At 54.5% G+C, this 57671-nt stretch carries 53 protein-coding genes and 1 tRNA gene (1 of these 54 running past the window's edge); 31 read left to right on the forward strand and 23 right to left on the reverse strand.

What is annotated here, in order from left to right; all coding sequences use genetic code 11:
- Positions 1-11 precede the first annotated feature (11 nt).
- Positions 12-88, forward strand: a tRNA-Asp gene (locus C9J03_RS19875).
- A 299-nt stretch (positions 89-387) separates the two neighbouring features.
- Here C9J03_RS19875 and C9J03_RS19880 read toward each other — a convergent pair.
- The 4 genes from C9J03_RS19880 to dapD form a co-directional block, all read right to left on the reverse strand.
- Complete coding sequence (locus C9J03_RS19880; protein ID WP_044622559.1) at positions 388-732, reverse strand: DUF2799 domain-containing protein; 345 nt, start codon at positions 730-732, stop codon at positions 388-390.
- A 91-nt stretch (positions 733-823) separates the two neighbouring features.
- On the reverse strand, positions 824-2023 hold the full coding sequence (locus tag C9J03_RS19885) for a multidrug effflux MFS transporter (RefSeq protein WP_044622560.1): 1200 nt from the start codon (positions 2021-2023) through the stop codon (positions 824-826).
- A 104-nt stretch (positions 2024-2127) separates the two neighbouring features.
- Positions 2128-2427, reverse strand: a complete 300-nt coding sequence (locus tag C9J03_RS19890) for a hypothetical protein (protein WP_044622561.1) — start codon at positions 2425-2427, stop codon at positions 2128-2130.
- Between the two features lie 143 nt (positions 2428-2570).
- Positions 2571-3602: a 2,3,4,5-tetrahydropyridine-2,6-dicarboxylate N-succinyltransferase gene (gene dapD, locus C9J03_RS19895; protein ID WP_044622562.1), complete on the reverse strand. Its 1032-nt coding sequence runs from the start codon at positions 3600-3602 to the stop codon at positions 2571-2573.
- A gap of 108 nt (positions 3603-3710) precedes the next feature.
- On the opposite strand from dapD, the gene C9J03_RS26765 reads away from it, so the two are divergent.
- Positions 3711-3872, forward strand: a complete 162-nt coding sequence (locus C9J03_RS26765) for a hypothetical protein (protein WP_156149934.1) — start codon at positions 3711-3713, stop codon at positions 3870-3872.
- Here C9J03_RS26765 and C9J03_RS19900 read toward each other — a convergent pair.
- Positions 3869-4168 carry a YebG family protein gene (locus tag C9J03_RS19900; protein ID WP_044622563.1) on the reverse strand — a complete coding sequence of 100 codons (300 nt, stop codon included), beginning with the start codon at positions 4166-4168 and terminating at the stop codon, positions 3869-3871. The two genes, C9J03_RS26765 and C9J03_RS19900, sit on opposite strands and share 4 nt — an antisense overlap.
- An 83-nt stretch (positions 4169-4251) precedes the next feature.
- Here C9J03_RS19900 and C9J03_RS19905 point away from each other — a divergent pair, with 83 nt between their 5' ends.
- Entirely contained in the window at positions 4252-4938 is a 687-nt protein-coding gene (locus C9J03_RS19905) for a DNA-3-methyladenine glycosylase I (RefSeq protein WP_039463002.1), read from the forward strand.
- Here C9J03_RS19905 and C9J03_RS19910 read toward each other — a convergent pair.
- Positions 4935-5855, reverse strand: coding sequence for a LysR substrate-binding domain-containing protein (locus tag C9J03_RS19910; protein WP_044622564.1), 921 nt, complete (start codon positions 5853-5855; stop codon positions 4935-4937). The two genes, C9J03_RS19905 and C9J03_RS19910, sit on opposite strands and share 4 nt — an antisense overlap.
- 128 nt (positions 5856-5983) lie before the next feature.
- Between C9J03_RS19910 and C9J03_RS19915 the strand changes: the two genes are divergently transcribed.
- The 4 genes from C9J03_RS19915 to recD all read left to right on the forward strand — a co-directional run bounded on the left by C9J03_RS19915 (position 5984) and on the right by recD (position 16548).
- Positions 5984-6964 carry a TDT family transporter gene (locus C9J03_RS19915; protein WP_044624375.1) on the forward strand — a complete coding sequence of 327 codons (981 nt, stop codon included), beginning with the start codon at positions 5984-5986 and terminating at the stop codon, positions 6962-6964.
- Positions 6965-7107: 143 nt separating this feature from the next.
- Positions 7108-10569, forward strand: a complete 3462-nt coding sequence (gene recC / locus C9J03_RS19920) for an exodeoxyribonuclease V subunit gamma (RefSeq protein WP_044622565.1) — start codon at positions 7108-7110, stop codon at positions 10567-10569.
- Between the two features lie 293 nt (positions 10570-10862).
- Positions 10863-14477, forward strand: coding sequence for an exodeoxyribonuclease V subunit beta (recB, locus tag C9J03_RS19925; protein ID WP_044622566.1), 3615 nt, complete (start codon positions 10863-10865; stop codon positions 14475-14477).
- Positions 14470-16548 (forward strand): exodeoxyribonuclease V subunit alpha, encoded by a 2079-nt coding sequence (gene recD, locus C9J03_RS19930; protein ID WP_044622567.1) that lies wholly within the window; start codon positions 14470-14472, stop codon positions 16546-16548. The genes recB and recD overlap by 8 nt, the downstream gene beginning before the upstream one ends.
- A 69-nt stretch (positions 16549-16617) precedes the next feature.
- On the opposite strand, the gene argA is transcribed toward recD, so the two are convergent.
- Positions 16618-17943, reverse strand: coding sequence for an amino-acid N-acetyltransferase (gene argA / locus C9J03_RS19935; RefSeq protein ID WP_044622568.1), 1326 nt, complete (start codon positions 17941-17943; stop codon positions 16618-16620).
- A 250-nt stretch (positions 17944-18193) separates the two neighbouring features.
- Here argA and C9J03_RS19940 point away from each other — a divergent pair, with 250 nt between their 5' ends.
- Positions 18194-18595 carry a DUF2850 domain-containing protein gene (locus tag C9J03_RS19940; RefSeq protein WP_052829715.1) on the forward strand — a complete coding sequence of 134 codons (402 nt, stop codon included), beginning with the start codon at positions 18194-18196 and terminating at the stop codon, positions 18593-18595.
- On the opposite strand, the gene C9J03_RS19945 is transcribed toward C9J03_RS19940, so the two are convergent.
- Positions 18592-18825 carry a hypothetical protein gene (locus C9J03_RS19945; RefSeq protein WP_044622569.1) on the reverse strand — a complete coding sequence of 78 codons (234 nt, stop codon included), beginning with the start codon at positions 18823-18825 and terminating at the stop codon, positions 18592-18594. The genes C9J03_RS19940 and C9J03_RS19945 overlap by 4 nt on opposite strands.
- Before the next feature lie 250 nt (positions 18826-19075).
- On the opposite strand from C9J03_RS19945, the gene mltA reads away from it, so the two are divergent.
- Both mltA and tcdA read left to right on the forward strand, forming a co-directional pair.
- Positions 19076-20164, forward strand: a complete 1089-nt coding sequence (mltA, locus tag C9J03_RS19950) for a murein transglycosylase A (RefSeq protein ID WP_082060571.1) — start codon at positions 19076-19078, stop codon at positions 20162-20164.
- Between the two features lie 93 nt (positions 20165-20257).
- Positions 20258-21070 (forward strand): tRNA cyclic N6-threonylcarbamoyladenosine(37) synthase TcdA, encoded by an 813-nt coding sequence (tcdA, locus tag C9J03_RS19955; protein WP_044622570.1) that lies wholly within the window; start codon positions 20258-20260, stop codon positions 21068-21070.
- Positions 21071-21154: 84 nt separating this feature from the next.
- Here the strand turns inward: tcdA and csdE are convergent, their stop codons facing one another.
- Both csdE and csdA read right to left on the reverse strand, forming a co-directional pair.
- Positions 21155-21586, reverse strand: a complete 432-nt coding sequence (gene csdE, locus C9J03_RS19960) for a cysteine desulfurase sulfur acceptor subunit CsdE (RefSeq protein ID WP_044622571.1) — start codon at positions 21584-21586, stop codon at positions 21155-21157.
- Positions 21587-21594: 8 nt separating this feature from the next.
- Positions 21595-22815: a cysteine desulfurase CsdA gene (gene csdA / locus C9J03_RS19965; RefSeq protein WP_044622572.1), complete on the reverse strand. Its 1221-nt coding sequence runs from the start codon at positions 22813-22815 to the stop codon at positions 21595-21597.
- Positions 22816-23249: 434 nt separating this feature from the next.
- On the opposite strand from csdA, the gene C9J03_RS19970 reads away from it, so the two are divergent.
- From C9J03_RS19970 to rlmM, 4 genes are read left to right on the forward strand one after another with little or no spacing between them, the layout of a single operon-like run.
- The gene (locus C9J03_RS19970) at positions 23250-24170 is read left to right on the forward strand and encodes a transcriptional regulator GcvA (RefSeq protein WP_044622573.1); all 921 of its coding nucleotides are present in this window, start codon (positions 23250-23252) and stop codon (positions 24168-24170) included.
- A gap of 14 nt (positions 24171-24184) precedes the next feature.
- On the forward strand, positions 24185-24871 hold the full coding sequence (locus tag C9J03_RS19975) for an alpha/beta family hydrolase (protein WP_107291740.1): 687 nt from the start codon (positions 24185-24187) through the stop codon (positions 24869-24871).
- Positions 24872-24874: 3 nt separating this feature from the next.
- Positions 24875-25258 (forward strand): DUF423 domain-containing protein, encoded by a 384-nt coding sequence (locus C9J03_RS19980; protein ID WP_039459804.1) that lies wholly within the window; start codon positions 24875-24877, stop codon positions 25256-25258.
- A 9-nt stretch (positions 25259-25267) separates the two neighbouring features.
- Positions 25268-26350 carry a 23S rRNA (cytidine(2498)-2'-O)-methyltransferase RlmM gene (gene rlmM / locus C9J03_RS19985; RefSeq protein ID WP_044622574.1) on the forward strand — a complete coding sequence of 361 codons (1083 nt, stop codon included), beginning with the start codon at positions 25268-25270 and terminating at the stop codon, positions 26348-26350.
- 58 nt (positions 26351-26408) lie between these two features.
- Here the strand turns inward: rlmM and xni are convergent, their stop codons facing one another.
- The 5 genes from xni to queF form a co-directional block, all read right to left on the reverse strand.
- Positions 26409-27185 (reverse strand): flap endonuclease Xni, encoded by a 777-nt coding sequence (gene xni, locus C9J03_RS19990; RefSeq protein WP_044622575.1) that lies wholly within the window; start codon positions 27183-27185, stop codon positions 26409-26411.
- Between the two features lie 100 nt (positions 27186-27285).
- A complete protein-coding gene (gene ppnN, locus C9J03_RS19995; RefSeq protein ID WP_044622576.1) occupies positions 27286-28662 on the reverse strand; it encodes a nucleotide 5'-monophosphate nucleosidase PpnN in 1377 nt (458 codons plus the stop codon).
- A 229-nt stretch (positions 28663-28891) separates the two neighbouring features.
- Positions 28892-30448, reverse strand: a complete 1557-nt coding sequence (locus C9J03_RS20000; protein WP_044622577.1) for a sensor domain-containing diguanylate cyclase — start codon at positions 30446-30448, stop codon at positions 28892-28894.
- 133 nt (positions 30449-30581) lie between these two features.
- On the reverse strand, positions 30582-32861 hold the full coding sequence (locus C9J03_RS20005) for a tetratricopeptide repeat-containing diguanylate cyclase (protein ID WP_044622578.1): 2280 nt from the start codon (positions 32859-32861) through the stop codon (positions 30582-30584).
- Positions 32862-33046: 185 nt separating this feature from the next.
- The gene (gene queF / locus C9J03_RS20010) at positions 33047-33892 is read right to left on the reverse strand and encodes an NADPH-dependent 7-cyano-7-deazaguanine reductase QueF (RefSeq protein WP_044622579.1); all 846 of its coding nucleotides are present in this window, start codon (positions 33890-33892) and stop codon (positions 33047-33049) included.
- A 63-nt stretch (positions 33893-33955) separates the two neighbouring features.
- On the opposite strand from queF, the gene syd reads away from it, so the two are divergent.
- Both syd and C9J03_RS20020 read left to right on the forward strand, forming a co-directional pair.
- Positions 33956-34522, forward strand: a complete 567-nt coding sequence (gene syd / locus C9J03_RS20015) for a SecY-interacting protein (protein WP_044622580.1) — start codon at positions 33956-33958, stop codon at positions 34520-34522.
- A 3-nt stretch (positions 34523-34525) separates the two neighbouring features.
- Positions 34526-35302: a Zn-ribbon-containing protein gene (locus C9J03_RS20020; protein ID WP_044622581.1), complete on the forward strand. Its 777-nt coding sequence runs from the start codon at positions 34526-34528 to the stop codon at positions 35300-35302.
- A gap of 42 nt (positions 35303-35344) precedes the next feature.
- On the opposite strand, the gene C9J03_RS20025 is transcribed toward C9J03_RS20020, so the two are convergent.
- Complete coding sequence (locus C9J03_RS20025) at positions 35345-35623, reverse strand: hypothetical protein (RefSeq protein WP_044622582.1); 279 nt, start codon at positions 35621-35623, stop codon at positions 35345-35347.
- Between the two features lie 77 nt (positions 35624-35700).
- Positions 35701-35931, reverse strand: a complete 231-nt coding sequence (locus C9J03_RS20030; protein WP_044622583.1) for a DUF2789 domain-containing protein — start codon at positions 35929-35931, stop codon at positions 35701-35703.
- Positions 35932-36113: 182 nt separating this feature from the next.
- On the opposite strand from C9J03_RS20030, the gene C9J03_RS20035 reads away from it, so the two are divergent.
- Positions 36114-36326, forward strand: coding sequence for a hypothetical protein (locus C9J03_RS20035; protein ID WP_146149095.1), 213 nt, complete (start codon positions 36114-36116; stop codon positions 36324-36326).
- 721 nt (positions 36327-37047) lie between these two features.
- Here C9J03_RS20035 and C9J03_RS26525 read toward each other — a convergent pair.
- The 3 genes from C9J03_RS26525 to C9J03_RS20050 form a co-directional block, all read right to left on the reverse strand.
- A complete protein-coding gene (locus C9J03_RS26525) occupies positions 37048-37305 on the reverse strand; it encodes a hypothetical protein (protein WP_146149096.1) in 258 nt (85 codons plus the stop codon).
- A gap of 938 nt (positions 37306-38243) precedes the next feature.
- The gene (locus C9J03_RS20045; protein ID WP_039458295.1) at positions 38244-38549 is read right to left on the reverse strand and encodes a DUF3301 domain-containing protein; all 306 of its coding nucleotides are present in this window, start codon (positions 38547-38549) and stop codon (positions 38244-38246) included.
- Between the two features lie 57 nt (positions 38550-38606).
- The gene (locus C9J03_RS20050; RefSeq protein WP_044622585.1) at positions 38607-39650 is read right to left on the reverse strand and encodes a DUF3549 family protein; all 1044 of its coding nucleotides are present in this window, start codon (positions 39648-39650) and stop codon (positions 38607-38609) included.
- A gap of 182 nt (positions 39651-39832) precedes the next feature.
- Here C9J03_RS20050 and C9J03_RS20055 point away from each other — a divergent pair, with 182 nt between their 5' ends.
- The 3 genes from C9J03_RS20055 to C9J03_RS20065 all read left to right on the forward strand — a co-directional run bounded on the left by C9J03_RS20055 (position 39833) and on the right by C9J03_RS20065 (position 41426).
- Complete coding sequence (locus tag C9J03_RS20055) at positions 39833-40153, forward strand: YqcC family protein (RefSeq protein ID WP_044622586.1); 321 nt, start codon at positions 39833-39835, stop codon at positions 40151-40153.
- A 2-nt stretch (positions 40154-40155) separates the two neighbouring features.
- Positions 40156-40896 (forward strand): tRNA pseudouridine(65) synthase TruC, encoded by a 741-nt coding sequence (gene truC, locus C9J03_RS20060; RefSeq protein WP_044622587.1) that lies wholly within the window; start codon positions 40156-40158, stop codon positions 40894-40896.
- Between the two features lie 65 nt (positions 40897-40961).
- A complete protein-coding gene (locus C9J03_RS20065) occupies positions 40962-41426 on the forward strand; it encodes a flavodoxin (protein WP_231580705.1) in 465 nt (154 codons plus the stop codon).
- 98 nt (positions 41427-41524) lie between these two features.
- Here C9J03_RS20065 and C9J03_RS20070 read toward each other — a convergent pair whose 3' ends face one another.
- The 3 genes from C9J03_RS20070 to map form a co-directional block, all read right to left on the reverse strand.
- Complete coding sequence (locus C9J03_RS20070) at positions 41525-41905, reverse strand: DUF3461 family protein (RefSeq protein WP_044622588.1); 381 nt, start codon at positions 41903-41905, stop codon at positions 41525-41527.
- Between the two features lie 109 nt (positions 41906-42014).
- Positions 42015-44633, reverse strand: a complete 2619-nt coding sequence (gene glnD, locus C9J03_RS20075) for a bifunctional uridylyltransferase/uridylyl-removing protein GlnD (RefSeq protein WP_044622589.1) — start codon at positions 44631-44633, stop codon at positions 42015-42017.
- 118 nt (positions 44634-44751) lie between these two features.
- Positions 44752-45627 carry a type I methionyl aminopeptidase gene (map, locus tag C9J03_RS20080; RefSeq protein WP_044622590.1) on the reverse strand — a complete coding sequence of 292 codons (876 nt, stop codon included), beginning with the start codon at positions 45625-45627 and terminating at the stop codon, positions 44752-44754.
- A gap of 326 nt (positions 45628-45953) precedes the next feature.
- Here map and rpsB point away from each other — a divergent pair, with 326 nt between their 5' ends.
- The 11 genes from rpsB to lpxD all read left to right on the forward strand — a co-directional run.
- A complete protein-coding gene (gene rpsB / locus C9J03_RS20085; RefSeq protein ID WP_039458274.1) occupies positions 45954-46682 on the forward strand; it encodes a 30S ribosomal protein S2 in 729 nt (242 codons plus the stop codon).
- Between the two features lie 114 nt (positions 46683-46796).
- Positions 46797-47642, forward strand: coding sequence for a translation elongation factor Ts (gene tsf / locus C9J03_RS20090; protein WP_039458271.1), 846 nt, complete (start codon positions 46797-46799; stop codon positions 47640-47642).
- Positions 47643-47733: 91 nt separating this feature from the next.
- The gene (gene pyrH / locus C9J03_RS20095) at positions 47734-48462 is read left to right on the forward strand and encodes a UMP kinase (protein ID WP_039458268.1); all 729 of its coding nucleotides are present in this window, start codon (positions 47734-47736) and stop codon (positions 48460-48462) included.
- An 82-nt stretch (positions 48463-48544) separates the two neighbouring features.
- Complete coding sequence (frr, locus tag C9J03_RS20100) at positions 48545-49102, forward strand: ribosome recycling factor (protein ID WP_039458266.1); 558 nt, start codon at positions 48545-48547, stop codon at positions 49100-49102.
- A gap of 144 nt (positions 49103-49246) precedes the next feature.
- Positions 49247-49945 carry a polyprenyl diphosphate synthase gene (gene uppS, locus C9J03_RS20105; protein WP_420813017.1) on the forward strand — a complete coding sequence of 233 codons (699 nt, stop codon included), beginning with the start codon at positions 49247-49249 and terminating at the stop codon, positions 49943-49945.
- Between the two features lie 143 nt (positions 49946-50088).
- Positions 50089-50937 (forward strand): phosphatidate cytidylyltransferase, encoded by an 849-nt coding sequence (locus C9J03_RS20110; protein WP_082060573.1) that lies wholly within the window; start codon positions 50089-50091, stop codon positions 50935-50937.
- A gap of 112 nt (positions 50938-51049) precedes the next feature.
- On the forward strand, positions 51050-52246 hold the full coding sequence (gene ispC, locus C9J03_RS20115; RefSeq protein WP_044622593.1) for a 1-deoxy-D-xylulose-5-phosphate reductoisomerase: 1197 nt from the start codon (positions 51050-51052) through the stop codon (positions 52244-52246).
- On the forward strand, positions 52243-53595 hold the full coding sequence (gene rseP, locus C9J03_RS20120) for a sigma E protease regulator RseP (RefSeq protein ID WP_044622594.1): 1353 nt from the start codon (positions 52243-52245) through the stop codon (positions 53593-53595). The genes ispC and rseP overlap by 4 nt, the downstream gene beginning before the upstream one ends.
- Positions 53596-53630: 35 nt before the next feature.
- Positions 53631-56036, forward strand: a complete 2406-nt coding sequence (bamA, locus tag C9J03_RS20125; RefSeq protein ID WP_044622595.1) for an outer membrane protein assembly factor BamA — start codon at positions 53631-53633, stop codon at positions 56034-56036.
- Positions 56037-56055: 19 nt separating this feature from the next.
- The gene (locus tag C9J03_RS20130) at positions 56056-56565 is read left to right on the forward strand and encodes an OmpH family outer membrane protein (protein WP_039458245.1); all 510 of its coding nucleotides are present in this window, start codon (positions 56056-56058) and stop codon (positions 56563-56565) included.
- 278 nt (positions 56566-56843) lie between these two features.
- Positions 56844-57671: the 5' portion of a UDP-3-O-(3-hydroxymyristoyl)glucosamine N-acyltransferase gene (lpxD, locus tag C9J03_RS20135; protein WP_044622596.1), read on the forward strand. 201 nt of this gene lie beyond the right edge of the window; only the first 828 of its 1029 coding nucleotides appear in the window; the start codon lies at positions 56844-56846; its stop codon lies beyond the right edge, outside the window.

Raw genomic sequence — 57671 nt, forward strand, 5'->3', positions numbered from 1 at the left:
GTGATTTGAGTGGAGCGGTAGTTCAGTTGGTTAGAATACCGGCCTGTCACGCCGGGGGTCGCGGGTTCGAGTCCCGTCCGCTCCGCCACTTATTAAGAAGCCTCGTCGAAAGACGGGGCTTTTTTACATCTGTCGGTTATGTTCGCCTTGTTGGCGAATGAGTCCCGCTGGTGCGCCAGCCCGCCGTTCCGCCACTTCTTAAGAAACCCTGTCGGTAACGACAGGGTTTTTTGCTATATACCGCTCCCTAAGAGCGCTTCGGTCTCTAGGTCGCGGCACTGGCCGTGCGCGTTGAGTCCCATCAGCTCCGCCACTTATACTAAGCCCGAGTCGAAAGATTCTGGCTTTTTTACGTTTACAGCTAATGTTCGCCATTCGATGAGTGGATCAATAGCCGCGATCTAGCAGGCCATAGCTAGAACTTGACGGGTTATCTTGGCATTCATCGGGATAGCTCGGGTTGATGACGGTACCGACGGTGTGCTTCCCGCTGCAATAGTCAAACCGTCCCTGCAGATAGCCGGCACGGTATTTTTCATAGTCAGTTTCTGAGTAGGCGCCGTGTTTCCCTAACTCTGTCTGGTTCCACTCCCGGTAGCCTTGCTCACCGTGGTAGGCGCCGAGCTCTTCCCATTGCTTGTTGTTTGCAAGATTGGCTTCATATTGGCTGGTGCAGGCGCTGACAAGGACAAGCAAGAGACTCAATAAGAAAAAACGTATAAACCTAGCCATGGTTATTCCTCTATCAACGACGCGGAGGGACCCAAACTGCAGATTGTGTGGGGGCCGTTTGAAACAGATGGCAATTTGGTTTAATTATGGTTTATCCGTTGAGAGTTGCCACTGCACGGCGACCGCTTTCGCTCATGGTACCCAGCATCGCGAGTAATAACCCTAAACCTGCGCCGATTACCATGATACCGCCTAAGTGCCAAGCCTGGCTTATCCCCAGCTTTAGCAAACCGTTGCTGAGCAAAGAGGCAAATACCATCTGGCAGGCACCTGATAAGGCGGAGACTGTGCCTGCTTTATTGCCATAAGGGACGAGCAGCAGTGACTGGGCGCATGGAAAGGCGATACCGTTGGCCATCGCCATCAGGAAGTGGCCGCTGACCATCCAGATAGGCGACAGCGGAGCGGCGATTAACACCGAGCCAGCAACAAGGTGAAGCAGCGGTGAGAGCATTAACATTTTTTGTGTTCCCAACCGGGGACGAAGCCTCTGGCATACCAAGCCTCCGCATAACAACCCAAATGCCGGCCCCATTGCCCATAGGGCATAGCGCTCGGAGGACATCCCTATCTGCACCTGCATGATAAAGGGCATCATGGAGATAGAAAGCACAACCAGCGAGAAGTTGACCCAGCCGATCCCGGCAAAGGAAAGGAAGTGCTGCTCTTGGAGCAACGAAAGGTAGGATTTTGCCAATTGGCCGACCGACTGGGGAGCCTGGGTGGCCGATAGGGTTTCGGTGAAGCACACTAGCAATAGCAGCCAGACGATAGCGATATAACCGAGCAGTATGGCAAAAACGGCTAGCCAGCCAAAATGGTGGTTCACAATACCGCCCACGACAGGGGCCATGATAGGAGTGAAGGCGGCAACAATTGCCACCCAGGTCATGGCTTTGACCAAGTCTTGCCGTTGGTAACTATCACGAATAGTCGCGCGGGCCAAGACGGCGACACTGCCGGCACCTACCCCTTGAATAACTCGGCCAAGTAGCAGCCAATGAAATGAATCGGCACACAGAACGGCAACAGCCAGCCCTGATACGGCAATCAATAAACCAGCGAGTAGGACCGGTCTACGGCCATGTACGTCGGATAATGGGCCGTAGACAAGCTGTGAGGTGCCGAAGCTGAATAAATAGCCCGAAACTAGAAGTTGAACTTGCTCGGACGAAAGCTGGAGTGAGTCAGCAACGGCAGGGAGGGCAGGAAAAACCAAGCCAAGACTCAATTGGCCGATACTGACGATCAAGCATGCGAGTAATAGCGGTTTCCAGTTAAAATTTGCCATCTTCCCCCCCCCTCTGGTTAACCGATTAATTATGCACGGTTAGGAGGGGAAGAATAAGCAGCGCGGGCTTAATGGATTATTTCCTGGCTGGAACGAGCATTGAGTTACTTGTTGATGCTATAGGTGAACGGGTTAGAAAAAGAAAACTTGCTGCCGCTGGTCTGTACTTTGCCTTGCTTCATGGCTATCAGCACTTCTTTTTGTACTTTGACCAAAGAGAAGAAGCGGATCACCATGAAGACGATAAACACCGGCATGATGATCTGTGTGACTGGCATGATATGCAGCACCATTTCATTAATCAGCCATGTCGCAAGCATCAGCAGCATCACATACAGTGAGTGGGGTTTGAGGACAATTTTTACTTCGTTGTCAGTCTCTGCCCGTTCAAAGAAAAACGCCATTTATCTCTCCTTGTGTTTGTTTGCCGATACCTTCTCACAAACGGAGATAGGAAGGAGGTCGAAGTTGTAAGGGATAGTAACAAGGTCGCGCTAATAAGCGCAGCTAAAAAAAACGCCTCCGAGGAGGCGTTTTTTACAGGCGATTAGTTGTTGCTGTGCAATTCGCTGTTCAGCTCTACCGCTGATTTGTTCGCCAGACATTCGATCTGGCCTGTCATGGAGTTGCGGCGGAACAGCAAATCAGACACGCCAGCTAGATCGCGCGCCTTGACCACTTCGACTTCCTGACCGCTCTTGTCCAGCATGCGTACTTTCGAACCTGCGGTTACGTACAGGCCTGATTCGATCGTACAGCGATCACCCATCGGGAAGCCTAGGCCGGCATTGGCACCCAGCAGGCTGTTTTCACCGATGGAAACAACCACTTTGCCGCCACCAGATAGCGTGCCCATGATAGAAGCACCACCACCGATGTCCGAGCCGTTGCCGACCACAACGCCTGCGGAAATACGGCCTTCAACCATACTTACGCCAGTTGTGCCAGCGTTGAAGTTGATGAAACCTTCATGCATAACGGTTGTGCCTTCACCCACGTGTGCACCCAGACGAACGCGAGAAGTATCAGCAATACGAACACCTGTTGGTACCACGTAGTCGACCATTTTAGGGAACTTGTCGACACAATCGACAGTGATCGTTTCGCCGTTCAGGCGAGCTTCCATTTGGCGCTCTGCCAGCTCCGGTAGATCGATTGGACCTTGGTTGGTCCACGCGATGTTGTGCAGCAGGCCGAAAATGCCGTCCAGTACCACACCGTGAGGCTTGACCAGGCGGTGAGAGATAAGTTGTAGCTTCAGGAAGCCTTCAGCAACAGAAGCAGGCGCTTCGTCAGTAGCAAGGATCACAACAACCAGCGGTTGCTCTGATGCTGCTGCTTTGGTTGCGAAGTTTGCACTGGCTTCTTCACCGGCTGTACTGAAAGCTGCTGCAAGATCGGCGCACTGGGCAGCCGTGACTTCGATAGCTTGATTACCTTCCTTGTAATCGACGATAGCGGCAATGGCATCTACTAGCGCGTCGGCTGGGTTTAGGGTAGGGGTTGGGAAAAACGCCTCGATGATTTTGTTATCGCGGTTTTTGGTTGCAGTACCAAGGGCTAGTGAAAAGCTGGCCATTACTGTTGGTTCTCCATGTCAAAGTAATTTATGCCGTGTGTCGGCAAAGTGTGATGAACCCATCATAAAGACACTTGCGCCGTTATTGAAGGGGGCAGGAGACGATCGGTGAAAAATGATGAAATAATAACAATACAGCACGGCTATCGCTGTCGAGGATTTGGTCGCCGGAATATCAAGCTAGGGCCGGGCGATTTAGCGTGGGAAGCAATAAAAAACCTCCTTGAAAGGAGGTTTGTCATGAAGAATGTTGGCAGGCTTAGTGATTAAGCTGCTGCATCATCCTGTTGCTCGGCGACAAGCTCAGGCTTTACCGCTTTTTTCTTCGGAGCTGCTTTCTTTTTAGCTCCCAGTGCCACAAGCACTTCTTCACGTTTTTGTGCCAAGAACAGCGAAAGCTCTTCTTGCTTGGCTTCATCCTCGAAAAGTTCACTTTCGCTTAGCAAAGTAAACATCTCGTCCGCCATATCTAGCATCTTGTCGTATGCGTCGGCTTCGGACTTAGAGGTGAAAGTCATCTTTTCTTCTCCGTTGCGCTCAACTACATATTTGACGATAACAGCCATGGTCACCCTCTCCCGAAATTGATTTACTGGCTGTTTATACAGTAGCATTAAGGGCAATGTCCAGTGATAAGCGTGTTAATGTGATGGCAAGAGAAAAATTTTCGCAAATATATGCCCGAGCCGCAGAGCGTAAGGGGGGCGAGGGTGTGCTAGAGAGCATGCTGGCTACCCCTTTGTCAGCCGATCAGCTCAAGCAGATCGGTGATGATCGCTGGCTGGCGGCATTTACCCAGAAAGTGTTCCAGTCCGGGATCAGCTGGCAGGTAGTGCGTAACAAATGGCCCAATTTCGAAGACGTGTTTTTCGGTTTCGATATCGAGAAAATGCTGCTGATGCCAACGGAAATGTGGGAGCGAAAAGCGACCGATCCGGCCATCATCCGTCACTTGGCCAAGGTGATGACCATTCCCGACAATGCCCAGATGATCCACGAGGCTGCACTCGAGCACGGTTCCTTTTCGGCGATGGTTGCCGATTGGCCGCAGGATGATATCACCGGCCTGTGGCGTTACCTGAAAAAACACGGCAAGCGTTTGGGGGGCAATACCGGCCCTTATACTCTGCGCATCATGGGCAAAGATACCTTTATCCTCAGCGGCGATGTCGAAGCCTACCTGCGCCAGAGCGGGATTATTGACGGTGGGCGTGACACGCAAAAATCCTTGGCGGCAGCACAATCTGCCTTTAGGGATTGGCAGCAGGAGTCTGGCCGACCGCAGTGTCAGATCAGCCAGATCATTGCATTTAGCGGCGGGGACAACCGCGTTTAATTATCTGCTGACTTCTGACTGTATTGGCAAAGCGGTGAATTCCACTGCTGGCAGAACGCGATAAACAGTTTTAGCAGTGGGCTTTGGTACTTCTCCTTGTGGAAGAGCAGCCAGTATTGGCGCTGCATATCGAGCGGTAGTGACAGGATGGTCAGGCGGTTGTCCTTGACGGCATGCTCCACCGCGCGTCGGGAGAGCAGGGTGAGGCCGAGTCCTGCCGCCGTGCAGTTGATAATGGCTTCGGTGTTGTTGAGTTCAAACGCCTGGTGCCAGTGTTCGAGCCTCGGAGCGAGGCGACCAAGGAAATACTCCCGGGTACCTGAGCCCGGTTCTCGCAGTATCCACTCGCTGTGTTCAAGATCGCTCAGGCTGAGCTGCTCTGCTTTCGTCAGTGGGTGGCCGGGGTGGCAGGCAACCACCATTTCGTCACCCAGCCAAGGTATCACCGCGAGGTTATCGGCTTGCACCTTGCCTTCGACCAGGCCAATATCCAGTTCGAACTCGCCTAGCATGTGGCAGATCTGGGCGGTATTGGCAATAAACAAGCTTTGATCACAATGGCCCGAGTCGCGGCGGAAGTCCCGCAATAAGAATGGGGTGACCTGATTGCCAACGGTATCGCTCGAGCCGATTTTCAACTTGCCGGTTACCGGCCCTTCCTGGCTAAACAGTTGCTCGATATCCTGGCTGCGAGCCAGTAACTCATCGGCTAATGGCAGCAAGCGTTTACCTTGTTCGTTGATGAGCAGACGATTATTATTGCGGTCAAACAACTTGTGCCCGAGCTGCTTTTCCAGCTCGGAGAGCGCCATGCTGACAGCCGGTTTGGAGAGGAACAGTTTTTCTGCGGCCGCGGTAATGGTCAGCTCCTGGGCGACGGTGACAAACACTTTCAATTGGCGTAGGGCGATATTCATCGTACTGGCTCATGTTTTATTTTTCTTAACTATACATTAAATATATTCAAGTATCCTAAACAATCGGATGCCGATAAACTAGCCGGGTGTTGATGAATAGTGATGTGCTGTCTTTGGGGAGCCTCGAAATGATTACAGTAACAAAGCAAAAAGTACTGGGTGCACCAACGCCAATGGCCGGCTTGGCCTTGGGTATTGCTAGCCTTGGCTGGTGTTGGGAAAATGCTGCCGATCTCGGCGGTCGTGGACAGCTGATCGGGGCAGGGATCGCCAGTGTCTTGTTGGTGGTGTTACTGGTTAAGTTTGTTATCCATCCCCGCGCCTTGTGGCAAGATCTCAGTCATCCGGTTGTCGGTAGCGTTGTGCCGACCTTTGCCATGGGAACCATGGTGGTGTCCAAGGCATTGGGGAATTATTACCCGGTGGCCGGGCAGGCATTGTGGCTGGCGGCAGTGGTATTGCATCTGATCTTTTTGGCACTGTTTACCTATCACCGCGCCAAGGAGTTTGAGCTGCACCATATGGTACCGAGCTGGTTCGTACCACCGATTGGGATCATCGTCGCCGACGTGGCCTTTCCCGGCGGGGCATTGCGTCCTTTGGCGGAAGGCCTGCAGTTATTCGGCATGGGGATCTATGCGGTAATGTTGCCACTGATGGTATACCGCCTTATTTTCAGCCATGAAATTCCAGATGCGGCCAAGCCGACCATTGCTATTATGGCTGCGCCGGCCAGCCTGTCTCTGGCGGGCTATCTGACCGTGACTCAGCAGCCCTCTCCGGTGGTAATTGCCTTGCTGGGTGGGATTGCCGTGCTGATGACGTTTGTGATTTACCTGGCGTTCTACCGCCTGCTGCGTTTGTCGTTCAGCCCCGGCTATGCGGCATTCACCTTCCCATTGGTGATTGGGGCGACGGCGATGTTCAAGGTGGCAAGCTGGATGGCGGCCCAGGGATATGGGATTGAATATATCAGTCAGGTGTCGTCGCTGGCTCATCTCGAGCTGTATGTTGCTACTGCAGTCGTGAGCTATGTCGCCCTTCGCTACGCAGCCTTCTACCGTCCGGTTTCCCAGCTGCTGCACTGCGTTGCGCCAAGCCGTGCGTGATATAGCGACCCAAAAATTATCCACTTTAGAGGTGGAGTGATTAGGAGCCCAGCGATGCTGGGCTTTTTAATGATTTGAATTTGCAGCCAATCCACTGATGGTAGACAATCAAGGGTAATTTCCTCTATCGGTGAGTCACCAGCGTGTTTACTGTCTATCACTCCAACCAACTGGATCTACTGAAATCCCTGCTTGTCGAGCTGATCCGCTTGGACCCCCTCGATAACCCATTCGAGCAAGAGCAGATCTTGGTCCAAAGCCCCGGCATGTCACAGTGGCTGAAACTGGAGCTGGCCAAATCCCAGGGGATTGCCGCCAATATTGAGTTTCCGCTGCCTGCAACTTTCATTTGGAACATGTTCACCAAGGTGTTGAGTGATGTGCCCGAGCGCAGTGCCTTTAACAAAGAGGCCATGACCTGGAAGCTGCTTCAGGTGTTGCCGGCGCAGCTATCGCGTCCGGAGTTTGCGCCGCTGGCCAATTATTTGTGTGACGATGCCAACCAGGTCAAGAGCTATCAGCTGGCCGAGAAAATCGCCGACATCTTTGACCAGTACTTGGTGTATCGGCCGGAGTGGATCCAGTCCTGGGAGTCCGACACTATCGATCCCGAGCTGGTGGAGGAGCATCCATGGCAGCCGCTGCTGTGGCAAGCACTGTATGATCATACCCTCGCCTTGGGCCAGTCGCCGTATCACCGTGCCAACCTCTATGACCACTTCATCGAAACCCTCGAGGGTTATTTGCAAAGTGGTTCGCCACTACCGGCGGGTTTGCCGAAGCGGCTGTTTGTGTTCGGTATTTCAGCCCTGCCACCGCGCTACCTCGACGCCTTGGCGGCGCTGGGTAAGCATATCGATGTGCATTTGATGTTTACCAACCCTTGCCGCCATTACTGGGGCGATGTCCGCGACCGCAAATTCCTCGCTCGGCTGGCGGCCAAACAGCGCCAGCAGTTACAGTGGTGTGCTGATCACAGTGAGCACGGCGCGGTGATTTCGCCGCTCAAGGGGGATATCGATGCCAATGTCGTCGACGAGACCCACGAAGGCGCGGTGAGCAACACCTTGCTGGCCTCGCTCGGCAAGCTTGGCCGGGATAACCTATACCTGCTGTCGGAAATGGAGGCCTATGAAGTCGAGGCGTTTGTCGATATCGCGCCCGACTCATTGCTTCATGCGGTGCAGGCCGACATCCTCAACCTCGAGGATCGGATCAATGACGAAATCACCGAGTCCAGCCACCACAAGCTGGCCATTGCCGCAGACGACCGCTCGCTGAGCGTCCATGCCTGCCATTCGCCGATGCGCGAAGTGGAAGTGCTGCACGACAATCTGTTGGCGATGCTGGCGGACACCCCTGATCTATCCCCCCGGGATATTGTGGTGATGGTGGCCGACATCAACAGTTACAGCCCCTATATCCAGGCGGTGTTCGGCAATGCGCCGGGCGAGCGTTACATTCCGTTCTCCATTTCCGACCGCAGTGCCGATCAGGAAAACCCGGCGCTACTTGCATTCCTGCGTTTGCTGGCCCTGCCGGAAAGCCGCTGCCAGGCTTCTGAGTTGCTGGAGCTGCTTGAGGTCCCAGCCGTCATGGCCAGGTTTGGTTTTGATAGCGACAAGTTCGAGCGGGTGAAGCTGTGGATCGAGGAAGTGGGGATCCGCTGGGGGCTGGATGATGACACGGCCGAAGAGTTTGCCTTGCCGCGCCAGCAGCAAAACACTTGGTTGTTCGGCTTGCAGCGGATGCTGCTGGGGTATGCCATGCCGCAAGAGGCTGGTTTGTACCAGGGCGTGCTGGGCTATGAAGAAGTGCAGGGGCTCGATGCCGAACTGGCCGGGCAGCTCGGCCTGTTCATCGAAACGCTGATGCACTACCGCCAGCAACTGGCGCAACAACAGCCGATCGCGAGCTGGATGACGCTGCTCAATCAGATGCTGGATGACTGCTTTGCGGTCGAAATTGACGGTGAGCTGGTGCTGAGGATGATCCGCGACAAGATCCAGCAGCTGGAGCAGCAGTTGGCCGACGCGGGTTATGATGCGGAGATCACCCCGGCAGTGATGCGGGATTACCTCAACGGCAAGCTATCGGGCGAGCGGGTTAGCCAACGCTTTTTGGCCGGCCAGGTGAACTTCTGTACCCTGATGCCGATGCGTTCGATTCCGTTCAAGGTGGTGTGCCTGCTGGGAATGAACGACGGCGTTTATCCTCGCTCTATCCCCCCAGAAGGGTTTGATCTGATGGCTGGTCGCGCCCGCCATGGTGATCGCTCGCGCCGGGATGACGATCGTTATCTATTCCTCGAGGCGATCCAGTCCGCTCAACAGGCGCTGTACATCAGCTATGTGGGGCGCTCGATCCAGGATAACAGCGAGAAAGTACCGTCTGTCCTGGTCAGCGAGCTGCTGGAGTACTGCCAGCAGGGTTACTGCCTGGCGGGTGATGAAACCCTGCCGGTCGATCAATCGGCACAGAGGCTGGTTGCCAACCTGACCCAAACCCACCCGCTGGTACCGTTCAGCCCGCAGTCGTTCAGCGGCGCAAACCACAGCTATGCTGCCGAATGGCTGCCGGTGGCCAACCAGGCCTTTATCGAGCCGGAAGCCTTCCAGTCGGCTCCGCTGGAGCCTGATTTGAGCGACGACAGGGCCGAGGGAGTCCTCGAACTGGCGGAGCTGGCGCGCTTCTGGCGCCTGCCGGTGCAGTATTTCTTCAACCGTCGTTTGAAGGTGTTTTTTGATGGTCTCCAGGGCGGGCCGGAAGACGATGAGCCGTTTGCCCTCGATGGGCTGGGGCGTTATCAGCTGCGTGAGGCCTTGCTGACAACCTTCCTCGACTGCCACAGACAGCAATCACTCGGCCGGAACACCTTCAGCCGCGACCAGGCGTTCGAACAGTTTGCCCGCTACCAGCAGGCGGCAGGCGGCTTGCCGGTGGCGCAGTTTGGTGAGCTGGAGCTGATGGAAGAGCGTGGCCAGATAGAGCAGCTGGCCGATAGCGTTGTCCAGTTTATGGCCCAGCCGCTGCCGGATGTGGAAGTGGATTGCGTGGTAACGGTTGCCGGACGCGGTATCCGGCTGCAGGGCTGGCTCAAGCATGTCACCCAGCAGGGCCTTGTTCGCTACCGGCCGGGTAAAATCCGGGCGCAGGATATTCTGGCCTGCTGGCTTGATCACCTGTGCTTGGCGGTGATGAAACCGAGCCAGCCGACCTACCTCATCGGCATTGATGGCCGCTGGCTGCTTGAGCCGGTATCGGCCCAGTATGCACTGGAGCAACTGGCCGTGCTTGTCGAAGGCTATGACAGTGGCTTGACCCAGCCGCTGCCGTATTTTCCAAGGACCGCCCATGCTGGGATCCTGGCCAGTATCGATAAGAAAGGGCAGTGGTGCAATGATGACGCGACCTTGGCAAAGGCCGAGAGCAAGCGGGCGGAGGCGTTCAACGGCGGCTACATGTTCGAGGGCGAGGGCAACAACAGCTATATCTACCGGGTGTGGCCGCTGTGGGATGGCGAACTGGCCGCACAGCTGCAGCAGTGGGAAGATCATATCCTGAAACCTGCGGTGATGCAGTTGCGAGAGGTGGAGCAGGGCTAATCGAGCAGTGGATAAGGCAGGGAGGTGTAGCGTGGCCGCCAGCAAATCATTATTGATTGTAGGGTGTTCGCTGTACGGCCACCGGTCCAGAGGTTGACCAAATTTCGTGGCTCAGATACTAGCGGACCGGTTGGGCGGAAACCGTGAAACGTCTCTCATATTGATAGATGGGTTAGTGCTGGAATTCGATATATTTATTTGAATTCGCGCTAGATCACAAAAAATAATTTCGGACGGCTGGGGTTTTGTAAGGAAACCTTGGCCCAGTTCACTGATAGGAATCAGCGTATTCTATGACTCAACAATCTCTTCTCATCACCCCGGAGCCGCTGGAGCCGATGTGCTTTCCGCTGCATGGTAATCGCTTGATCGAGGCCTCGGCCGGCACCGGCAAAACCTTCACCATTGCCAGCCTGTATCTGCGCTTGCTGCTTGGCCATGGTGATGCGCAGACTCGGTTTCCCAGGGAGCTGACGGTTGATCAGATTTTGGTGGTGACCTTCACCGAGGCGGCCACCGCCGAGCTGCGTGATCGTATCCGCCGCCGGATCCATGATGCCCGCCTGGCCTTTAGTCGAGGTAGCAGCGACGATCCGGTGATCAAGCCGTTGCTGGGAGATATTGGCGATCACAAGGCGGCCGCCGCCATTTTGCTGCAGGCCGAGCGCCAGATGGATGAGGCTGCCATTTTTACCATCCACGGCTTTTGCCAGCGGATGCTAACCCAGAATGCCTTCGAGTCGGGCAGCCTGTTCAACAATGAGTTTGTTACCGAAGAGAGCCACCTGCGGGCCCAGGTGGTCGCGGATTTCTGGCGCCGTAATTTCTATCCGTTGCCACGCAGTCTGGCGGCGGAGGTACGCAAACTCTGGTCGGCGCCGGGGGCCCTGCTGCCGGAGATCAACCGCTTCCTGTCGGGAGCGGAAGTTACCGTTCGCGCCCCGCAGCTGACAGGCAGCCTCGAGCAGGTACACGAGGAAAACCTGCTGCGTATCAATCATGTCAAGCGGCTGTGGCGCGACAGTGCCGGCGACCTGCATGACATCATTGCCAGCTCCGGGGTGAACAAGCGCAGCTACACCAAAACCAGCTTGCCCAAGGCGCTGGCGGAAGTGGGAGAGTGGGCCGAGCGGGATAACACAGGCTACCAACTGCCCAAGGCACTGGATAAGTTTGACCAGCAGGTGCTGCGAGACAAGACCAGCAAGGGCCAGCCACCGGAGCATCCGGTGTTTGTGGCTATTGGTGAGTTATTGGCTAACAAGCCGAATATACGCGATCCCTTGTTGGCCCATGCCATCAAAGAGTGTCGCCAGCTGCTGCTTGAGGCCAAGCAGCGCAAGGGGTGGCTGTCATTTGATGATCTGCTGACCCAATTGTCGGCGGCGTTGAGCCAAGATGACAGCGGCTTGCTGGCCGGTCGGATCCGCCACCTTTTCCCGGTGGCGATGATCGATGAATTCCAGGATACCGACCCGCTCCAGTACAGTATTTTCAGCACGATTTATGGTGAGCAGCGTCAGGCGCCTGAACTGCCGGAAGGCGAGCTCGGCCCTTGCGGCCTGTTTATGATTGGTGATCCCAAGCAGGCCATCTACGCCTTTCGCGGCGCCGATATTTTTACCTATATCCAGGCTCGCCGCCAGGTGACCGCCCACTATACCCTAGGTACCAACTGGCGCTCGACCGCCGAAATGGTCGGCGCCGTGAACCGGATTTTCCAACATCCTGAGCGGCCATTTATCTACGACGAGGACATCACGTTCCTGCCGGTTGATCACAGTCCGAAAGCCCAGGGGCGCGGCTGGCAGCTTGATGGCATGCAGCAGCCTGCCATGTGCTTTTGGCATCAAGAGGCCGAGGAGCCGACCAAGAAAGGGGATTACCAGCAGGTGATGGCGGAGGCAACCACCGCCGAAATTCAGAAAATCCTTACCTTGTCACAGCAGGGCAAGGCGGTGCTGGTGGACGGCGAGCAAACCCGCCCGATCCATGCCAGTGATATTTCGGTACTGGTGCGTACCGGCAGTGAGGCGGCGTTGATCCGCCGTACCTTGGCCGATCAGGGCATTGCCAGTGTCTACCTCTCCAATCGTGACAGTGTGTTTGCCTGCACCGAGGCCGCGGATTTGCTGCGTTTTCTGCAGGCGGTACTGACCCCTGAAGATGATCGCAATATGCGCGCGGCCTTGGCCTCGAGCTTGTTTGGCTTGACGGCCCAGGCGCTCGATGCGATGAACACCAGCGAAAGCGTCTGGGAGCAATATGTGTCGGAGTTCCGCGCTTACCGCAAGCTGTGGCAAACCCGCGGGGTGCTGCCGATGCTGCGCCATATGCTGGCCCAGCGCAAGATCCCCGAAACCCTGCTGAGCCAAAACGGTGGCGAGCGCCGGGTCACCGATATCCTGCATATTGGCGAGTTGCTGCAGCAGGCGAGCCAAACCCTCGACAGTGATCATGGCTTGTTGCGCTGGTTGGCCGAACATATCGAAGCGCCCAATGGCAATGCCGATGAGCAGCAGCTGCGCTTGGAGTCGGATCGCAATCTGGTGCAGATCGTCACTATCCACAAGTCCAAGGGGCTTGAGTATGACATCGTCTTCCTGCCATTTGTCTGCAGTTACCGCGAGGCTAATACCGCGCTGTTCCATGACGATCAGAGCCAGCAGTCGGTGTTGGATATCGCTGCCAGCGAAGAGAGCATGGAGTTGGCCGAAAAAGAGCGCCTGGCAGAAGACTTGCGCCTGCTCTACGTTGCCCTGACCCGCGCGGTCTATGGCTGTTATATCGGTATGTCGCCGATCCGTAACGGCTTGAGCCGCAAGGAGCCGACCGGCCTGCACCGCTCGGCAATCGGCTGGCTGGTACAAAACGCCAAAGAGGGCGGGATGGCCGAGCTGGCCAGCGCTCTGGCTGCATTGGCCTCGCAATCCGAAGCTGTCACCGTGTTGCCGCCACCGCCCTTGCCCGACACGCCTTGGTTGCCTGCCGAGGAAGACAAGCCGCTACTGTCGGCATCGGTGTTTGACAAAGAGATTGACCGTAGCTGGTGGATCACCAGTTACTCGGGCCTGATCAAGCAGGGCCATAGCCATCATGATGCCTCTTTCGAGCTGCCGGGCTTTGATACCGACTCGTCGGGCGACGAAGCCCTGGGGGACGAAGACGTCGAGCCGGCCCGTACCATTTATACCTTCCCGAAGGGCGCGCGGCCGGGGACGTTCCTGCATACCCTGTTTGAGGAAATCGAGTTTACCGCACCGGTTGATAGCCCGGAAACGACCGGGAAGATCCTTGAATTGCTGCGGTTGGAAAACTACGACGAGGAATGGTTGCCGGTGTTGCAGACCATGATCCGCGATGTCCTGACGTGTCCGCTCGATGGCGAGGCGATACGGCTGGGCGAGATCGCACCGTCACAGCGCTTGACCGAAATGGAGTTTATGCTGCCGATCAACCTGCTGTCGGCCCCGCTGCTCAACAAGGCCATTGCCCGCCACGATAACCTGTCGGCCAAAGCCGGTGAGTTGGGTTTTGCCACGGTCAGCGGCATGCTGAAGGGCTTTATCGACCTGGTCTTCGAGCACCATGGCCGCTACTACGTGCTGGACTGGAAGTCGAACTTTCTGGGCGAGGAGCCTAACCTGTACCGGGGAGACATGCTGGACCAGGCGATGGTCGAGCATCGCTATGATCTGCAGTACCAGCTCTATGCGCTGGCCCTGCACCGCTTCCTCAAGAGCCGTAAGGCTGACTACAACTACGATGACCACTTCGGTGGTGTCTATTACCTGTTCTTGCGGGGAGTGAAGGCGGGCAGTGATAGCGGCATCTTCCGTGCCAAGCCGTCTCTGGCCCTGCTGACCGAACTGGAGACCTTGATTGACGGAGAATCCCCAGATGCTTAATCGCCTCGAAGCCCTTGTTCGCCAGGGCTACCTTCGCCCGCTGGACCACCAGTTTGCCAAATTTGTTGCCCAGGGAGGCAATCACTCGGCTGAGCCGCTTGTCGCCCTGGTGGCTGCGCTGGCGAGTTATGAACTGGGTCAGGGCCATGTCTGTGTGCGAGTGCCTCAGGTTGATCCTGCTCGGTTGTTTGGTTTGCCCGCCAAACTCAGTTTGCCGTTGGCCGACGGGTTGCCCGAGCCGCATTTATGGCTGGCGCAGCTGGCACAGTCCGAGGCCGTCTCGGATGGCAGCAGGCCCACCCCGCTGGTGATGGATGGCGATCGGATCTACCTCAATCGCTATTGGCAGTTCGAGCAACAGGTCGCCGAGCAGTTGCGCCTGCGGGCGCAAAGCGGCGAAGATGGTTTGCAGCCCGAGCTGATGGCGGCCAAGCTCAATGAACTGTTTGCCCGCGATTACCGCTACCTGTTTGCCGCCCTGCAGCAGCTGGCGCAAGCCGGAGGGACCGCACAGGATAGGCAGCGTGAAGTCTGTGACAAGCTGGATGTCGTCCAACCTGAAATGCTGGACTGGCCGGCGGTTGATGCCGTCCTCCTGTCGGCTGGGAGCGCTGAAGAGCTCGCGCCGCTGGACACCCTGGTGCCGGCCGGCAGCTGCCTCAACTGGCAGAAGGTGGCCGCTGCGGTCGCGCTGACCCGCCAGTTTGCGGTGATTTCCGGCGGCCCCGGTACCGGCAAAACCACCACGGTGGCCAAGTTGCTGGCGGCCCTGGTGACCCAGGCCATTCAGCGTGACGAGCGCGATGAACAGGGTGCCCTGCAGCTGCCGGATATCAAGCTGGTGGCACCGACTGGTAAGGCGGCGGCCAGGCTGACCGAATCGATTGGCTCGGCGGTGGACTCGTTAGCCGTCGACGAGGTAGTGAAAAGCAACATTCCGACCCAGTCGAGCACCATACACCGTCTGCTCGGGGCGATCCCCAACCGGGTCGCCTTCCGCCATAACCGCGACAACCCGCTGCACTTGGATGTACTGGTGGTGGACGAGGCCTCGATGGTCGACTTGCCGATGATGGCCCGCCTGCTCGATGCTTTGCCAGCCCACGCCAAACTGATCCTGCTCGGTGATCGGGATCAGCTGGCATCGGTCGAGGCGGGCGCAGTACTGGGCGATATCTGTGCTTTTGCCGAACAAGGCTACACCCCGGCTCAATCTCAGTTGCTCGGCCAGTTGACCGGGTTTGGCTTTGAGCAAGCGCATGCCGCCCCGTCGGCGATTGCCGATAGCTTGTGTATGCTGCAAAAGAGCTACCGTTTCCACGCCCAGTCGGGGATCGGCCTGCTGGCCAAGGCGATCAACAGCGGCAAGCCGTATCGGGTTGAAAAGGTGTGGCAGCAGGGCTTTCGTGATATCCAGCTCTATCCGCTAGGGGCCGAGGCCTACCAGGCAATGATCACCAATGTGGTCAGCTTCTACAGTGATTACCTCGAGGCGATCGACGCGGGTAAGACTCCGGGCGAAGTGCTCAAAGCATTTGCCCAGGTCCGTTTGCTGTGCGCGGTGCGGGAAGGTGATTTCGGTGTCGCGGGGCTGAACCAGCGCATCGAGCGGGCCCTGGCACGCAAGGGCAAGATTGCCCCGGGCGAAGAGACCTGGTATGTCGGCAGGCCAGTTATGATCAGCCAGAATGACCATGGCTTGGGGCTCTACAACGGGGATATCGGTATTGCGATGCACGACCGCGAGGCCGATCCGCTGACGGGCAACCGGGTGCTCAGGGTATACTTCGAGATGCCTGACGGCACTATCCGCGGCGTCCTGCCGAGCCGGCTGCCCGACCACGAGACGGTTTACGCCATGACCATCCATAAATCGCAGGGCTCGGAGTTTGCCGACACCCTGATGGTACTGCCGCCTGATTTTAGCCCGATCCTGACCCGCGAGCTGGTGTATACCGGGGTGACGAGGGCCAAGTCCAAGCTGTACATGTTTGCCACCAAGGATGTGCTCAGCCGCTCCGTGACCATGCGGACAGAGCGGGCGAGCGGCCTGGCGAGCTTGTTATCGTAAGCTGACATGACAGCAGAATGACAAATCAGTTTTGAGTGGCTACTGAGGTCGGTTGGAAGCGATTATCGCCTACAAGTCGAGGATCAGAATCTTGGAACGGCGCTGGAAGTTGTACAGCGCCTTTTTTGCCACCGGCAAACTGTCGACACTGGACTCGCTGAAGCCCTGCTCGCGGAACCAGTGCAGGCTGCGGGTGGTGAGGACAAACAAGTGGGCCAGCCCCATCCGCTTGGCCTGCAGTTTGAGCTGGCTCAGCAGCAAGGCACCGCGGTCGCCGTCGCGGAAGTCACGGTGGACGGCGACACAGGCCATTTCGGCCATCCGTTCGTCCGGGAACGGGTAGAGGGCGGCACAGCCGATGATAAGCCCGTCGCGTTCGATAATGGTAAACTGCTCTACTTCCTGCTCGAGCTGCTCTCGCGAGCGGCGGACCAGGATCCCGTCTTGCTCCAGCGGCCGGATCAGCTCTAGGATCCCGCCGATATCGTCAATCGTGGCCTGGCGGACCTGCTCGGCGCTCTCCATCACGATTTGGGTGCCGATACCATCGAGTGAAAACAGCTCCTGGATCAACGCGCCATCTTCTTTGTAGCTGATCAGGTGGCTGCGGGGAACCCCGGCCCGGCAGGCCGTGATGGCACCACGGAGGAAGCGGCCGGTGCCGCGCTCTTGCTGTTGCAGTTCGATAAGGCGTTGCAGGGCGTACTCGGCCTCGATCGGCAGCATTTCAGAAACAACCCCTCCCTCGGCGTCGAGCACCCCCTGCTCGGAGCAAAAGCCAATCAGCTTGTCGGCATTGAGCCTGATGGCCAGCTGGGTCGCAATTTCTTCCGAGGTCAGGTTGAAACACTCACCGGTGACCGAGCTGGCTATCGGGCCCAGCAGGACAATGGCACGCTGGTCGAGCTGGCGGTGGATGGCCTCGGTATCTATCCGCCGGATCCGCCCGCTATGGGCATAATCCACCCCGTCATCAACCCCCAGCGGCTGGGCAATGACGAAATTGCCGCTGACGATGTTAATCTGTGAGCCGGCCATCGGGGTATTATTCAGCCCCATTGAAAACCTGGCCGTAATATCCAGCTGCAGCTGCCCCGCCGCTTGCTTGGCGATTTCCAGGGCCCGCTCGTCCGTGACCCGGATCCCTTTGTGATAAGGGGTCTTGTAATTCATCTGTTTGGCCAGGCCGGAGATCTGCGGCCTGGCACCATATACCATCACGATGCGCAGCCCGAGGCTGTTGAGCAGGGCGATATCATTGACGATATGAGGAAAGTTTTCATGGGCGATGGCTTCCCCGCCGACCATGATGACAATGGTTTTGCCAATGTGGGCGTTGAGGTATGGGGCCGACTGGCGGAACCCTTTGACCAAGGCGGTGCTTCTGAACTTCACGGCTGGCTTTCCTTGTAGCTGTGTTGCCGGCTGGGCAATGAACGTACGAAATGATGAGGTAATAGTGATGTTATTGATGATTATGCGTTTTATGTCAATAAAAATTCAATGTTAAGGGAGCGGTTACTTCGTAACGCCCGGGTGATTTTTGGGGAGAAGATCCCGTTATTTAGCTTGGCCAATAGATAACTGCCGAAAATGGTTGGCATTAAGTTATATTGGCGGGGAAAAGCGCTATGTTTGAAGAGTTATGACCATTAAGCAAAAAACATCCTTGTTCACCCATCGCCGGATGAGTTCGGCCATGGCTATTGCCGCAACCGGCGCGGTGGCACTGGGGCTACTCCTGGCAGGCCTGTTTGATAATGCGGTAGCGCAAGAGAACAACTTGCCCAATATCTACGGGGTGTGGGTCGAGCAGGATGTCGCCCCTTATGCCGCCGATCGGTTTGAAATCCGACCGGAGGGTGTGTTTGTCGGTGGCCGCCAGGTCAATACCCAGTATCAATGGGATGGCAGCAAGCTGGAATACCTGAAGGGCGAGACGCGCTATTCTTATTCTTTTGTCTCCGGCCGGTTAATTCGCCAGAGCCCGGCGCACTATACTTCTTCTTTTGCTCGCCAGACCCTTTTAATCGAACAAACCCATTAGTTGATTGCCGCTTTGGGCAACTCCCGCAGCAACTGGTTGACCGGGATTTGCCTGAGCGCAACTTGCCTCATGATATCTGCGGTAGCAGGGCTTCCGCCCAAACAGCGTTGGATAGCCGCATTGATTTGCTGGGGGGGATTGCCCTCGCTGACCAGGTTCCGTATCCATTGGTATTCAATTGAATTGATGTTCAAGAGTGTGTCTTTACCGACTTTGAGAGGTGGGTGCATATGGCGCTTCCTTGCTGTTTAAAATGACGTTTTTGTTACGTTTTTATTAGTTACATGACTACTGTGACACAAATATGATAGGTGTGTCATATGGGTGCGGAATGCGAGGCAATTCAGACAAATTGCTGACACAGCTAGGAAAAAGATCGGGAAAAATAGTTGCTGGGAGTAACCACTGGTAGGCGGGAGTGCCGCAGTTGGTTACACTGATGAAAAATTGGATTCCAAACAAGACAATATAGGATTCACGGTGTTTCGAAAAGCAACGATTGCTCTGTTAATTATGGGTTTGGTGGGATGCGCCAAGCCAACTGATCGTGGTCAGCAATACCTGGACGGGGAATTTGATCAGGTACTCAACCAGGTTGAGGTTGTGGCGTCGGATAAGCCGAAAGACTTTAGCCGCTTTTCGGCGCAGATGGAGAAAGTGATTGAGCGCTCTCCGTCGATGGCGGGAACGTATCAGGCACTTTACCGCCAGGTAGAGAACTGGGTCGCAAATGGCGGCGAGCTGTCCGAGCTTGGCAACTACGGTATTGAAGTTGCCCAGATGGGCGGCGGCGACGGTCATGGCAACGTCATGTTTACCGGCTATTTCTCTCCGGTGATCGAGTTGCGCCATCAGCCGGATGAGGTCTACCGCTACCCGGTGTACGGCATGCCTGAGTGCGATGGCCAATGCCCGAGCCGGGCCGAAATCTATGCCGGGGCCCTTGAAGGCAAAGGGCTGGAGCTGGGCTACAGTGCCTCGATGCTTGATCTGTTCATGATGGAAGTGCAGGGCAGTGGCTTTGTCCACTTCGATGATAACGACGAGCTGCAATATTTCGCCTACAGGGGCAAGAACGGCCACCGCTACGTCAGTATTGGCCGTATCCTCATCGAACGTGGCGAAGTGCCGCGTGAGAAGATGTCGCTTAAGGCGATTGATGAGTGGGTAAACCAGCAGGACGAGGAGACGGTGCGCGAGCTGCTGGAGCAGAACCCGTCATATGTGTTCTTCAAGCCGCAGGACAACCTGGATGTGATGGGAACGGCGGGTATTCCGCTGCAGGCCTATGCGTCGGTTGCGGCCGACCGTGATTACCTGCCGATGGGCAGTGTGTTACTGGCAGAGGTTCCCCAGCTTGACGAGGCCGGAAAGTGGAATGGCCAGCATGTGCTTAAATTACTAATGGCACTGGATACCGGCGGTGCGGTGAAGAAAAACCATCTTGACTTGTACCATGGCATGGGTGCCCAGGCCGGCGTGGACGCCGGCCATTACAAGCACTTTGGCCGAGTGTGGAAGCTGGGCCTCCAGGGCTCGAAAACCGAGCAGCCTTGGCTGACCCAGTAAATAGATATCAACCGGTTGACTGGACAATTTCCCAAAGAGTGCGTATAAATCGCACTCTTTCTTTATGAATGTGTGAATCAGCGCGGAAAAGCCATGCGAGAACTAGATACCCCAGCATCAGACAATTACAACCAGCGTTTCGGCGGGACCCGCCGCCTGTATGGTAACAGCGAAGTGGAAATCTTCCGTGCCGCGCATGTGTGCGTAATTGGTATTGGCGGTGTGGGCTCATGGGCTGCAGAGGCACTGGCGCGTTCAGGGATTGGGGAGTTGACCCTGATTGATATGGATGATGTCTGTGTCACCAATATCAACCGTCAGATCCATGCGATGTCAGGCACGGTTGGGCAAAGCAAGATCGAGGTCATGGCCGAGCGTATCAAGCTGATCAACCCTGAGTGCAAGGTCAACCTGATCGATGACTTTATTACCCCGGAGAATGTGGCGCAGTACATCGACGGACGCTACGACTATGTGTTGGATGCGATCGATAGCATGAAGCCGAAAGCGGCATTGCTGGCCTACTGCAAAAGCAACAAGCTGAAAGTGATCACCACCGGTGGCGCGGGCGGTCAGATCGATCCGACCCAGATCCAGATCGCGGACTTGACCAAGACCATCCAGGATCCGCTGGCGAAGAAGCTGCGCGATACCCTGCGTCGTCACCACAACTTCCCGAAAAACCCGAAGCGCAAGTTCGGTATTGATTGCGTCTTTTCCACCGAGCAGTTGAAGTACCCACAGGCTGACGGTTCGGTGTGTGGCGTGAAGTCGACGGCAGAAGGGCCGAAGCGAATGGATTGTGCCAGCGGCTTCGGGGCGGCGACCATGGTAACGGCGACCTTCGGCTTTGTTGCGGTATCACGTATTCTGCAGAAGCTGGTGGACAAGCACCTGCCGAAATAAAGTTTGGTGTGGCTTGTGAATAGAAAAGCGAGGGTAATCCCTCGCTTTTTTTGTTGGTGCGCCGAGCATGGGCGCCGTTGTCAGTTAACCCTCTGCCAATGCCTTGATCTGCTCCACTATCGCCTTGAGCCCGTTGCCGCGGGAGGGACTGAGGTGGGCGAGAAGGTTGAGCTGCTCGAAATAGCCGTCGATATCGAAGGCTTCGATTTGCTGGGCATTCTTGCCTTCGAAGGCGGCCAGCACCAGAGTGATCAGGCCGCGGACGATACGCGCATCCGAGTCGGCCACGAAATGGAAAGTCCCGTCTTCCCGCTGCTGGTGGACGAGCCAGACCTGGCTTTCACAGCCACTGACCTTGAGCTGGTCTTGCTTTAACTCTTCCGGCATCGCTGGCAGCTTCTTGCCCAGCTGGATCACGTTGCGGTAGCGGTCCTCCCAGCCGTTGGCTTGGCCCATCAACTCTATGATCGCCTCACAGGTAATCTCGGTCCCAAAAGGGTGGCTTGGCAGCGTCATAATCTCTCCTAAAGCAGGCTGCAGGCTTTGTGCAGCGCGGCAACAAATTGGTCTATATCTTGTTGGGTATTGTACAGCGCAATAGATACCCGCAGGGTGCCGCTGACACCGAGCGCATCCATCATCGGGTGGGCGCAGTGATGCCCGGCACGAAGGGCGACACCCTGTTGGTCGAGCAAGGTGGCAATGTCCTGGTGATGGACGCCATCCACCACGAAGGAAAACAGGCTCGCTTCAGGCTGCAGGCCGATAATGCGCAAATCCTCGATGTCCTTGATCCCTTCGATAGCGCGCTGGCGGAGGGCCTGGATGTGATGCTCGGCACCTTCCCGGTCTATCCCCTGCAGCCAGTTGATGGCCGCGGCCATGGCCAGGCTGCCGGCGACATTCGGGGTGCCGGCTTCGAATTTGCCCGGCAGGGCGGAAAAGGTGGTGCCCTCAAAGCTCACTTTCTCCACCATCTTACCGCCGCCGTGCCATGGCGGCATGGCCTCAAGCAGTGCCCGCTTGCCATACAACACGCCGATCCCCGCCGGGGCAAAGATCTTGTGGCCAGAGAAGACATAGAAATCCGCATCGAGCGCTTGTACGTCGATGTGCTCATGGGCGACAGCCTGGGCCCCATCAACCACGACGATCGCGCCGGCGCGGTGGGCAGCCTGGATAATGGTCTCGACCGGATTGCGGGTCCCGGTCACATTGGTGACATGGGCGACAGCCACAATCTTGGTTTTCCCCGTCAAGCGCTGGGCGAATGTCTCCATATCCAGCGTGCAGTCGCTGCGCATTGGAATTTTGACCACTTTGGCCCCGGTCTGCTCGGCAACGATTTGCCAGGGAACAATATTGGCGTGGTGCTCGAGCTCGCTGACCAATATCTCATCCCCTGGCTGCAGGTTATTGCGGGCGTAGGTCTGGGCGATTAGATTGAGGGCTTCGGTCGCGCCCCGGGTCCAGATTATTTCCTTGCTGTCGGCGGCGTTGATGAAGTGCTGAACGGTCTCTCTTGCCTGCTCGAACTGTGCCGTAGCGGACGCGGTTAGGGTATGGCTGCCGCGGTGGACATTGGCATTGTGGCCACTGTAGTACTGCCGGATTGTTTCAATGACCTCTAGCGGTTTTTGGGTTGTGGCGGCACTGTCGAGATAGACCAGTGGCTGGCCGTTGCATTCTTGGGCCAGAGCAGGAAATTGCTGGCGAAGACGCTGGATATCAAATTGGGCAGTCATGGTGTGTCACATAGCAAAAAAGACAAGGGGGAGATCATGCGGTGAAAAACACATAAGGGCAAGTATTTCTCCGGTTGGTTCAATTATATCAAACTCATCACTTTTATGGCCTGTCGGCGGAGGACAAAAGGCGCGGGGGTAAGAGAGCCTGGCTGGAGGCAAAAAAAAAGCACTGCGTTGGGGCGCAGTGCCAAGAATTAATTTTGACAGACAGGTCAAAAATACAGGAAGTAAAATTGGTAGATTGACTACCTATCCGGCATAACCCGGACAATATGCAAACACAACATCGCAACTGTGCGGTCGGCCAAATGCCTGAGGGCGAAAAACTTGGCCTTGCTCACCGTTGCGGGGCAAATCATATGGTTTATGTAGCACTTGAACAATGGACAATTTATAATGTTTCCCATAAAAAAAACTAATGCAGGTTAAGTATGTCTAGACGTCTCCCTCCACTCAATTCATTGAAAGTCTTTGAAGCGGCGGCCAGAAACCTCAGTTTTACCCGTGCAGCGGAAGAGCTATTTGTCACACAAGCTGCTGTAAGCCACCAGATTAAAGCGCTCGAGGAATTTTTGGGGCTCAAATTATTTCGTCGTCGTAATCGCTCTTTATTGCTAACTGAAGAGGGCCAGAGCTACTTTCTCGATATAAAAGACATCTTTTCTGCAATCTCAGATGCCACAGATAAGGTCTTGGAACGCGGCGCGAAAGGGGCATTAACCATTAGTTTACCTCCTAGTTTTGCTATCCAGTGGTTGGTTCCCCGCTTGGCAGATTTCAATGAGCAGCATCCGGATATTGACGTCCGGATCAAGGCGGTGGATCTGGACGAGGGCTCGTTGACCGAAGATGTCGATGTTGCTATCTATTACGGCCGGGGGAACTGGCCTGGGCTGCGGGCCGATAAGCTGTACCAGGAGTTCTTGCTGCCGGTCTGTTCACCGATGCTCCTCAACGGCACCAAGCCGCTGCGGACGTTGGCGGATCTGAAAAACCATACCCTGCTGCATGATACCTCGCGCAAGGAATGGAAAAACTATGTTCGCCACCACGGCATCGAAGGCACCAACGTCAACCAGGGGCCTATTTTCAGCCACTCGACCATGGTGCTGCAGGCGGCGGCACATGGCCAGGGCATCGCGCTGGGCAACAACGTACTGGCACAGCCTGAGCTGGAGGCCGGTCGCCTGGTCTGCCCATTCGATGAAGTGCTGATGAGCAAGAATGCCTTCTTCCTGGTTTGCCAGGAGCGTCAGGCTGAAACCGGCCGGATCCAGGTCTTCCGCGACTGGGTGCTGGCCAAGGCTGCCCGCGAGCAGGAAGATATGCCGGACGTGGAAGACGAGCTGTAGGAGCCACAGGGACAATGTCGGAGACAAGTGTGACTGACTACATCATAGATATGCCGCCAAGCGGCACGTACAGCGCGACCTTCCTGTTTGCCCATGGCGCCGGCGCTGGCATGGATCACGAGTTCATGGCTGAGATTGCCAACGGCCTTGCCCTGAAAGGGATCCGGGTGGTGCGGTTTGATTTCCCCTATATGGTCAAGCGCCGTGAAGACGGTAAGAAACGGCCGCCAGACAGGCAGCCCAAGCTACTGCTGGACTTCCAGCGCCACATCGACGCATTTGCCCATGAGGGCAACCTGGTGATCGGCGGCAAATCCATGGGCGGTCGCATGGCCAGTCTGATCGTTACGGGTGTTGCTGATGAATCACCGGATGTGGCTAACTGCCAGGACAAAGTGAAAGGCGTGGCCTGCCTGGGCTTCCCTTTCCACCCGCCGGGCAAGCCAGAGAATTTCCGCGGCGAGCATCTGCAGGCGATGGCTCTGCCGACGCTGATCCTGCAGGGCGAGCGCGATACGTTCGGTACCCGCAGCGAAGTCGAAGGCTGGCACTATGCGCCGAGTGTGGAGGTGGCGTTCCTGCCAGACGGCGATCATAGCTTCAAGCCCCGCAAGGCATCGGGCCATACCGAGCCAGGCAACCGCCAGCTGGCGGTGAAAGCGCTGGCGGCATTTATCAACGCGTGTACGGCCAAGGAGTAAGGCATGGAAAATAAAGCAAGCCGCTGGCTATTGGTCTTTGCGGCACTGAGCGGGGCGGTGACCGTCGCGCTGGGCGCGTTCGCTGCCCACGGCCTGAAGGCTCAATTGCCGCCGTATCTGCTCGGGGTCTTCGAAACGGGTGTCCAGTATCAGGCCTGGCACACCTTGGCGATTATCGGTTGTGCAATATTGGCACGCATTCTTCCGTCAAAAGGGGTATCATACGCAGCCCTGTTTTTTGTGGCAGGGATCATACTCTTTAGTGGCAGCCTGTATGCGCTGGCGTTGACGGGTATCAAGTGGTTTGGCCCCATCACCCCGATGGGAGGCGTCTGTTTTATCATAGGCTGGGTAGCGCTTGCAGTGGCTGCCTGGCGTTCAGCTTGAGGGTTGAGAGTGAATCAAGTTCTGTTGTACTGCCGTCCCGGCTTTGAGAAAGAATGTGCCGGTGAAGTTCAAGACAAAGCAAATGCACTGGAGTTGTATGGCTTTCCCCGGGCGAAAAACAATACCGGCTATGTGTTGTTTGAATTTTACCAGCCGGGTGATGCGGACAAGTTTATCCAGCAGCAGCCGTTTTCCGAGCTGATCTTTGCTCGCCAGATGGTTGCGGTGATGCCGATGCTTGAAGATCTGCCGCAGGAAGATCGCATCTCGCCGATTATGGAAATGGTGGCGGACTTCCCTCGCTGTGGGGATCTGCGGGTTGAAACGCCAGATACCAACGAAGCCAAAGAACTGCTGAAATTCTGCCGCAAGTTTACCGTGCCGCTACGTCAGGCGCTGCGTAAGTCTGGTGCGATGTATGCCAAGGACAACCCGAAAAAGCCAGTGCTTCACCTGTGTTTCATCGCGCCGGGCTGCTGCTTTGTCGGTTATTCCTACACGACCAATAACTCGCCGTTCTTCATGGGGATCCCTCGTCTTAAGTTCCCGTCGGATGCGCCGAGCCGCTCAACTCTGAAGCTGGAAGAAGCGTTTCATGTCTTTATTCCGCGTGATGAGTGGGATGAGCGTCTGGCTGCCGGTATGTGGGGAGTCGATTTGGGTGCTTGTCCAGGCGGTTGGACCTACCAGCTGGTCAAGCGCTCGATGTTTGTCCATGCCATTGACAACGGCCAGATGGCACAGAGCCTGATGGACACCGGGCAGGTCAAGCACCACATGGTCGATGGCTTCAAGTTCGAGCCACCGCGCAAAAACGTCACCTGGATTGTGTGCGATATGGTCGAAAAGCCGGCCCGTGTGGCGCACCTGATGGGTGACTGGCTGATCAAGGGCTGGGCAAAAGAAGCGATCTTCAACCTCAAGCTACCGATGAAAGGCCGCTATGACGAGGTACTGCAGGATATCGAAAACCTCAAGGTCTACCTGATCCAGAACGGGGTGAAATTCAAGCTGCAGGCCAAGCACCTGTACCATGACCGTGAGGAAATCACGGTACATATCCAGCGTCTGGATAACCGCTCGCCGCATTGATTATCGGCAAAGTCATGAAACGCCACCTTCGGGTGGTGTTTTTGTATTACGCTCTTTGCTAACTCCCCGCCGTATAACGTATATCCTGCAAATTGAACCCTAGTACCAAGTCGGTTTTCAGAGATGCAACCTGCTTGGAGGCAATGGCCTCGCTGCGGCAGGCGTCGATTTTCTTCTGCCATTTGGCTGGTAGGTCGTCTGCCGCCAGAATAGCTTCGAGATTCGGGTAGAGGCTAAGCAGTTCGACTGCGGCCTTAGGGCCGATCCCGGTAACGCCGGGGATCTTGCTCGAGCTGATCCCGGCCAGTCCCCAGTAGTCTGGCAGTTGCTCGGGCTTGACGCCGAACTCCTTCTCGACAAACGGGCTATCAAGCCAGCGCTGTTGGAAGTAATCGCGGATCCGCAAGGTCGGCTGGAGCAGTTGGCAATAGCCCTTGTCGGTGGAGATGATCGTCACTTGCTGGCCGCGGGAGGCAACTTTCAGTGCCAGGGTCGCCACCAGATCATCGGCCTCGTCGCCGTCGGATAGCAGCGAGTCGATCCCCATGTCCATGAAGGCGTCTTGGATGATTTCCATCCCCGTCATGAGCTCTTCTGGCATTGGCTTGCGGCCCTCCTTGTAGTGCGGCAGCAAATCAGCCCGCCAGCCACGGTCTTCGCCGTGGTGATCAAACACCGCGACAATGTGGGTCGGTTGGCTGCTGCTGATGATTTTACCCAGGGCCTGACAGCACACCTTGGCCGTGTTGTGGACATCGGGCTCACCGTGCTGGGCAGCATGGACGCGACGGATCAGATTGAGGGCATCAATAATGACAAGGTGGATAGACGACATAGCGTAAACCGTGTAGCAGTAAAGAAAAAAGGGTCAACAGACCCTTTATTGTACGCATTGTTGCTGCGAATGTGCACCGCCATCTAGCAGGTGGCGGGGATTATTTCGCTATCGGTGGCAAAGCCGTGATGATTTCGTAGCAGGGCTCGTAACGGGTGCCCGGCAGCTTCATCCGCTGCTGCTCGACAAACTGGGTGAGCAGCTTGTCCATCCGTTTCATCAGGGCGATATCGCCGTTAATTTTAAAGCGCCCCTTGCGCTCGATTTCACGGATCCCTTCCTCCTTGACGTTGCCGGCCACGATGCCCGAGAAAGCTCGGCGCAGGTTGGCGGCCAGGTGCTCTGGGCGCTGGGACATGTGCAAGTCGAGGCTGGCCATCGACTCATGGGTTGGCTCGAACGGCAGCTGGAATTCCGGCGGGATCTCCAGTGACCAGTTATAGCTGTAGGCATCGCCGGTTGCCAGGCGGTGCTCTTTGATCAGCGGCATGGCCGATTTCATCACCCGTGCGACTTGCTCGGGATCATCGATGATGATCTGGTAATGCTGGGTTGCCGCTTCTCCCAGGGTGTCGCGGATGAAGCTGTCCAGCGTGCGGAAATAGGGTTCGGATTCTTTGGGCCCGGTGAGGACGACCGGCATCGGCTGGTCGGCATTTTTTGGCTCCATCAATATACCGAGGATATAGAGCAGTTCCTCGGCCGTTCCGGCACCGCCGGGGAAGATGATAATGCCATGGCCGACCCGGACGAAGGCTTCCAGGCGTTTCTCGATATCCGGCAAGATGACCAGCTCGTTGACGATCGGGTTGGGGGGCTCGGCAGCGATAATGGATGGTTCGGTCAGGCCAATGAAGCGGCTGTTGGGGAAGCGCTGCTTGGCATGGCCGATGGCTGCCCCTTTCATTGGTCCCTCCATGGCCCCGGGGCCACATCCGGTACAGATGTTGAGTTCGCGCAGCCCCAGCTCGTTGCCGACCTCGCGGGTATACTGGTACTCGACCGGGTTGATGGAGTGGCCGCCCCAGCATACGACAATGTTAGGATCTTCCCCGGAACGCACGGTTTGGGCGTTGCGCAGGACGCTGAAGACAAAGTTGGTGATGTGCGGCGAACTGGTGAGGTTGATGTCCTTGCGCTGCTGGACATGCATGTTGACGTATACGATATCTCGCAGCACGGCGAACATATGCTCCTGGATCCCGCGGATGATCCGGCCATCGACAAAGGCATGCTCCGGCGGGTTCATCAGTTCGAGCTTGATCCCGCGCTCGCGCCGCATCACATTGACATCGAAGCTTTTATGCCTTTCCAGTAGTTCCTTTGAGTTGTCGGAGTGGCTACCGGAGTTGAGTACCGCCAGCGAGCAGTTACGGTACAGGCGGTAGATATCACTGGAGGCCGTTGCTTTGAGCAAGTCGACTTCATGCTGGGATAGTAGGTCCATCGCACCTACCGGACTGATATGAGTGATCATGATTACCTCCCTGGTCATGACAAGGCGGCGGTATCCACTGGGTGTATTCATTTTAGGAAGAATCGGTGAATACTGCCGGGTGAAGCAGAAAGTAAACCGGTTGGGAGTACACTCTGTTTCCTGAAGATCAGTCTTATGTGTGAGTGAATTTTAAGTGACTGATATAGTTACCATACACAGAGTAGCCCGTTTTTACCAGCCATTGGTCGGTTGATGATTGTCGCGGCGATCAGAAAATCCAGAAAATCCGGTTGCTGCCGGCGTTGCGGGCACCGGAGAGGGCCTTGTCAGTCCGCTCGATGATATTGGCTGGGGTATCGTTACTCTCAAACAGGGTTGCCCCCATCGAGACGGTGATAGTGAGGTTACTGTCACGGAAGCGAAACGGCAGCTGGGCGATGGCCTGGCGGATTGCTGCCAGGCGCTGGTTGCGTTGCTCCTCACCCACATCGGGCAAAATCAGCATGAACGCATCATCGCCGAAGCGGCCGATAAAGTCGGTCGGCTCGAGCTGCTTACGAATGGTACGGGCGATAATTTTGAGGATTTTATCACCGGCCTGATGGCCATAGTGCTTATTGAACGAGCGGAAGTTGTCGATGTCGACCAGTGTTACGCATAGCGGGTGCTGGTAGCGCAGCCAGCGGCGGTACTCGTGCTCGAGACGTTCATTGAGTGCCGTGCGGTTGTAGACCTTGGTCAGGTTATCGAGGAAAATACGCTGCTCTTGATCACTCAGTTGCTGGCGGTAGTCCTGGGTCTGCTCGTAGAGGTGCTCGATTTTTGACTTGTTGTAGCTGAGTTGCTCCAGCAAGGCTTTTTCCCTTTTCTCTAGCGCTTTGTTGCGCTCGGCGAGCACTAGGAGCTCCTTGGTCAAATGGGTCAGCTCTGGACGCCAGCTATCGAGTTGTTTGTGGGTTTGCAAACCTGTTCTTATTGACTGGGCGATCTCGGCCAGCTCGTTGGTCATTTCGCCGCGGTGCTCATAGATGGTATGGCTTTGCTCGGCACTTTGCTGGGTGGTCTTGCTCAGGGTGCCGAGCTCACCGTTGACCGTATCGAGAAACTGCTGTGAGGTATGGCGCTCCTGGTGAGTTCCATCCATTACCAGCCGCAGAACCTCAAGGGCGATTTCCAGCAATGCGGAGGGTGCAACGCCTTTTAGCAATTGGTTACGGATCGTCAGCAGCTTGTCTCCGGCTTCGCCGTCGAAGTCGAGCTCGGTGATCAAATTTTGCAACTCGGTGGTCAGCTTCATCTGCAGATCTTGCTGGATGGCGGCAGGGCTGTTTTGCAGCCCTTTGGTCGCCACCAGTTTCAAGGCGCGCTCGTACAGTGATATCAGACCGAGGACCTGGCTGAATGACCCCGAAAGCGAGGTTGTTGGCTGGGCAAGAAGTTGATGAAGATCGCGCTTGAGCTGGGCTGGCAGGCCAGGGAAGCGGCGCAGGATCTCACTGCTGCGCTGGAACTGTTTGTCCAGCATCTCACGCTCTTTGGGCTGGTTTTCTCCCATCCGGTTGGCGAGCCGTTCAACCACCGCGATACGAGGGATCAGCTGGCTGATGTCTTTTTGCTGTTCCAGATCTTGGCGCAGCATGGCGAGTTTATCATCGAGCTCGGTGTCTAGCCCCCGGCAGGCAACAGATAGACGGCTGATCAGGCGTTTTAGGATCGTAAGCTCACGCCTTGACTTCAAAGAGGCGTCACGGTGTGAGAGTTGAGCTTGATCCAAACGTAGCTTCAATTGACTCAATTGCGAAGCTACGGCATTTATGTCTGTCACAGGGCTACAGCACGATCCATGGTGGTAAACTTGTTTCTTATCAGGTGGTTAAATAAATTTTCTATTTTCGATGCTAACAAAAACCATCGGCTAATTCATTGTTATCGGCCATGTCCCGAATATTTCCATCTGATTAACTGATATTTTTGTCAGAAACGTGATCATTGTTCCAGCTAATATCGCAACTTCCTGAAGTTTGTACTTTTACTAGCCCATTATGTATGCCTTGGATACATGAACGGCGGATATTGTCACTGGCAAAGCTTGCCGCAGGCGCTGCATCAATGGCACTGAGGTGGACCCATTGGCTCCCCGACTCCTGCTTGCTGATCTCCCTGGCGGCATTGGTGGCCATCAGGAGGATATCAAGCAGCTCGTGGTCGTTAATGGCGGTGTATGCCCTAGGCAAGAAAGGATATTCTGCCATACCAACTCTGACGCGGTTGTCGATATGCTTGTTCTCGAGGAAGCGGTCGACCAGCTGTTGCAGTGAGCCTGCCAGTTGATCTGGTGCCGAGTCGAGCCGCGAATTTGGCTCAATGTACAGGAACATGGCATCGGAGAAGTGGTACAGCCTGGCCGGTTCACAAATCTGCTGGTTGAGGTATTCGCCAAACTGGCGTTCGAGATCCAGCCCCTGCTGGTAGCCGTGTTTGAGGTAGATGTGCTTGAGGAAAGGCACCTCGAACAGAGCGAAGCGCAGGCGATCGCTCAGTGGCTCGTTGATGATCTCGCCAAGGTGCCATTGCTCGAAGTTAGCGCTGCTTTGCTGCAGGGAATTCGGCAGTTTGGCAGTCAGCATCCGCAAGTTTCTCAGCCCGCTGCGCGGGTGGGTATAGAAATCGGTCCGCAGGCGCAGTAGGCGCGCTTGCAGTTGCTTGGCGGTTTTGTGGCGTCTTACCAGTAGGATAAAGATCACGCCGCTGAGGCAGAACAGGAAGATGGTGACATTCTTCTGCTTGTACAGGGCCTTGCTGCTCTCAAACTGCTGGCGCTCCAGTTCCTCGAGGTGCAGCGAACGCTCAAGCATGCGCTGCTGCTGCTTGAAAACCTCGACATTGCTTCTCACCTGGGCTTGCTGCTTGGTGATGAAAAGTTGCTCGTAACGGCGCTGGCTCAGCAGGGCGTTGTAGTAATCGTTCTGCTGCTCGAAGGCACGTGACAGAAGGTTTTCCCCTTCCAGCTGAAGATCGCGGTTGCCAATTCGGCTGGCAGCCATCAGCCCCGTCTGCAGGTTGGTAATCGCCTCTTCGGGCTTGCCCTCGGCCAGCTCGAGCTCGCCTTGCAGAATCTGGGCCTCGGCCATGATTGCCTCGTTACCGGTCTGGGTGGCTATCAGGCGAGTGTGGTGGAGGTACTGCTCGGATTTCGGGTAGTTGTAGAGCTGCAGGTAAACCCGCGCGATGCTCAGGCGCAGCCTTGCCGAGCGGATATCGCTGTTGAGCTGGTTTTCCTGATCCAAGGCGTTGAAGTAGTGAACCAGAGCGAGGTTGAAGCGACCCTGCTGCTCATAGATAGAGGCGATCAGCTCCAGGGTCTTGGCCAGTGGCCGGCTACGGTCGTAATGCTCGAAGAACTCGCCGGCCTGGGTGGCATGCTCTAGGGCTTTGTCGAACACCTTGCGCTGCTCGAACAGCACCGCCAGATCGTAGTTGGCAACGGCGGTTTGGGCCTGGTCATCATTTTCGACGGCAAGCCAGTAGCCACTGAGCAAGCGATCCAGTGCAGTATCGTAATGGCCATGCTTGAAGTAATGCCTGCCGACCACCAGTTGGTAGTGGATCAGCTCGGCGGGATCATCAAGGTTGATCAGGAAGCGCTTGGCTTTGAGAAATCCCTTTTCCGCCTCGCTCTCGTGATCGGTTGCCGACTCGATGATCGAGCGCTGCATCAATGCCTGGTATTGCAGGCGCTTGATCTGGCTGTCGAGCATCAGGTGGCTGCTGGCGACGATGTCAGTTTCTACTTTGCTGAGCATTTTCAGTGAGCGGGCGTTATTTTTCAGGTTGCTCCAGTAGATATCGGCATGGATCAGCTGGCTCTCAAGCCGGCTGAATGTCAGGTTTTCCTCGGTGGATATATCTTCGGCCTGCTTGATAGCCGCAATGGCTTTGTCAGGGTGGTTCAACAGTGAGTGGGCCTTAGCGAGGATCTGCAAGGCATTGACTGTGCTCAGCGGGGTTCTTACCGAGTGGTCAGTTTCATCATTGATATGGACGCGGGAGGTTTCTTTGGGGGCACTTAAGCGACGCTGGTCGAGGTAGCGGGTCGTCATGGCCAGCGATTGCTCGGGATTGGTTTGGAGCAGCTCATTGGCTTCTGCCAGGATTGGCGTGGTAAAAATTTTTGCTTGTGTGCTGAACGAGATGATGCCTATGAACAGCAAACGGATCAGCCAACGGCTAGCAGACATACTTTCATGAACCCCAAAAAACAGTACCACCAATATTAATGGGTTAGCCTATCAAGTCCAGCAAAGTCTTCGATTTTGCGTAACTTATCCCCAAGTATCTTGAAGTTACTTGGGGATATTGCAAAGTGATTACTTTTTTGCACACTGGCTGAAAAGATATTTGCTTAGGTGATCACGCTGCCTGCTTATTGGCGCGCCAGACGGAAGTTATCGCTTGGGGTTTTGCCCATGTTGGTTCGGTACGGGTTGATGTCCAAACCGCCGCGACGGGTATAGCGGGCGTAAACCGTCAATAATTCCGGCTTACAGTACTTCATGATGTCAGTGAAAATACGCTCGACACACTGCTCGTGGAACTCGTTGTGGTCGCGGAACGAGATCAGGTAACGCAGCAGCTTTTCGCGATCGATCTTCTTGCCGGTATAGGAAATACGCACGCTGCCCCAATCTGGCTGGCTGGTGATCAGGCAGTTAGACTTTAGGAGGTGGCTGTGCAGGATTTCGGTGACCGTCTCTTCCGATGCGGCACCTTCTAGGTGCGATGGATCGAATTCGTAATCCGTAATTTCGATATCCTGATCGTCGATGCATTCGCCGAAGAAGTTGGCGATTGGCTGATTGTCGAAGTCAGACAGGGGCTGCACCGTGACATCAACATCGGCACCTGCGCACTGGGTCAGATCTTTTTGCAGGGTATCTGCAATCTGCTGCCAGTTGTCAAACTTAGTCTGGTTGAAGCTGTTGAGGTAAAGCTTGAATGACTTGGACTCGATCAGGTTAGGGCTGTTGGCCGGCAGGCGAACCTCACCGATTGCCACCTGTGGAAGGCCTTTCTTGTTTAGCCAAGACAGCTCGTAGAGTGTCCAGATGTCATAACCGGTGAAAGGTAGGTCATCGCCAAGGGACAGATCATCTCGGTTCAGGCTGCGAGGGACAGGCTGGAGGAGAGAGGGGTCATACTGGTCTTTGTATTCCGTCGTTTTACCTAGGGTCAAACCGGCTAATTCTTTCGCGTCTTGATATTTGCTCATACTGTCCTGGACACACTTGGATTAGAATAGCCAAAGTTTACTTAATCTTTTGAGAGGTTGCGAATGAATCATCCCGTTGCAGCGGCGTTATCTGAATTTTCTTCCCGTTTTTTGCAGGCATGGTGTGATGCAGGTCAAGGTTTTCCCCGAAGTGATGACCTGGTGGGGTTATCATCACCTTGCGTGAAGGCCGATGATGGCTACGAAGTGACTTGGCAACCGGTTGCTCGCTCGCCGATGGGGGATCTTGCCGGTGTCGAGAAAGGGATCGAGCTTCGCCTACACGAAGATATTGTTGCTTTCTACGGTGCCCAGTTCAGTGGTGACATGGCCGCAAAATTCCAAACCGTTACGGGTATGATTGAATTTGACTTGCTCCAGGCCTTCAGCGAAGACGATGTATTGCGCCTGCAGGAGAACATTCTGGGGCACCTGGTGACCCAGCGCCGCTTGAAGCTCAAGCCGACGGTCTTTATCGGGGCGATGGATTCCGAGAGCGAGGTGGTGTCGGTGTGCAACCTCTCCGGCGAGGTGATCCTGGAGACGCTGGGCAAGGACAACCGCGAGGTACTCTCGCCGAGCTTGGAGCAGTTCCTGGCAGCCCTGCAACCTGTGGTAAGAGCCGAGTAAGTTATGTACGTCGTCGAATTGCAATTTGAATGTTTTGATAACACCACCGTCGCCGCGGTGGATAGCGCCATCAACGGATTGATGGATGCCCTGCGCTATAACGGCCAGGTGCTGGGGCGTGAGTTTCCCATCGTCATGGACGAGGGCACTTTCAAAGTCAGGGCGGTGTGCCCTGAGCAGGACAGCCTGCACTCCCGTTTCCATAGCCCGCAGGTCAAAGCCGGCATGAACCGCCTGAGCCAGGCCAGCTTGCTGAGCCCCAAGGTCAAGCTGCTGGGCAGAGATCTGAATTCGGAAGCCGCGGCCGAGAATTTCTCGCCGAGCTGGCAGGTGATTTATACCACGTATGTTCACACTTGCTCTCCGTTACGCTGCGGGGATACCCTGATGCCGATCCCGCTCTACCGCCTGCCGGAGCCGACATTGAATGGCGATCACAAAGCGGTGATCAAGTGGCAGACGGAATGGCAGGCCTGTGACGAGCTGCAAATGGCGGGGGCGTGTCAGGCCGAGCATGCGGCCCTGCATGAAATTCGAGATGCCGACAGTGATATCTTCCGCCGGGGGTGGGACTTGCGTGGGCGTATTGAGTACATCACTAAGATCCCGACCTATTACTATCAATACCGGGTCGGTGGCGAGAGCCTCGAGAGTGAATTGAGCCGACCGTGTCCGAAATGCGGTGGCCAGTGGTGGTTGGATAAGCCGCTGCATGGCATTTTCCATTACAAGTGCGACAAGTGCCGTATTGTTTCCAATCTGTCCTGGGATTTCCAATAACAAAAAAGCGCAGTACCGACTGCGCTTTATTGTTTGTCTGGCCTAGCCCTGCCGGTTTTCCAGCTGTTCAAGTCGGGCGGTTAATGAGGCGACCTGCTGCTCCAAGGCGGCAATCCGTGCTTCGGCGGAAGGCTGCGGGTCGACTTTTTCAATTTTTGGGACTCGGGCGCTTGATTTCCAACTCTGCAGTGCCTTGATGATGAGCGGCATCGGCAGGGGATCGGCCAACCTCGATTTGATTAATGCCACCGAAGGCTCTTTGCCTTCGGCCACCAAACTTTCAATAGCCTCGGAAAGGGCTTGGGTAATTTCTGATGACATGCGGTTTCCTTGTTGCTGCCGGGTGTGGCGCTATTCTCCCTCATTCCAGCCAAGGGACACAATAGACCCATAGCCTGTTATTTTCTCAGCAAGGCATCGAGCTGATCGATAACTTCACACCAGTCGGCATCTTGCTCCTGCGACTCTTTGAGAAACCTTTTTTGCGCCGGCTGCCAGAAACTGGCTTCAGACAATTGCTCATGCTGGGCGAGCCGGTGCTCGGCCAAGAAGGTCTCGATAAACTCTTTGGAATTGTTCAATCCCAACTGGCTGAAGAGGGAGGCAAGGTTGTGGTTAAAGGTTTCCATGTTCACTCCTTGGCTAGCGCAATGTTTTTCCTAATTATAGAGAAATATTTCACGGCACCTGTCTTCGTTCATCTATCGAATATTCCTATTCATCTCGGACTCTTGTGAGAGATCTCTTACAAGGGTGTGGGATATTAAGGTGAAATAGTTGGTGAATAGGCTTATTGTTTAAGATTAAGGCATTGAATTGGTTGTTTTTTTTTGGCTGGGGGGGGCTGGGCAGATTGCTTGGCGCAACGGTTTTCACTGCGGTAACTATTTTGCCGGGGGAGAAAACCGTAATATTAACCCTGTCGGAAGGAACTGACGGAACGGAACAGGAAATAAGCCAAGGATATGGTTTGTCTCAGGATGAGACCGGTGTACTAGGATGGTATGTCGAACAAGGACTGTGAAGGGATCGCCGAGGAACGGCAAATGGTAGGTAGGAAGCTTGCCAGTCAGGATGACACAAGGACCACTTCAGGACGAAGTTAGGGACACCTCCAGGATGGATGTTGAGAGTCAGGACAGGATGGACTGACGGGTCAGGATGGCCACAGGATCACTTCAGGACGAAGTAAAAAAGGACAAGGCTGAAGGAATACAGCTGTCAACGGAATGATGCAGGGAGCACCACAGTAGCGGGATTGCTGCAAGTAAGACCTAAGGGCGCAACGCAAGTTGCGCCCGTTCTTTTTTGTGCTCCGCAATAAACGGCCCTATGGTGAAGAGCGGTTCTATGGCCCTATGGGTCAAGACCTCTTCAAGTTGAAGCGATTATTTTTGATTAATGCTGAAATCAATAGCTTGAAATCTTTTGCGGCTTGGGACACTTTCACAGCACCACTCTCAAAATAACAAAACAATGACTTATCCTGTACACCAGAGGATCAAGCCGGTTATATGTTTAACTAATCTCTGTAATCGAACTGAAACACAGAATAATCACCTTGTGAAACAAGGTGCAGTTATAGCCTTGTCCCCTTGTGAGAGATCTCTTACAGAGCTGTGAGAGTAATACAGGTTGGAACCGGATAAATCAGATGGGTTTGATTTCTTTTTCTTTTTAAATCAAAGTGTTGTCTTTTTTATTTTTACGGTGAATGTTATTCGTCAAGACATACCGGCCGATAGTCAATTGTATGAATCCGCAAAGCGCGTAGTATGACCCTTGTCGACAGGGAGTTGGCGCAGGAAATGGAAAGCAGAAGGAATCTGCAAGCCTAGGAAAGGCAGTGCTAGCAAGGCTGCTGGCAGACATGAAGTCATGGACACGGAATGGATACCGTCGGGGATCAGGATGATTGCCGTCAGGATTGAGTAGGACAGCTTTAGGATAAGCCGGAACACCTCAAGGATTGGGGTTAGGGATAGCGCTCTGGGATAGGGCAAGAGGACGGCTTAGGGACGAGTATCAGGAACCCTTCAGGATGAAGGTAGTGGACACCGCCAGGAAGGACGAGAGAGTCGCACATGGACAATGCGATGGGTCAAGGAACTACCAAGGACAACCCAGGATAGGGTTTAGGGATTACCGCTAAGGATTTAGAATAACAAGGATAGTCGCAGGGAGCACTGTCGTAGCGGGAAAGCTGCATGTAAGACCTAAGGGCGCAACGCAAGTTGCGCCCGTTCTTTTTTTGCAGCCGGTAAAACGTTGCCCGGAAGCGCGAAAACTTTAGAGGCTCGGGCTGGGTAGAGTCTGCTGTAAATTTCCATCGTGCTTTTCTCATCAGTGATACTCTGTCAATCTTGTGAGAGATCTCTTACAAACTCGTGGGAAATTAAGGTAACTGAAGCAGGCTTAAATCGCCAAGTTATCGTCTAAAGTTATGTATTTAAAGGTTGTTTATTGCTTTATGGTATATATAAAGCTAGTTGCAACAGTGTTTATCATCTGGAGGCGCTTCTTTATCCAGGCTGAAGGTGTAACCTTATAGGTGTCGGAAGGAGCTGACGGAACGGAACAGGAAACACCCAAGGATACGGGGAGTCTCAGGATGAGGCCGGTGTACCAGGACGGTATATCGAACAAGGACTGTGAAGGGATAGCCGAGGAGCGGCGAAATGGTAAGTAGGATGCTTGCCAGTCAGGATGACATAAGGACCACTTCAGGATGAAGTCAGGGACCCCGCCAGGAAGGATGTTGAGAGTCAGAACAGGATAGGCTGACGGGTCAGGATGGCCACAGGACAACTTCAGGACGAAGAATAAAAGGAATCTGCTGACGGATTACAGCAATTCAACGGATTGATGCAGGGAGCACCATAGTAGCGGGACTGCTGCAAGTAAGACCTAAGGGCGCAACGCAAGTTGCGCCCGTTCTTTTTTATTCCCCCGGCATCCGGTGCGGCGGCACGTGGATCGTCAGCGGGTGGAAGCCTTTCATCACAATATGCCCCTGGTAGGCGTCTTGGCCATCGGCGGAAAACTCAAACAAATAGATAGTATGCCAGCCCCAGCGGCCGTTGCGGTCACGCAGGCGGTGCTCCCCCCTTGCGGTATTAAGCAGTTGCAGCCCCAAGTGCTCGCAGCGTTGGTTGATGAAGTAATTGGCCAGCTCGGTTTGTCTTCGTTGCTGCCAGAACAAATAACCAATAATGGCCAGCAGCAAGATCCCCAGCAGATTTTCCATATCAACATATCCTTTTACTTTCCCCGGCTGGATCAGTCGGGGAAAGGCTTTATCAAGTTACTGAGCGCTTCGGGCGTGTTGCTGAAGCTTGGTGATAGCATCAATCAGTGCCGGATCGGCCTGGCCGTGCAGTACCTGCAGCATGATCCCGCGTAGCATCGGCAGCATGACCAGGTCGGCAAATAGTTGGTTGAACAGCGCCTGCTCGCCAGTTTCGGCAAGACGCAACAAGAAGCTGGTTGCCATCTGGGTATCGGTCAAACCCTGCCAGCAACGCCCCGCTACCGCGACCAACACTTCCGGATGGCATAGCGCAGAATGGGCCAGCAATTTTTCTAGTTGCCGACGAAGCAGCGAGGTTTCGGCGCCGGAGAGGGCGCGGATTAATGCCGAGACCAAAAATAGATCAGGGGTGTTGACCGAGGTCTCTTCGTCAAGGCGCTCGGCTAAACGCGTTGCCAGTGGTTCCGGTAGCTGGCAATGCTCTAGGCAGCCGAGTAAGGCATACAGCGGCGTCAGCGGTAGGTTGTTGACCGCTTTTCGCAGCAAAGTCGCATTGTTTTCCTGCTTGATGCGGGCACAGACATCGGCTAGGCCCTGCAGGCCGACACCTTGCCATTTGTCCCAGCCCAGCTCGCCGGTGAGATAATGCTGGGCGTGTTCGTAGTATTGGCTGGCTGGCAAGGCCAGCTGGCTGCGGAGCTGGGCATGGAAGATCGCCATCTTGTCATCGCTCGGCTTGAAGGTATACGGGTTGGCAGCCAGCTTTTCCTGCTCTTCTTCGGTCGGGGTGCTATTGAGGGTAGCGCCCATGGCTTCGATGACGTACTTGATGAAATCCCCCACGGCGGCTTGTTTGAGCAGACCGCGTTCGTCAAGCGGCAGGCGCAAAAACCAGATCCACGGTGGGTTGCCGGCTTGCCAGAAGGAAATAGACAGGTGGGCATGCTGCTGCAGGGGCCATGGATAGGGCTGGCGGTTGTCTTCCACTGCCTTGAATTGCTCGACGTCGATCTCGTTGACCCGGCGACCAAGGTCGAAAATTTTGTACTGGCAACCGGCATTGTCTAAGAGTTGGGTAAGGGTATGAAAATTATCCATGGGCAGTCTCAGTGCTCCTCAATCAAGGACAACGAGTATATACCAAACCTCCTTGTCGATGACACTTTCTCGCTTGGCTGCCGCTATGGTTGCCTTGGGCTCGCGTTGCGGAGGTGGTATCCTTCGCCCCCTTAATCCGGACAATCCCTTATTTCGTAGATATTCATTGTAGAGGTCACGTGATGGATAGAGCCCGTCATTGCCATCAATTATTGGAAAAACTTGCCACAGTGTTGCAGGAGAATGGTTATTGGGAGACCAAGTCGCCCTCGGTTGAGGCGCTGAGCAGCAGCCAGCCGTTTGCCATTGATACCCTGCGCTGTGAGCAATGGCTCCAGTGGGTTTTTATCCCTAAGCTTAGCCACCTGATCGCGATGAATATGGCATTGCCTGCCGCCTTTGAAATTTCCCCCTATGTTGAGGAAGCGATGAAAGAAGCCAAGGGCCTGGTGGCTATCTTGGCGGTAACCCGTGAACTTGACCAATTATTTAAGAGTAAATAGTGATGGAACTCGAGATCCTTTACCGCGATGAATACCTGGTCGCTGTCAACAAGCCTGCGGGTATGCTGGTGCACCGTTCTTGGCTTGATCGCCATGAAACCGTGTTTGTGATGCAGACCTTGCGCGATCAGATTGGCCAGCACGTGTTCCCACTGCATCGTCTGGATCGTCCGACATCCGGGGTGCTGCTGTTTGCTCTGTCGAGTGAAACCGCGGCGCTGATGATGCCGATGTTTGCCGGACGTGACGTGAAGAAGACTTACCATGCCGTGGTTCGCGGTTGGGTCAAGGAGGCGGCGGTATTGGATTATCCGCTCAAAGAAGAGCTGGATAAAATTGCCGACAAAGATGCCGACCAGGACAAAGAAGCCAAAGATGCAATCACCGCCTATGCACCGTTAGCCAAGGTGGAGACCAATATTCCGGTCGGCCGCTATGCGACCAGCCGTTATACCCTGGTGGAGATGAAGCCGGAGACGGGGCGCAAGCACCAGCTTCGCCGCCACATGCACCACCTAAGCCACCACATTATTGGCGATGTGAACCATGGCGATGGCCGCCACAACCGGATGTTCCGCGACAATTACGACTGTCGCCGCCTGATGCTCCATGCCTCGCGCCTGCAATTGCAGCATCCGCTGACCGGGGAGGCGTTGGATATTCGTGCCGGTGTCGATGAGCCGTGGATGCGGGTGATGGATGCCTTTGGTTGGGCGGCGGCCTTGATGAAGCCTGACGAATAAACTTGCATCTAACCTCTTCAAAGACCACAGTTAAGTAACGTAGTTAACACAAAGGATGGTGTTGGATGATGGCAAAAATAGGTGTATTTGTCGGCTCGGTCTTTGGCGGGGCAGAAGAGGTTGCCCAAGAGGTGGTGTGCTATCTCGTTGGCGCGGGTCACCAGGTCGAGCTGTTCCTTGAGCCGACCTTGGAGGATTTTCTGGGCTACCAGCAAGATCTGGCGCTGGTGGTATCGTCGACTACCGGCCAAGGGGAAATCCCGGATAATTTACTGCCGCTATACCAGGCGCTCAATGACAGCTTCCCGTTGATGCCTCGGTTGCGCTACGGGGTGATTGCGCTGGGTGACTCAAGCTATGGCGAAGATCGTTTCTGTGGCGGCGGGCGCCAGTTTGACGAACTGCTGGCCCAACTGCAGGCCAAGCCGCTGACGGAACGCCTGGATGTCGATGCGTGCGTCAATTTCGATGCCTTGGAAGTGGCGATGCCCTGGGTCGAAGGCTGGGCCAAGCAGGCCGATGCGGCATAACTGTCTGTGAACTCTTCTAAAATGCCCCTAGACACGGGGCATTCTGCCGTACAGGAGCCTCGCGACCGCGGCTGGCAAGTAAGGTTCTAATCCATCGATCACTTCAGTTTTTCAAGATCCGCCTCGATCTCGGCGATCTTGTGGCTCACCACCTGCTCCAGATGGCGCAGGTCGCCGAGGATCTTCTTCTTGATATCCACTTCGCTGTGCTTTTTGTTGGTGATGCGGTCGAGCTCATCGATGATAAAGGTCAGGGTGCGGTTGATCTCGGTGACTTCCTTGTATTCCCGGCTGCCGCTGTTGACCATGACGGATTTACGCTGGCGGGGGAATTTGAACTTCACACTCTTAGCGAACAGTTCACCTTTCTGCTTGGCAAAGTAGATTTTAAGGATGTCGTTGGCTGCTTCTTGTCGCAGGCTGTAGCGTTCAATGGTGTCCGGCTTTTCGATGCCGATAGCGGAGAGGTTTGGGTACATACTGGCCTCTTGTCTCTGTTGTTATAGGTATTGGAATGGTTAACGTTGTCGCTATGGTTGGTTTTTATCAGGAGAGCCAGGCGTACCTGCTCTCCCTGCGTTGATGCGATTATTTCTTCTCTAGGCGCTCTATCAATGCGTCCCTCAGCTGCGCTTGCTGCTCGTCGCTCAGCTGCTCGCCGTCCTGGTTGGTGACGATGAAAAAGTCCTCGGCACGCTCGCCGATAGTGGTGATTTTGGCGGCTTGCAAGCTGATATGCTGGCGGGCAAACACCGAGCCGACCCTTGCCAGTAAGCCTGGCATATCCAGTGCAACTAGCTCCATCATGGTCTTCTTTCCAGACTTGGTTGGCAGGAAGTCGACGGTGGTTTTGACGTTGAAATGCTGAAGTTTGTAGGGTGGGCGCTTCCTTTTGCGATCCGACTTCATGTGGGTCAGGGCTTTAACCAGTGCCCGGCGGACGGTCTGGTGGCGGCTCTCCCCCAGAGCTTTGCCGGTTGGGTCGAGTACCATGAAAGTGTCGAGGGCAAAGCCGTCTTTGCTGGTCATAACCTGGGCATCATGGACACTGAGGTTCTTCTTGTCCAACTCGGAAACTACAATCGCAAACAGCTTAGATTTGTCCTGGCAGTAGACGAAGACTTCGGTGCCGCCCCGGGTGGGTTTTTGGCTGATCAGGATCAGTGGTTTGCTGTGATCATCGTGGTTGAGGATAGCCTCGGCATGCCAGGCGATTTGCTTGTGAGTATGGCGCAGGAAGTAGTCTGCTTTGAAACGTTGCCACAATACCTCGATATCACGCGGGGCAAAGCCTTTACTGCGTAACAGGGCCGAGGCCATCTGCTGGTTGTGGCGGATCCGCTCGCGCATATCCGGCGGATTCTCCAGGCCACGGCGCAGGGCTTTTTGGGTCGAATAGTAAAGTTCTGCCAGCAGGGTACGCTTCCAGCTGTTCCACAGATCTTGGTTGGTGGCGCAGATGTCGGCCACGGTCAGGCAGATCAGGTGATCCAGCCGCTCTTCGTCACGCACTTCCTTGGCAAATTCGGTGATCACTTCCGGATCGTAGATATCACGGCGTTGGGCAGTGACCGACATCAGCAAATGTTGGTTGACCAGCCATTTGACCAGGTTGGCCTCTGGCTTGGACAGCCCATGCTGGAGACAGAACTCGTAGGCATCGACGCCACCAAGTTCGGAGTGATCGCCGCCCCGGCCCTTGGCAATGTCATGGAAGATAGCAGCCAGTAACAGGAGCTCTTTCTTGGTAACCCGAGGGTAGACTTCACAGCATATCGGGTGACGGTCTCGGTTGGCCGGATCACTGAATTTATTGATGTTCTTGAGCAACCGGACGGTGTGCTCATCCACGGTATAGACATGGAACAGGTCGAACTGCATCTGGCCGACAATTTGGCTCCACTGCGGCAGATACGCTGACAATACGCCATGGCGGTGCATCAGCTTGAATGCCCGCTGCAGGCAGTTTGGCTGGCGGACCAGCTCCATAAACTTATCCCGAGCCGCTGGGATCTCGATCAGGAAGCGGTTGAGCCGGCGGCGGGCCGTTCGAAGCTGGCGCAGGGTAGGGGCGGCAATCCCTTCGATTTGTGAGTTGCGGGCAATATGGAGGAACATATCGAGGATGGTTTCTGGCCGGGCCTGGAACAGCGCCGGTTTGGTCGCCTCGATCAAGTGGCCGCGAAGCTGGAAATCCTCATCGAGGACGAGAGGCTCGGGAGCGGTACCTTTGTTGAGAATGGCCTGGTCGAACAGTTGCAGCAGCATCTTGTTGAGCTCGGCCACCCGACGCAAGGTGCGGTAGAAATCCTTCATCATTGTTTCTACTGGCCGGTTTCCTTCGCCTTGGTAGCCCAGTAGCTCAGCGACAGAGGCTTGGTGGCCGAAGGTCAGGCGGTTGTCATAGCGGCGCAGCTCGCAATGGAGGGCAAAGCGGATCCGCCACAGCGAGTCCTGGCACTCGACCAGCTCTCGGTATTCAGCGTCGGTCAAAAAACCGAAACGGCTCATCTCGAGCAGGCTGGTGGCCCCGAAATGGCGCCGGGCCACCCAGCTTAGGGTATGGATGTCACGCAGGCCGCCCGGGCTGGACTTGATATCCGGCTCGAGGTTGTAGGTGGTATCGTGGTAACGCGCATGGCGGGCCTTTTGCTCGTCCAGCTTGGCTTGGTAGAATTGCTCGCTGGGCCAGAAGCTTCCGTCATTAAGGCGCTCTTCCAGCTGCCGGTAGGTATCCTGATTACCGCATAGCCAGCGTGATTCCTGCAGGTTGGTCGCCACGGTCAGATCATCCAGACCGAACTTGATACACTCGTCAATGGTTCGGACGCTGTGGCCGACATCGAGCTTGAGATCCCACAGCTGGGTGAGGAAGGCACTGACCGTGCTGCCGGTTTTGTCGTCAATCGGTGCTTGGCTCAAGATCAGGATGTCGACATCCGACAGGGGGTGCAGCTCGCCGCGGCCATAGCCACCGACCGCGATCAAGGCCAGGCAAGGGTGCGCAGCCAGTCCCAAATGCTGCCACAGCCGCTCAAGCAACTGGTCAATGAAGCGCGAGCGGGTCTCGACCAGGTTTGTGACCGGGGTATGAGCCAGGAACTGGGCCTTTTGGTTGGCGGTAAACTGGTCAAGCTCAAGGCGAAGCTGTGCCGGCGCCATGGGATCAACTGGTTCGGTTGCTGGGTGAGAAATAGGATCTGTCATTGCCGTCCGTGCATAGTCAATACTCTTGCTATAACCCTATCACGGACAGGCATGATAGCAATAAAAAAGCCGACCCAAGGGCCGGCTCGTACTCTCTTAAGTCATGCCGTGGCGCGACTTAGTTGTTCATCAGGCGCGGAATTGTGTCATCACTGCGCAGAGTCAGTACTTCACAACCTGTTTCGGTGACCAAAATGGTGTGCTCGTACTGGGCAGATTTCTTGCCGTCGCCGGTATAGACCGTCCAGTCATCCGCGGCATCAACGGTACAACCGAATTTACCGGCATTGATCATCGGCTCGATGGTGAAGCACATGCCAGCCTTCAGCACGGTACGGTCGCCATTGCGGTAATGGACAACTTGTGGTTCCTCGTGGAACTCGTTGCCGATACCGTGGCCGCAGAAGTCTTTGACAATCGAATACTTGTTTAAAGGATTCTTCTTGTTGTTGTCCTTGATGAATTTCTCAATCGCGGTACCGATGTCGCCGACGCGGGCGCCGGGCTTCACTTTACGCATGCCCACGTAAAGGGCGTCTTGGGTCACGCGGCATAGGCGCTTGTCGGCCGGAGAGACATCACCGACCAGGAACATTTTTGAGGTGTCGCCATGGTAGCCGGCAGGGCGCACGCTCAAATCGGCATTTTCGTCGTCTGGAACGATGACTGTAATGTCGACGTTGATGATATCACCGTTTTTCAGCACGGCTGGCTTCATCTGACCGTTGCTACCCATCTCATCTTGGCTGGCTGGAATACCGTGGCACACGATGTGGTTGATCGACGTACAGATAGATTTTGGAAAACCGTGGTAATCAAGCGGGGCCGAGTAGGCGCCTTTTTCTAACGCATAATCATGACAGATTTGGTTCAGTTCGTCTGTCGTCACACCTTCTTTGATGTGAGGTTCGATCATTTCTAGCACTTCAGCCGCCAAACGGCCGGCAGCGCGCATTTTTTCGATCTCTTCAGCCGTTTTGATCTTGATGCTCATTCAGTCTTCTCTGTTTGGTTGTTACCTCTTCATTACATGGTAACAGTGAGGGGGCTGGATGGAAACCAAGTTTCAGTACAATCGCCGAATTGAAAACATTGGTGCTGGATTTTGGTTGCGAAAATATGGTATAAAGCGCGCCGTAATCGGGTAATTGGATTTCGATTCATTTACGTCGGTTGCACTAAACTTTTATTAATCACTCACACATATCGGCACATCTTCCGGGGTGCCCAGCAGTTTTTCGCGAAACTGTAACGCCTATGGCGTTGTCTGGGTCGGTAAGATGGGATATGTGGACGCCTAACCCCATAGAGGAATATTCAATGGCAACTGTATCAATGCGCGACATGCTTAAGGCTGGTGTTCACTTCGGTCACCAAACTCGTTACTGGAACCCTAAGATGAAGCCATTCATCTTCGGTGCTCGTAACAAGGTGCACATCATCAACCTTGAGAAGACTGTACCAATGTTCAACGACGCTCTAGCAGAAATCAACAAGATTGCTGCTCGCAAGGGTAAGATCCTTTTCGTTGGTACTAAGCGTGCAGCCAGCGAATCTATCAAAGAAGCTGCAGTTAACTGTGACCAGTACTACGTAAACAACCGTTGGTTGGGTGGTATGCTGACTAACTGGAAAACTGTTCGTCAGTCAATCAAGCGTCTAAAAGACCTTGAAGTTCAGTCTACAGACGGTACTTTCGACAAGCTAACCAAGAAAGAAGCGCTAATGCGTACTCGTGAAATGGAGAAGCTTGAGAAGTCTCTAGGCGGTATCAAGAACATGGGCGGCCTACCAGACGCTATGTTCGTAATCGATGCTGATCACGAGCACATTGCAATCAAAGAAGCGAACAACCTGGGTATCCCAGTATTTGCTGTTGTAGATACTAACTCTAACCCAGACGGCGTTGACTTCGTTATCCCAGGTAACGATGACGCAATCCGCTCTATCCAGCTTTACACTGGTGCTGTTGCTCAGACTGTTACTGAAGGCCGCAACCAAGACATCGTTGCTCAAGCTGAGCAAGACGGTTTCGTAGAAGCTGAATAATAGCCGCGCTCCTTTGAGCATCTTAAGTTACCTTGTGTAAACTAAGAATGGTTACCAGGGGCCGATCATGGCCCCTGATTTTTACACCAAGTATTCAAAACTGAGGATATAACAATGGCAACAGTTACAGCTGCCCTAGTTAAAGAACTGCGTGAACGTACTGGCGCAGGCATGATGGAATGTAAAAAAGCGCTTGTTGAAGCTAACGCTGACATCGAGCTAGCGATCGAAAACATGCGTAAGAGCGGCGCTGCTAAAGCTGCTAAGAAAGCAGGTAACGTTGCTGCTGAAGGTACAATCCTAATCAAAGACGCGAACGGTGTTGCAGCTCTTCTTGAAGTAAACTGTCAGACTGACTTCGTTGCTAAAGATGCAAGCTTCCTAGCTTTCGCTAACGAAGTTCTAGAAACAGCTCTAGCTGAGCGTCTAGACATCGCTGCTCTTCAGGCTAAGTTCGAAGACGCACGTATCGCTCTAGTTGCTAAGATCGGTGAAAATATCTCTATCCGTCGCGTTGAGTTCATCGAAGGCGAAAACGTTTCTTCTTACCGTCACGGCGACCGCATCGGTGTTGTTGTAGCTGGTAACGGCGACGCGGAAACTCTGAAGCACATCGCTATGCACGTAGCTGCTTCTAAGCCTGAGTTCGTGAACCCAGAAGACGTACCTGCAGACGTAGTTGAAAAAGAGCGTCAGGTTCAGGTTGAAATCGCGATGAACGAAGGCAAGCCAGCTGAAATCGCAGAGAAGATGGTTGTTGGCCGCATGAAGAAATTCACCGGCGAAATCTCTCTGACTGGTCAGCCATTCATCATGGAACCTAAGAAGTCTGTTGGCGAAATCCTTAAAGAAAAAGGCGCTACAGTTTCTAACTTCATCCGCCTAGAAGTTGGTGAAGGTATCGAGAAAGCTCAAGAAATGAGCTTCGCTGAAGAAGTAGCAGCAGTACAGAAGGGTTAATCCTTCTTGCTAAGAACTCCAAAGACCGTAGCCTAGGCTGCGGTCTTTTTACAACTCCGTATCTATATTTGTAAGCCTGGAAGGTAAACTAATGACCACGAATCCTAAACCGACTTATCAACGTATTCTGCTCAAACTCAGTGGGGAAGCACTGCAGGGCGAGGAAGGTTTTGGTATTGATGCACAAGTTCTTGACCGTATGGCTCAGGAAATCAAAGAACTGATTGAACTAGGTGTACAAGTTGGCCTGGTTATCGGTGGTGGTAACCTGTTCCGTGGTGCAGGCCTAGCTGAAGCAGGTATGAACCGAGTTGTGGGCGATCACATGGGTATGCTAGCCACCGTGATGAACGGTTTGGCAATGCGTGATGCGCTGCACCGTGCCTATGTGAACGCTCGAGTAATGTCAGCAATTCCTTTGAACGGCGTGTGTGACAACTACAACTGGGCTGATGCGATCAGCCAGCTACGCCAGGGCCGTGTAGTGATTTTCTCCGCCGGTACCGGTAACCCGTTCTTTACCACTGATTCGGCGGCCTGCCTGCGTGGTATCGAAATCGAAGCCGATGTTGTGCTGAAAGCCACAAAAGTTGACGGTGTGTTCACAGATGACCCAGTTAAGAACCCAGATGCGGTTCTTTATGATAAGCTAAGCTATCAGGATGTTCTTGAGAAAGAACTGAAAGTGATGGATTTGGCCGCATTTACGCTTGCTCGTGATCACGGCATGCCAATTCGCGTGTTCAACATGAACAAACCTGGCTCCCTGCGCCGCGTGGTAATGGGTGAGCAGGAAGGTACGTTGATCTCTAACGACTAAGTCTGCGAGTAAGTGACGCCACTTAATTCTTAGCGGGAGCGCCTAGGCTCCCGTATTTACCGAATCATTAAGGGTATTAATCGTGATTGATGCAATTAAACAAGATGCGCAAGAGCGCATGGGAAAAAGCGTTGAAGCGCTGAAAAACCAGCTGGCTAAAGTACGTACCGGTCGTGCCCATCCAAGCCTGCTAGACACTATCTATGTTGAGTACTACGGTGCGAACACGCCGCTGAAGCAGGTTGCTAACGTGGTAGCAGAAGACTCGCGTACGCTGGCAATCACCGTATTCGACAAAGAGCTGACGCCAAAAATCGAAAAAGCGATCATGATGTCTGATCTGGGTCTGAACCCAATGTCCGCTGGCACAGTGATCCGCGTGCCATTGCCGCCGCTAACCGAAGAGCGTCGTCGTGACCTGGTTAAGATCGTTCGCGCTGAAGCCGAGCAGGGCCGTGTTGCGGTTCGTAACATCCGCCGTGATGCCAACGCAGACGTGAAAGCACTGCTTAAAGACAAAGAAATCTCTGAAGATGACGACCGTCGCGCTCAGGACGATATCCAGAAGCTGACTGATGCAGCGGTTAAGGACATCGAAGTAATCCTAGAAGCGAAAGAAAAAGAGCTAATGGAAGTATAAGGCTCTGCCTTATCTGATGGCTTGATATGGTTTAGGGCGCTGTGCGTGCAGCACAGCGCTTTTTTTTGAGGGAGATGTATGGCAGAGCATACAATCGATACTGCACTTGGTATAGATAGCTTGCCAAAGCACGTTGCCGTGATTATGGACGGAAATGGTCGCTGGGCAAAGGCCAAGGGTAAGCCTCGAGTGTTTGGCCACAAGGCCGGCGTGGAAGCCGTACGTAAGACTGTCTCGGCCGCAAATCGTTTGGGCATTCAGGTTGTTACACTGTTTGCGTTTAGCAGTGAGAACTGGCGCCGCCCAGCCGATGAAGTCTCCTTGCTGATGGAATTGTTCATGACTGTACTTAGTCGTGAAGTGAAGCGCCTGCACAAGAACAATATTCGCCTGCGCATTATCGGTGACACCGGCCGATTCAGCGAGCGCCTGCAGAAGAAAATTGCCGACGCGCAAGCTTTGACCGCTGACAATACCGGACTGGTGCTGAACGTGGCAGCCAACTACGGCGGCCAGTGGGATATCTTGCAGGCGGCTAAGCAACTGGTTCAGCAAGCCGCTGAGCAGGGACTTACCGAATCAGATGTCACTGAAGAGATGTTGGCTTCAGGATTATCCACCGCAGGCCTGCCCGATGTCGACCTCCTGATCCGTACCAGCGGGGAATGCCGAATCAGTAATTTTATGCTGTGGCAGGCGGCTTACGCTGAGCTTTATTTTACCGAGCAGCACTGGCCGGATTTCGACGAAGACAGCTTTGCTGAGGCCGTGGCATGGTTTGTTAACCGCGAGCGCCGTTTCGGCTGCACCGGCGAGCAAATCCAAGCGTTAATGAGCGGATGATTTTTCGCTCGTCGGCGCGAATAGGATTATGTATTTTATAGGGCATCTGGCTATGGTCTCGATGCCTTTTTTACTGGTAACCGGATTACCCGAAACACCGTCGCCGATAGGCGCGGTTACAATAGAAAATGAGAGGACGCAGTTTGCTTAAGCAACGTATTATTACCGCAGTCATTCTCGCTCCCCTAGTTATCGCAGGAATTTTCCTTTTGCCTTTTCCTGCCTTTATTGCAGCCCTTGCGGCCGTTACCTTACTGGGTTTTTGGGAGTGGACACAATTTGTTGAAACAAAATCGCGTATTGTCGCGATGGTTATTCCGACCGTGGCCTTGCTGGCTTCGCTGTTAGTGATGCCAACCGATGTTGCCGCGCTGTCAGCTCTGGCATCGTCTCACCAGGCAATGTTGCTGGTTGGCGGGCTATGGTGGGTTGTCGCCTCGGCACTGGCGATTAGCTACCCAAGTAGCACCAAGTTCTGGTCATCTGTCCCCCCTCTAAAGCACCTGTTTGGATTGCTGACCCTGCTACCTTTCTTCTGGAGTGTACTGATGCTCCGCGCGGTCAACTACCTTGAAAACCCTTACCACGGCGCCAAGCTAGTGCTGCTGGTGTGTTTCTTGGTATGGGCGGCAGATACGGGGGCCTATTTCTCCGGTAAGCGTTTTGGTAAACACAAGATGGCGCCAGCGGTGAGCCCGAACAAGACAATTGAGGGCTTGGTCGGTGGTGCGATGTTAGCTGTGGCGGTAACCTGGGGCGGTGCGGCGCTGATGGGGATCCCGTTTGCCAGCCTGTCGAGCTTGTTGTTGATAGCGGTCGTGTCCGTTGTTGCGTCGGTGTTGGGGGATTTGGTCGAGAGCATGTTCAAGCGTGCTGCCGGTATCAAAGACAGTGGCAGTATCTTGCCGGGCCACGGCGGTATTCTCGACCGTATCGATAGCCTAACGGCCGCCCTTCCTGTTTTTGCCCTGCTGTATTTGTGGTTGGTGTAGACTAACCGCCCATTTCTGGCCGGCAGTGTGAGTCATTACTTACTTGTTTGCTGCCGGCTTGAGTGCCATGCTCAATTGGCCTGTCAATGATTGTATGTTGTTAAGTGATAGTATGCGTAAGTTAACGATTCTTGGTGCGACGGGATCGATAGGGGGCAGCACATTGGCTGTTGCCGCCCAGAATCCCGAGTTATTTGACGTTGTAGCCCTTGCGGCGGGCAGCAATAGCCAGAAAATGTTCGAGCTGTGCTGCCAGTGGCAGCCGAAGTACGCGGCCATGGCTTGTGAAAGTGCCGCTGCAGAACTGCGTATACTGCTAACACAACAGGGGATGGCAACCGAAGTACTGGCCGGTGAAACCGGGCTGTGCCAAGTTGCCTCGCTGGATGAAGTTGATACCGTGATGGCGGCGATTGTTGGTGCCGCCGGTTTGATGCCGACCATGGCCGGCGTCAAGGCGGGCAAGCGTATTTTGCTGGCCAACAAAGAGGCGCTGGTTATGTCCGGCCAGATGTTTATCGATGCCTGCCGCGAGTACGGTGCCGAATTACTGCCGGTCGACAGCGAGCACAACGCGATCTTCCAGAGCCTGCCAGAGCAAGTCCAGAGAGCGATGGGGCACTGTGATTTGGAGGCGGCTGGGGTTAGCAAGATCCTACTGACCGGCTCTGGCGGCCCGTTCCGTTATACGGAAGTCAGCGAATTGGCGGCGGTGACGCCGGCGATGGCGATTGCTCACCCTAACTGGTCGATGGGACCAAAAATTTCGGTCGACTCGGCTACTATGATGAACAAGGGGCTGGAGTTTATCGAAGCCCGCTGGCTGTTCAATGCCACCCGTGAGCAGATGGATGTGATAATCCACCCGCAATCGGTTATCCACTCCATGGTGCAGTATAAAGATGGATCTGTGTTGGCCCAGATGGGGTTGCCTGATATGAGAACGCCGATTGCCTGTGCAATGTCCTATCCTGAAAGAGTGGATGCGGGTGTTGCGCCGCTGGATTTCAGCCAGGTGGGTGAGTTTACTTTCCTCAAGCCGGACTTTGCTCGCTATCCCTGCCTCAAGCTGGCGATGGATGCCTGTTTCAGCGGTCAGGCGGCGACTACCGCCCTCAATGCCGCCAACGAGGAAGCGGTCGCGGCCTTTTTGGATAACCGCCTTGGCTTTATCGATATTGCCAGGGTCAACAGCCAAGTATTGGCGTCAGCACCGCTGGTTGAACCGACTGACTTGGAAAGCGTCATAGAGCTAGATAGAATGACTCGAGTTTTGGCACAGGAAGTAATACGTAAGGTAACGTTATGACAGGAATATTGTGGAACCTGGGAGCCTTTCTCCTTGCCCTTGGAATATTGATTGCCGTACACGAATATGGGCACTTCTGGGTTGCACGCCGCTGTGGGGTTTATGTCGAGAAGTTCTCCATCGGTTTTGGCAAGGCACTATGGCGCAAAGTGGGCAAAGACGGTACCGAATATACCCTGGCCATGATCCCGCTGGGCGGCTATGTCAAGATGCTGGACGAACGGGTCGAGCCGGTCGACTCAGACCGCCGCCATATGGCATTTAACAACAAGAAGTTATGGCAGCGCAGTGCGATAGTTGCGGCCGGGCCGTTAGCCAACTTCCTGTTTGCGATTGTTGCCTACTGGGTGGTTTATCTGATCGGCGTGCCTGCCGTGAAGCCGATTATTGGTGATATTGCCCCACAATCGATTGCTGCCGAGGCCGGAATTGAAAGTGGAATGGAACTAAAGACCATTTCAGGAATCAAAACCGCAGACTGGGAATCTGTCAACATGGCGATGATTTCCCATATTGGCGATAAAGAAATGGTGCTGACCGTGACCGAGCCAGGCACCAGCTATGAAATCGAGAAGCAGCTCGACCTGTCTAGCTGGTCGTTTGACCCGGAAAGTGAGCGCGTGCTTACTACATTGGGGATCACGCCATACTCGCCTAAAATTACTTTGGTCATTTCACAACTTGTGGAAGACGGAGCAGCAATTTCCGCCGGTTTGCGTTTAAATGACGAAATTATTGCAATCGGCGGAGAAGGTGTTACCGACTGGCAGCAGGTCGTCGATGCGGTTCGCTCTCATCCCCAGCAGGCGCTGGCGATGGAAGTCTTACGCGATGGTGAGCTAGTTTCGCTGACTCTGACGCCGGAAGCGAAGGCGTCGGGTGAAGAGCTGGTCGGCTACGCAGGGTTTGCACCAAAAGTAGAGCCATGGCCTGAATCGTACCGTATTAATTTACAGTACGGACCGGTTGAGGCGGTAGGTAAGGCTGCAGAAAAAACTTGGCAGCTAGTCACATTGACCTTCGATATGGTGACCAAGTTGGTGACCGGTGATGTGGCGATGAAGAATTTGAGTGGCCCGATCTCGATTGCCAAAGGTGCAGGAATGACCGCCGATTACGGGGTGGTTTACTTCCTCGGCTTCTTGGCCTTGATCAGTGTCAATCTGGGGATTGTCAATCTGTTGCCGCTTCCGGTATTGGATGGTGGGCATTTAATGTTTTTTGCCATCGAAGCGGTAACACGTCGTCCTGTTTCTGAACGTGTTCAGGATATAGGCTATAGAGTGGGCTCAGCCATTTTGGTTGCATTGATGGCTGTTGCACTATTCAATGATTTTACCCGCCTTTAATAAGAGCGTTTTAGCAAGGAATAATCAGAACAGTAATGGCGATGAAAAAACTGTTGGTCGCATCGCTACTGCTAGGCAGTAGTGTTGCGCAGAGTGCGGAACAATTTGTAGTAGACGATATCCGCTTTGAGGGTCTTCAACGTGTCACGCTCGGTGCCGCATTGCTCCAGATGCCGGTCAGGGTCGGAGACAATGTTGATGATGGTGATATTTCAGGAATGATCCAATCGCTGTTTGCGTCGGGTAATTTTGAAGATATCCAAGTCTTTCGTGATGGCAATACCCTGCTGGTCAAAGTGCAGGAGCGTCCGACCATTGCCAGTATTACCTTCTCTGGCAACAAGGCTATCAAGGAAGAGCAGCTGAAGGAGAACCTGGACGCCTCCCGTATCCAGGTCGGTGAGTCACTCGATCGCACCACCTTGAGCAAAATTGAAAAAGGGCTGGAAGATTTCTACTACAGCGTAGGTAAATACAATGCCACGGTGCAGGCTGTGGTCACCCCGTTGCCGCGTAACCGTGCCGATTTGAAGTTTGTCTTCACCGAAGGTGTCTCTGCGGAAATCCAGCAGATCAACTTTATCGGCAACGATGTGTTTAGCGACGATGAGTTGCGCAAGAAATTCAAGCTGCAGTCTGAAGTTTCGTGGTGGAACTTTTTTGCGGATAAAAAATACCAGAAGCAGGTTCTGGCTGGGGATCTCGAGACCCTGCGCTCGATGTACCTTAATAATGGTTACCTCAAGTACCGCCTTGATGCGACTCAGGTTGCCATCTCTCCTGACAAGAAAGGGGTGTATATCACCCTGAAAGTCGATGAAGGCGAGCAGTACAAGGTCAAGAACGTTCAACTGCGAGGCGATCTGCTGGGCAAGACGGGTGAGCTGGAAGCCTTGGTGGCGATCAGCAGCGGCGATGTCTATAACGGCGCGGAAGTGACGGCGCTGGAAGAAGCCCTGAAGCGCAAACTGGGCGAGCTGGGCTACGCTTACCCGCAGGTCAATACCCTTCCTGATTTTGATGACGACAACCAGGAAGTGACATTGATTGTCAATGTCGAGCCGGGCAAGCGGATCTATGTGCGTAACATTGGCTTTTCCGGCAACACCTCGACCAAAGACGAAGTCCTTCGCCGCGAGATGCGCCAGATGGAAGGCAGCTGGCTCAACTCACGCTCGGTTGAGCGCGGTAAGGAACGTTTGAGTCGGACCGGCTTCTTCGAAACCGTGGACGTGCAAACCGTCCGTGTACCGGGTACCGACGATCAGGTCGATCTGCAGTACACCGTCAAGGAAGCCAATGCCGGTAACATTAACTTCGGTGTCGGCTACGGTACGGAATCGGGGATCAGCTTCCAGGCGGGGATCCAGCAGGACAACTTCCTCGGCACCGGTAATCGCTTCGGCATCAATGCGATGATGAACGACTACCAGAAAAACGTCAGTTTGGAATACCGCGATCCGTATTTCACCCTCGACGGGATCAGCCTGGGCGGTAAGGTGTACTACAACGAGTTCGAAGCCTCAGACGCGAACATCTCGGACTATACCAACCAGAGTTACGGGGCTAGCTTGACCTGGGGTTTCCCGTTTGACGAGCTGAACTTCTTCGAATTCGGCTTGGGCTATGATCACAACAAGATCTCCAATACCCAAGAATACTACCAGATTGAGAAATTCAAGCAGATCCACGGCTTTGACCGCGGCGATAACGTCATTGAGCTGGATGACTTCAACTGGTCGGTATCTTGGACCCGAAATAACCTAAACCGCGGTTACTTCCCGACGGCCGGTAACCACCAGCGAGCCTCGTTCCGGATGACGATTCCGGGCTCTGATGCGCAGTTCTTCAAGGCTCAGTATGATGTCCGTCAGTACTTCCCGCTGACCGAAGATCACGGCTACAGCCTGCTGTTACGTGGCCGAGTCGGTTACGGTAATGGTTACGGGACGACAGATAACGGCAGCGATCAGCTGTTGCCGTTCTACGAGAACTACTATGCCGGTGGTTTCTCTACGCTGCGCGGCTTCCGCTCCAATACGGTCGGCCCGAAAGCGGTGTATCTGGACTACAGTGCGGGCGGTAACAACCCTGAGCTAATTGGCTCTGACGATGCTGCCGGGGGTAATGCCGTTGCGCTTGCCAGTATGGAGCTGATCGTTCCGACGCCATTTGCGTCTGATGAGGTCCGCAACCAAATTCGTACCAGTGTATTCGTTGACGCCGGTACCGTGTGGGATACGGAATATGACCTGCGTGATTCGGATGGCCGATACATCCAGGATTATTCCGATCCGTCGTTGATTCGTGCGTCTTATGGTGCAGCCCTGCAGTGGATGTCGCCAATGGGACCGCTCGTATTCTCGATTGCTAAGCCAATCAAGAAATACGAGGGTGATGATGAAGAATTCTTCACCTTCACGATTGGTCGAACATTCTAATTATTTGAGGAGATACCCTTTGAAACAGTGGATGAAAGCAGCTGGCCTTAGCCTGGTGATCCTATCGTCGTCATTTTATGCCCAGGCTGCAGAAGCCGCACAGAAAGTGGGTTATGTTGCCACAGGCCAGGCCATGGCCCAGCTGGCCCAGCGTTACAATGTGTCTGAAAAGTTGCGTAATGAGTTTAAAGATCGCATCGACGAGCTGCGTGGCATTGAAGGTCGCATGAAGACCAAAGTGGATAAGATCAAGCGTGACGGCGAGCTGATGAGCTCGAGCGAGAAGACCAAGCTGCAGCGTGAAATGCAGTCATTGGAGTCTGATTACAAACTGAAGGCCCAGGCCCTGCAGGAAGATCAGCGCCGCCGTGGTGCCGAGGAAGAGCAGAAGTTGGTACAGAAGATCCGCCTGGCTATTCAAGACGTTGCCAAGCGAGAAGGTTACGATCTTGTGGTGGATGCCAATGCGGTTCTTTACGCGAACCCGAAAGATGATCTTTCTTCTAAAGTGATTGCTGCCGTTAAGTAAGCTTGCCTTAACGTCTCAGAAAATTTACGTATAAGTCGAAAGGATGGGGGATACTTTGGTAAACTTCATGCTTTCGACTTGTTTTATTTGGGGCGGAAGGCCCAATAGCATACTGGTCTTACCAAGTGGAATGATATTCTGCGTCAACATAGGCATCTCAATATTGGGTGTCTGTTGTAACAAGATAGAATTACCGGTTGGTGGTAAATACCAAGCAGAGCCACACTCTGTTTAATATCCGTTATGCCAACACAGAATTAGAAAATAAAAGGTATCGAATGGCTGGAATGACTCTTGCTGATATAGCAGCTAAGCTGGGTGCGGAACTTCATGGTGACGGCACTGTAGTTATCGAATCTATTGCAGGAATGGCAACGGCTGGCGAAGGCCAGATCACCTTCCTGTCGAGCAGTAAGTATCGCAAGCAGCTGGCAGATTGTCAGGCTTCTGCCGTGATGCTCAAAGCGGCGGATGCCGAGGGGTTCGAAGGTAACGCCCTGCTGATGGCTGATCCTTACCTGGGTTACGCCAAAGTCGCCCAACTGCTGGATACGACGCCAGCGTCAGCAGCAGACATTGCGCCGTCGGCCTTTGTCGATCCTACCGCGGAGCTTGGCGAGAATGTTTCGATTGGCCATAACGCAGTGATCGAAGCCGGTGCGCGTATCGGTAACAATGCCCAAATCGGTGCAGGCTGTTTTATTGGTAAGAATGCCCAAATCGGCGCGGGAACCAAACTATGGGCCAACGTGACGGTATATCACAACGTGGTACTGGGCGAGCAGTGCTTGGTACAGTCAAGTACCGTGATTGGTGCCGATGGCTTCGGCTATGCCAACGACAAAGGCGAGTGGGTGAAGATCCCGCAGCTGGGCAGTGTCCGTATCGGCAACCGGGTAGAAATCGGTGCATGTACTACCATTGACCGTGGTGCCCTGGACGATACCATTATCGAAGATAACGTGATAATCGATAACCAAATGCAAATCGCCCACAATGTGCAGATCGGATATGGTACGGCCATGGCCGGTGGTACCATTGTGGCCGGCAGCACCAAAATCGGCAAATACTGTATTATTGGTGGCGCCTCTGTGCTTAACGGCCAC

The sequence above is a fragment of the Photobacterium gaetbulicola genome (genome assembly GCF_003025515.1).
GTDB classification, from domain to species: domain Bacteria; phylum Pseudomonadota; class Gammaproteobacteria; order Enterobacterales; family Vibrionaceae; genus Photobacterium; species Photobacterium gaetbulicola.

Excerpts from the sequence above, each read along its gene's own strand:
- C9J03_RS19880 (WP_044622559.1), bottom strand. The coding sequence starts at position 732 with ATGGCTAGGTTTATACGTTTTTTCTTATTGAGTCTCTTGCTTGTCCTT.
- C9J03_RS19885 (WP_044622560.1), bottom strand. The coding sequence starts at position 2,023 with ATGGCAAATTTTAACTGGAAACCGCTATTACTCGCATGCTTGATCGTC.
- C9J03_RS19890 (WP_044622561.1), bottom strand. The coding sequence starts at position 2,427 with ATGGCGTTTTTCTTTGAACGGGCAGAGACTGACAACGAAGTAAAAATT.
- dapD (WP_044622562.1), bottom strand. The coding sequence starts at position 3,602 with ATGGCCAGCTTTTCACTAGCCCTTGGTACTGCAACCAAAAACCGCGAT.
- C9J03_RS19900 (WP_044622563.1), bottom strand. The coding sequence starts at position 4,168 with ATGGCTGTTATCGTCAAATATGTAGTTGAGCGCAACGGAGAAGAAAAG.
- C9J03_RS19905 (WP_039463002.1), top strand. The coding sequence starts at position 4,252 with ATGGCAAGAGAAAAATTTTCGCAAATATATGCCCGAGCCGCAGAGCGT.
- C9J03_RS19910 (WP_044622564.1), bottom strand. The coding sequence starts at position 5,855 with ATGAATATCGCCCTACGCCAATTGAAAGTGTTTGTCACCGTCGCCCAG.
- C9J03_RS19915 (WP_044624375.1), top strand. The coding sequence starts at position 5,984 with ATGATTACAGTAACAAAGCAAAAAGTACTGGGTGCACCAACGCCAATG.
- recB (WP_044622566.1), top strand. The coding sequence starts at position 10,863 with ATGACTCAACAATCTCTTCTCATCACCCCGGAGCCGCTGGAGCCGATG.
- recD (WP_044622567.1), top strand. The coding sequence starts at position 14,470 with ATGCTTAATCGCCTCGAAGCCCTTGTTCGCCAGGGCTACCTTCGCCCG.
- C9J03_RS19940 (WP_052829715.1), top strand. The coding sequence starts at position 18,194 with ATGACCATTAAGCAAAAAACATCCTTGTTCACCCATCGCCGGATGAGT.
- C9J03_RS19945 (WP_044622569.1), bottom strand. The coding sequence starts at position 18,825 with ATGCACCCACCTCTCAAAGTCGGTAAAGACACACTCTTGAACATCAAT.
- tcdA (WP_044622570.1), top strand. The coding sequence starts at position 20,258 with ATGCGAGAACTAGATACCCCAGCATCAGACAATTACAACCAGCGTTTC.
- csdE (WP_044622571.1), bottom strand. The coding sequence starts at position 21,586 with ATGACGCTGCCAAGCCACCCTTTTGGGACCGAGATTACCTGTGAGGCG.
- csdA (WP_044622572.1), bottom strand. The coding sequence starts at position 22,815 with ATGACTGCCCAATTTGATATCCAGCGTCTTCGCCAGCAATTTCCTGCT.
- C9J03_RS19970 (WP_044622573.1), top strand. The coding sequence starts at position 23,250 with ATGTCTAGACGTCTCCCTCCACTCAATTCATTGAAAGTCTTTGAAGCG.
- C9J03_RS19975 (WP_107291740.1), top strand. The coding sequence starts at position 24,185 with ATGTCGGAGACAAGTGTGACTGACTACATCATAGATATGCCGCCAAGC.
- C9J03_RS19980 (WP_039459804.1), top strand. The coding sequence starts at position 24,875 with ATGGAAAATAAAGCAAGCCGCTGGCTATTGGTCTTTGCGGCACTGAGC.
- xni (WP_044622575.1), bottom strand. The coding sequence starts at position 27,185 with ATGTCGTCTATCCACCTTGTCATTATTGATGCCCTCAATCTGATCCGT.
- ppnN (WP_044622576.1), bottom strand. The coding sequence starts at position 28,662 with ATGATCACTCATATCAGTCCGGTAGGTGCGATGGACCTACTATCCCAG.
- C9J03_RS20005 (WP_044622578.1), bottom strand. The coding sequence starts at position 32,861 with ATGTCTGCTAGCCGTTGGCTGATCCGTTTGCTGTTCATAGGCATCATC.
- queF (WP_044622579.1), bottom strand. The coding sequence starts at position 33,892 with ATGAGCAAATATCAAGACGCGAAAGAATTAGCCGGTTTGACCCTAGGT.
- syd (WP_044622580.1), top strand. The coding sequence starts at position 33,956 with ATGAATCATCCCGTTGCAGCGGCGTTATCTGAATTTTCTTCCCGTTTT.
- C9J03_RS20020 (WP_044622581.1), top strand. The coding sequence starts at position 34,526 with ATGTACGTCGTCGAATTGCAATTTGAATGTTTTGATAACACCACCGTC.
- C9J03_RS20025 (WP_044622582.1), bottom strand. The coding sequence starts at position 35,623 with ATGTCATCAGAAATTACCCAAGCCCTTTCCGAGGCTATTGAAAGTTTG.
- C9J03_RS20030 (WP_044622583.1), bottom strand. The coding sequence starts at position 35,931 with ATGGAAACCTTTAACCACAACCTTGCCTCCCTCTTCAGCCAGTTGGGA.
- C9J03_RS20045 (WP_039458295.1), bottom strand. The coding sequence starts at position 38,549 with ATGGAAAATCTGCTGGGGATCTTGCTGCTGGCCATTATTGGTTATTTG.
- C9J03_RS20050 (WP_044622585.1), bottom strand. The coding sequence starts at position 39,650 with ATGGATAATTTTCATACCCTTACCCAACTCTTAGACAATGCCGGTTGC.
- C9J03_RS20055 (WP_044622586.1), top strand. The coding sequence starts at position 39,833 with ATGGATAGAGCCCGTCATTGCCATCAATTATTGGAAAAACTTGCCACA.
- truC (WP_044622587.1), top strand. The coding sequence starts at position 40,156 with ATGGAACTCGAGATCCTTTACCGCGATGAATACCTGGTCGCTGTCAAC.
- C9J03_RS20065 (WP_231580705.1), top strand. The coding sequence starts at position 40,962 with ATGATGGCAAAAATAGGTGTATTTGTCGGCTCGGTCTTTGGCGGGGCA.
- C9J03_RS20070 (WP_044622588.1), bottom strand. The coding sequence starts at position 41,905 with ATGTACCCAAACCTCTCCGCTATCGGCATCGAAAAGCCGGACACCATT.
- glnD (WP_044622589.1), bottom strand. The coding sequence starts at position 44,633 with ATGACAGATCCTATTTCTCACCCAGCAACCGAACCAGTTGATCCCATG.
- map (WP_044622590.1), bottom strand. The coding sequence starts at position 45,627 with ATGAGCATCAAGATCAAAACGGCTGAAGAGATCGAAAAAATGCGCGCT.
- rpsB (WP_039458274.1), top strand. The coding sequence starts at position 45,954 with ATGGCAACTGTATCAATGCGCGACATGCTTAAGGCTGGTGTTCACTTC.
- tsf (WP_039458271.1), top strand. The coding sequence starts at position 46,797 with ATGGCAACAGTTACAGCTGCCCTAGTTAAAGAACTGCGTGAACGTACT.
- pyrH (WP_039458268.1), top strand. The coding sequence starts at position 47,734 with ATGACCACGAATCCTAAACCGACTTATCAACGTATTCTGCTCAAACTC.
- uppS (WP_420813017.1), top strand. The coding sequence starts at position 49,247 with ATGGACGGAAATGGTCGCTGGGCAAAGGCCAAGGGTAAGCCTCGAGTG.
- ispC (WP_044622593.1), top strand. The coding sequence starts at position 51,050 with ATGCGTAAGTTAACGATTCTTGGTGCGACGGGATCGATAGGGGGCAGC.
- rseP (WP_044622594.1), top strand. The coding sequence starts at position 52,243 with ATGACAGGAATATTGTGGAACCTGGGAGCCTTTCTCCTTGCCCTTGGA.
- bamA (WP_044622595.1), top strand. The coding sequence starts at position 53,631 with ATGGCGATGAAAAAACTGTTGGTCGCATCGCTACTGCTAGGCAGTAGT.